Source organism: Paenarthrobacter sp. AT5 (assembly GCF_032764245.1).
Classification (GTDB): domain Bacteria; phylum Actinomycetota; class Actinomycetes; order Actinomycetales; family Micrococcaceae; genus Arthrobacter; species Arthrobacter ureafaciens.
Genome location: NZ_CP136441.1, coordinates 112,585 through 170,255 on the forward strand (window position 1 = coordinate 112,585; position 57,671 = coordinate 170,255).

At 62.3% G+C, this 57,671-nt stretch carries 46 protein-coding genes, 6 rRNA genes and 1 pseudogene (2 of these 53 only partly in view); 36 read left to right on the top strand and 17 right to left on the bottom strand.

Annotation, left to right across the window (positions count from 1 at the left end):
• The 3 genes from RI444_RS00555 to hpt all read left to right on the top strand — a co-directional run.
• A protein-coding gene (locus tag RI444_RS00555; protein WP_021474231.1) for a zinc-dependent metalloprotease crosses the window boundary here: on the top strand, nucleotides 1–293 show its final stretch. Its footprint begins 829 nt before the window's first position; the window shows 293 of its 1,122 coding nt (coding positions 830–1,122); the start codon falls outside the window, past its left edge; it ends in the stop codon at nucleotides 291–293.
• Nucleotides 294–373: 80 nt separating this feature from the next.
• Complete coding sequence (gene tilS / locus RI444_RS00560; protein ID WP_207605834.1) at nucleotides 374–1,432, top strand: tRNA lysidine(34) synthetase TilS; 1,059 nt, start codon at nucleotides 374–376, stop codon at nucleotides 1,430–1,432.
• Between the two features lie 29 nt (nucleotides 1,433–1,461).
• Nucleotides 1,462–2,013: a hypoxanthine phosphoribosyltransferase gene (gene hpt, locus RI444_RS00565; protein ID WP_021474233.1), complete on the top strand. Its 552-nt coding sequence runs from the start codon at nucleotides 1,462–1,464 to the stop codon at nucleotides 2,011–2,013.
• Between the two features lie 146 nt (nucleotides 2,014–2,159).
• Here the strand turns inward: hpt and RI444_RS00570 are convergent, their stop codons facing one another.
• The gene (locus RI444_RS00570; RefSeq protein ID WP_069696652.1) at nucleotides 2,160–3,173 is read right to left on the bottom strand and encodes a type IV toxin-antitoxin system AbiEi family antitoxin domain-containing protein; all 1,014 of its coding nucleotides are present in this window, start codon (nucleotides 3,171–3,173) and stop codon (nucleotides 2,160–2,162) included.
• Nucleotides 3,174–3,657: 484 nt separating this feature from the next.
• Here RI444_RS00570 and ftsH point away from each other — a divergent pair, with 484 nt between their 5' ends.
• The 14 genes from ftsH (at nucleotide 3,658) to rrf (RI444_RS00640) (ending at nucleotide 20,483) form a co-directional block, all read left to right on the top strand.
• Nucleotides 3,658–5,727: an ATP-dependent zinc metalloprotease FtsH gene (gene ftsH, locus RI444_RS00575; RefSeq protein WP_021474235.1), complete on the top strand. Its 2,070-nt coding sequence runs from the start codon at nucleotides 3,658–3,660 to the stop codon at nucleotides 5,725–5,727.
• 10 nt (nucleotides 5,728–5,737) lie between these two features.
• Nucleotides 5,738–6,370: a GTP cyclohydrolase I FolE gene (folE, locus tag RI444_RS00580; protein WP_062098928.1), complete on the top strand. Its 633-nt coding sequence runs from the start codon at nucleotides 5,738–5,740 to the stop codon at nucleotides 6,368–6,370.
• A gap of 7 nt (nucleotides 6,371–6,377) precedes the next feature.
• On the top strand, nucleotides 6,378–7,283 hold the full coding sequence (folP, locus tag RI444_RS00585; protein WP_021474237.1) for a dihydropteroate synthase: 906 nt from the start codon (nucleotides 6,378–6,380) through the stop codon (nucleotides 7,281–7,283).
• Between the two features lie 11 nt (nucleotides 7,284–7,294).
• Entirely contained in the window at nucleotides 7,295–7,654 is a 360-nt protein-coding gene (gene folB, locus RI444_RS00590; protein ID WP_021474238.1) for a dihydroneopterin aldolase, read from the top strand.
• Nucleotides 7,651–8,190: a 2-amino-4-hydroxy-6-hydroxymethyldihydropteridine diphosphokinase gene (folK, locus tag RI444_RS00595; protein ID WP_021474239.1), complete on the top strand. Its 540-nt coding sequence runs from the start codon at nucleotides 7,651–7,653 to the stop codon at nucleotides 8,188–8,190. The genes folB and folK overlap by 4 nt, the downstream gene beginning before the upstream one ends.
• Before the next feature lie 3 nt (nucleotides 8,191–8,193).
• Nucleotides 8,194–8,718 (top strand): DUF3180 domain-containing protein, encoded by a 525-nt coding sequence (locus RI444_RS00600; protein WP_021474240.1) that lies wholly within the window; start codon nucleotides 8,194–8,196, stop codon nucleotides 8,716–8,718.
• The gene (locus tag RI444_RS00605; protein ID WP_207605267.1) at nucleotides 8,699–9,211 is read left to right on the top strand and encodes a PH domain-containing protein; all 513 of its coding nucleotides are present in this window, start codon (nucleotides 8,699–8,701) and stop codon (nucleotides 9,209–9,211) included. Before RI444_RS00600 ends, RI444_RS00605 begins: the two co-directional genes overlap by 20 nt.
• On the top strand, nucleotides 9,208–10,749 hold the full coding sequence (locus tag RI444_RS00610) for a PH domain-containing protein (protein WP_062094550.1): 1,542 nt from the start codon (nucleotides 9,208–9,210) through the stop codon (nucleotides 10,747–10,749). Before RI444_RS00605 ends, RI444_RS00610 begins: the two co-directional genes overlap by 4 nt.
• Nucleotides 10,742–11,668: a Rossmann-like and DUF2520 domain-containing protein gene (locus RI444_RS00615; RefSeq protein ID WP_021474243.1), complete on the top strand. Its 927-nt coding sequence runs from the start codon at nucleotides 10,742–10,744 to the stop codon at nucleotides 11,666–11,668. The genes RI444_RS00610 and RI444_RS00615 overlap by 8 nt, the downstream gene beginning before the upstream one ends.
• 5 nt (nucleotides 11,669–11,673) lie before the next feature.
• Nucleotides 11,674–12,576, top strand: a complete 903-nt coding sequence (panC, locus tag RI444_RS00620; RefSeq protein WP_263885551.1) for a pantoate--beta-alanine ligase — start codon at nucleotides 11,674–11,676, stop codon at nucleotides 12,574–12,576.
• 102 nt (nucleotides 12,577–12,678) lie between these two features.
• Nucleotides 12,679–14,157, top strand: a complete 1,479-nt coding sequence (locus RI444_RS00625; RefSeq protein WP_062094552.1) for a DHA2 family efflux MFS transporter permease subunit — start codon at nucleotides 12,679–12,681, stop codon at nucleotides 14,155–14,157.
• An 821-nt stretch (nucleotides 14,158–14,978) separates the two neighbouring features.
• A 16S ribosomal RNA gene (locus RI444_RS00630) occupies nucleotides 14,979–16,507 on the top strand.
• A gap of 558 nt (nucleotides 16,508–17,065) precedes the next feature.
• Nucleotides 17,066–20,226, top strand: a 23S ribosomal RNA gene (locus tag RI444_RS00635).
• Nucleotides 20,227–20,366: 140 nt separating this feature from the next.
• A 5S ribosomal RNA gene (gene rrf, locus RI444_RS00640) occupies nucleotides 20,367–20,483 on the top strand.
• Together the 16S, 23S and 5S rRNA genes form the textbook arrangement of a ribosomal RNA operon.
• Before the next feature lie 188 nt (nucleotides 20,484–20,671).
• Here rrf (RI444_RS00640) and RI444_RS00645 read toward each other — a convergent pair.
• The 7 genes and pseudogenes from RI444_RS00645 to RI444_RS00675 all read right to left on the bottom strand — a co-directional run bounded on the left by RI444_RS00645 (nucleotide 20,672) and on the right by RI444_RS00675 (nucleotide 26,479).
• Complete coding sequence (locus RI444_RS00645) at nucleotides 20,672–21,298, bottom strand: transposase (RefSeq protein ID WP_242703178.1); 627 nt, start codon at nucleotides 21,296–21,298, stop codon at nucleotides 20,672–20,674.
• A 45-nt stretch (nucleotides 21,299–21,343) separates the two neighbouring features.
• The gene (locus tag RI444_RS00650) at nucleotides 21,344–22,591 is read right to left on the bottom strand and encodes an IS256 family transposase (protein ID WP_192551635.1); all 1,248 of its coding nucleotides are present in this window, start codon (nucleotides 22,589–22,591) and stop codon (nucleotides 21,344–21,346) included.
• A gap of 99 nt (nucleotides 22,592–22,690) precedes the next feature.
• Nucleotides 22,691–22,930 (bottom strand): annotated as a pseudogene (locus RI444_RS00655) (IS110 family transposase); the annotation flags it as partial.
• Nucleotides 22,931–23,364: 434 nt separating this feature from the next.
• Nucleotides 23,365–23,688 (bottom strand): carboxymuconolactone decarboxylase family protein, encoded by a 324-nt coding sequence (locus RI444_RS00660; protein ID WP_128397145.1) that lies wholly within the window; start codon nucleotides 23,686–23,688, stop codon nucleotides 23,365–23,367.
• A gap of 90 nt (nucleotides 23,689–23,778) precedes the next feature.
• Nucleotides 23,779–24,636, bottom strand: a complete 858-nt coding sequence (locus RI444_RS00665) for an aldo/keto reductase (protein WP_069695444.1) — start codon at nucleotides 24,634–24,636, stop codon at nucleotides 23,779–23,781.
• A gap of 8 nt (nucleotides 24,637–24,644) precedes the next feature.
• Complete coding sequence (locus RI444_RS00670; RefSeq protein ID WP_021474816.1) at nucleotides 24,645–25,076, bottom strand: cupin domain-containing protein; 432 nt, start codon at nucleotides 25,074–25,076, stop codon at nucleotides 24,645–24,647.
• 29 nt (nucleotides 25,077–25,105) lie between these two features.
• Nucleotides 25,106–26,479, bottom strand: a complete 1,374-nt coding sequence (locus tag RI444_RS00675) for an MFS transporter (protein ID WP_207605264.1) — start codon at nucleotides 26,477–26,479, stop codon at nucleotides 25,106–25,108.
• A 130-nt stretch (nucleotides 26,480–26,609) separates the two neighbouring features.
• Here RI444_RS00675 and RI444_RS00680 point away from each other — a divergent pair, with 130 nt between their 5' ends.
• From RI444_RS00680 to rrf (RI444_RS00695), 4 genes are all read left to right on the top strand, one after another.
• Nucleotides 26,610–27,503, top strand: coding sequence for a helix-turn-helix transcriptional regulator (locus tag RI444_RS00680; protein WP_316963857.1), 894 nt, complete (start codon nucleotides 26,610–26,612; stop codon nucleotides 27,501–27,503).
• Between the two features lie 405 nt (nucleotides 27,504–27,908).
• A 16S ribosomal RNA gene (locus tag RI444_RS00685) occupies nucleotides 27,909–29,437 on the top strand.
• 558 nt (nucleotides 29,438–29,995) lie between these two features.
• Nucleotides 29,996–33,156, top strand: a 23S ribosomal RNA gene (locus RI444_RS00690).
• A gap of 140 nt (nucleotides 33,157–33,296) precedes the next feature.
• A 5S ribosomal RNA gene (gene rrf / locus RI444_RS00695) occupies nucleotides 33,297–33,413 on the top strand.
• 120 nt (nucleotides 33,414–33,533) lie between these two features.
• On the opposite strand, the gene RI444_RS00700 is transcribed toward rrf (RI444_RS00695), so the two are convergent.
• The 3 genes from RI444_RS00700 to RI444_RS00710 are packed head-to-tail and all read right to left on the bottom strand — an operon-like array spanning nucleotide 33,534 to nucleotide 36,181.
• On the bottom strand, nucleotides 33,534–34,367 hold the full coding sequence (locus tag RI444_RS00700) for an alpha/beta fold hydrolase (protein WP_062094554.1): 834 nt from the start codon (nucleotides 34,365–34,367) through the stop codon (nucleotides 33,534–33,536).
• Between the two features lie 58 nt (nucleotides 34,368–34,425).
• Complete coding sequence (locus tag RI444_RS00705; RefSeq protein WP_207605263.1) at nucleotides 34,426–35,280, bottom strand: alpha/beta fold hydrolase; 855 nt, start codon at nucleotides 35,278–35,280, stop codon at nucleotides 34,426–34,428.
• Between the two features lie 10 nt (nucleotides 35,281–35,290).
• On the bottom strand, nucleotides 35,291–36,181 hold the full coding sequence (locus RI444_RS00710) for an alpha/beta fold hydrolase (RefSeq protein WP_062094557.1): 891 nt from the start codon (nucleotides 36,179–36,181) through the stop codon (nucleotides 35,291–35,293).
• A 56-nt stretch (nucleotides 36,182–36,237) separates the two neighbouring features.
• Here RI444_RS00710 and lysS point away from each other — a divergent pair, with 56 nt between their 5' ends.
• The 15 genes from lysS (at nucleotide 36,238) to RI444_RS00785 (ending at nucleotide 50,509) form a co-directional block, all read left to right on the top strand.
• Nucleotides 36,238–37,767, top strand: a complete 1,530-nt coding sequence (gene lysS, locus RI444_RS00715; RefSeq protein ID WP_062094559.1) for a lysine--tRNA ligase — start codon at nucleotides 36,238–36,240, stop codon at nucleotides 37,765–37,767.
• A gap of 2 nt (nucleotides 37,768–37,769) precedes the next feature.
• Entirely contained in the window at nucleotides 37,770–37,943 is a 174-nt protein-coding gene (locus RI444_RS00720; RefSeq protein ID WP_021471360.1) for a hypothetical protein, read from the top strand.
• Nucleotides 37,944–38,070: 127 nt separating this feature from the next.
• Nucleotides 38,071–38,397 (top strand): histone-like nucleoid-structuring protein Lsr2, encoded by a 327-nt coding sequence (locus RI444_RS00725; RefSeq protein WP_062094561.1) that lies wholly within the window; start codon nucleotides 38,071–38,073, stop codon nucleotides 38,395–38,397.
• 175 nt (nucleotides 38,398–38,572) lie between these two features.
• Nucleotides 38,573–41,065: an ATP-dependent Clp protease ATP-binding subunit gene (locus RI444_RS00730; RefSeq protein ID WP_021471358.1), complete on the top strand. Its 2,493-nt coding sequence runs from the start codon at nucleotides 38,573–38,575 to the stop codon at nucleotides 41,063–41,065.
• 116 nt (nucleotides 41,066–41,181) lie between these two features.
• Entirely contained in the window at nucleotides 41,182–42,396 is a 1,215-nt protein-coding gene (locus RI444_RS00735; protein WP_179011847.1) for a glycosyltransferase, read from the top strand.
• Between the two features lie 65 nt (nucleotides 42,397–42,461).
• A complete protein-coding gene (locus RI444_RS00740) occupies nucleotides 42,462–44,564 on the top strand; it encodes an alpha/beta fold hydrolase (RefSeq protein WP_179011849.1) in 2,103 nt (700 codons plus the stop codon).
• A 252-nt stretch (nucleotides 44,565–44,816) separates the two neighbouring features.
• Nucleotides 44,817–45,326 carry an amino-acid N-acetyltransferase gene (locus tag RI444_RS00745; RefSeq protein WP_021471355.1) on the top strand — a complete coding sequence of 170 codons (510 nt, stop codon included), beginning with the start codon at nucleotides 44,817–44,819 and terminating at the stop codon, nucleotides 45,324–45,326.
• 206 nt (nucleotides 45,327–45,532) lie between these two features.
• Nucleotides 45,533–46,921, top strand: coding sequence for an FAD-binding oxidoreductase (locus RI444_RS00750; protein ID WP_242703177.1), 1,389 nt, complete (start codon nucleotides 45,533–45,535; stop codon nucleotides 46,919–46,921).
• A 9-nt stretch (nucleotides 46,922–46,930) separates the two neighbouring features.
• Nucleotides 46,931–47,116: a hypothetical protein gene (locus RI444_RS00755; protein ID WP_021471353.1), complete on the top strand. Its 186-nt coding sequence runs from the start codon at nucleotides 46,931–46,933 to the stop codon at nucleotides 47,114–47,116.
• Nucleotides 47,117–47,202: 86 nt separating this feature from the next.
• Entirely contained in the window at nucleotides 47,203–48,204 is a 1,002-nt protein-coding gene (gene dhaK / locus RI444_RS00760; RefSeq protein WP_207605262.1) for a dihydroxyacetone kinase subunit DhaK, read from the top strand.
• 3 nt (nucleotides 48,205–48,207) lie between these two features.
• Nucleotides 48,208–48,861, top strand: coding sequence for a dihydroxyacetone kinase subunit DhaL (gene dhaL, locus RI444_RS00765; protein WP_207605261.1), 654 nt, complete (start codon nucleotides 48,208–48,210; stop codon nucleotides 48,859–48,861).
• A complete protein-coding gene (dhaM, locus tag RI444_RS00770) occupies nucleotides 48,858–49,532 on the top strand; it encodes a dihydroxyacetone kinase phosphoryl donor subunit DhaM (RefSeq protein ID WP_021471350.1) in 675 nt (224 codons plus the stop codon). The genes dhaL and dhaM overlap by 4 nt, the downstream gene beginning before the upstream one ends.
• Nucleotides 49,533–49,621: 89 nt before the next feature.
• On the top strand, nucleotides 49,622–49,798 hold the full coding sequence (locus tag RI444_RS00775) for a CsbD family protein (RefSeq protein ID WP_021471349.1): 177 nt from the start codon (nucleotides 49,622–49,624) through the stop codon (nucleotides 49,796–49,798).
• Between the two features lie 83 nt (nucleotides 49,799–49,881).
• The gene (locus RI444_RS00780) at nucleotides 49,882–50,142 is read left to right on the top strand and encodes a DUF4235 domain-containing protein (protein ID WP_021471348.1); all 261 of its coding nucleotides are present in this window, start codon (nucleotides 49,882–49,884) and stop codon (nucleotides 50,140–50,142) included.
• 4 nt (nucleotides 50,143–50,146) lie between these two features.
• Entirely contained in the window at nucleotides 50,147–50,509 is a 363-nt protein-coding gene (locus RI444_RS00785; RefSeq protein WP_021471347.1) for a VOC family protein, read from the top strand.
• Between the two features lie 6 nt (nucleotides 50,510–50,515).
• Here the strand turns inward: RI444_RS00785 and RI444_RS00790 are convergent, their stop codons facing one another.
• The 6 genes from RI444_RS00790 to RI444_RS00815 all read right to left on the bottom strand — a co-directional run.
• The gene (locus RI444_RS00790; RefSeq protein WP_069695987.1) at nucleotides 50,516–51,313 is read right to left on the bottom strand and encodes an SDR family NAD(P)-dependent oxidoreductase; all 798 of its coding nucleotides are present in this window, start codon (nucleotides 51,311–51,313) and stop codon (nucleotides 50,516–50,518) included.
• A gap of 88 nt (nucleotides 51,314–51,401) precedes the next feature.
• A complete protein-coding gene (locus RI444_RS00795; protein WP_069695988.1) occupies nucleotides 51,402–53,378 on the bottom strand; it encodes an amino acid transporter in 1,977 nt (658 codons plus the stop codon).
• 149 nt (nucleotides 53,379–53,527) lie between these two features.
• On the bottom strand, nucleotides 53,528–54,208 hold the full coding sequence (locus RI444_RS00800) for a response regulator (RefSeq protein ID WP_021471344.1): 681 nt from the start codon (nucleotides 54,206–54,208) through the stop codon (nucleotides 53,528–53,530).
• Complete coding sequence (locus tag RI444_RS00805; protein ID WP_207605260.1) at nucleotides 54,205–56,778, bottom strand: DUF4118 domain-containing protein; 2,574 nt, start codon at nucleotides 56,776–56,778, stop codon at nucleotides 54,205–54,207. Before RI444_RS00805 ends, RI444_RS00800 begins: the two co-directional genes overlap by 4 nt.
• An 86-nt stretch (nucleotides 56,779–56,864) precedes the next feature.
• Nucleotides 56,865–57,356 carry a hypothetical protein gene (locus tag RI444_RS00810; protein WP_062094573.1) on the bottom strand — a complete coding sequence of 164 codons (492 nt, stop codon included), beginning with the start codon at nucleotides 57,354–57,356 and terminating at the stop codon, nucleotides 56,865–56,867.
• Nucleotides 57,357–57,451: 95 nt separating this feature from the next.
• Nucleotides 57,452–57,671, bottom strand: partial view of a hypothetical protein gene (locus tag RI444_RS00815; RefSeq protein WP_062094575.1) — the 3' end only. It continues 263 nt past the right edge of the window; the window shows 220 of its 483 coding nt (coding positions 264–483); its start codon lies beyond the right edge, outside the window; the stop codon is at nucleotides 57,452–57,454.

A 57,671-nucleotide genomic window follows, 5' to 3' on the forward strand; every position in this document is an offset into this window, starting at 1 on the left:
CGAACGTGGTCATGGATGCCGTCGATTCCAGCATCGTTCCGTCCGTGAAGACCATTCGCCAGCGGTTCAACGATCGCGGCAAGGACCGCGGGATCATTGAGAAGTTCATCCGCAACATCCTTGGCCTCGATGCCAAGATGCGCCAGTACACCGACGGCGCCAAGTTCGTCCGCGGCGTGGTGGATGTGGCCGGAATGGACGGCTTCAACAAGGTCTGGGATCACGCCGGGAACCTGCCCACGGAAGAAGAAATCCATGACTCCAAGCTTTGGCTTGAGCGGATGGGACTTTGAGTTCATCTGCTGTCCTGCCGGGTAAAGGACGACGCGGGCCCGGCCGTTTGGCTCCGGTCGTCGGCAAAGCGCGCAGGTTGTTGCAGGACGCCTTGGCCGACGCCGGATACCCGTCGCGGGTACTCGTGGCCTGCAGTGGTGGGCCGGACTCCATGGCGTTGGCCGCGGTAGCCGCCTACTTTGCACGCCGCGGCCACGTTGACGGGCACCCGGTGTCCGTGGCCGGCGTCGTTGTTGACCACCAACTGCAACCTGGGTCTGCGGAGGTTGCCGCGAAGGCGGCCGCGGCATTGCGCGAACTGGGTCTTTCTTCCGTTGAAGTGCGGACTGTGGAGGTGGCATCCACCGGCTTCGGGCCGGAAGCGGCGGCCCGTGATGCCCGGCATGCCGCCCTCAACGCTGCAGCAGATGACCTTGGCTGCGAAGCGATCCTGCTGGGCCACACCCTGGACGACCAGGCCGAACAGGTGCTCCTCGGGCTCGCCCGTGGTTCCGGCACGCGGTCGTTGGCCGGGATGCGCCCGGCGCGCGGCCGTTTGCTGCGCCCCTTCCTTGGCCTTCGACGGGCCGAGACCTTGGAAATCTGCGCGGTCGAGGAACTCGAACCCTGGCATGATCCCACCAACTCGGATCCGTCGTTCGCCAGGTCCCGGACCCGTGTGGAAGTCATGCCGGTTCTTGAGGAAAAACTGGGGCCCGGCGTCGCCGAATCCCTGGCCCGTACCGCGGCGATCCTGCAGCAGGACGCCGATTTCCTTGAGGACCTTGCCAGTGAGACGTATCTCTCGCTCGTGCAAAAAACTTCCGACGGCGCCTGGCTGCCTGAAGATGCCGTCCGGGACCTGCCTCCCGCGCTCCGGTTCCGCGTTATCGCGAAGGCGGCCGCCGACGTCGGAGGCCAACAACCCGGCTACGGGCGCCTTCAAGCCGCGGAAGCGCTGCTTCGCAGGAAGGGTTCGGCAGGGCCCGTTGAACTTCCCGGCCACGTGAGCGTGTACCGGCTCTCCCTCAGCGATCTGGAGCAGGAACGGGCCACTGCGGATGCTTCTCCCGGTGCCGGAACCCCCGGCGGCGTTCCCCGGGAAGCCACGCGCTGTGGGAAGCTAGTATTCCGGCATCACAAATCGTCCCAACAGTAGCCGCACCGAGCATTTAACAGGAGCCATTGGTGGATTCAAACGACGTCCAGGCAGATCTCAAGCACGTTCTTTACACCAAAGAGCAGATCCAATCCCGCATCGCTGAGCTGGCGGCCCAGATCGACAAGGACTACGAGGGTCGCGACATCCTGATGGTCGGGGTCCTCAAGGGTGCCGTCATGGTGATGGCCGACCTCGCCCGCGCCCTGCACAGCCACGTCAGCATGGACTGGATGGCAGTGTCTTCCTATGGTTCGGGTACCCAGTCTTCCGGTGTTGTCCGTATCCTCAAGGACCTCGACACCGACCTCATGGGCAAGGACGTCCTGATTGTCGAGGACATCATCGACTCCGGCCTGACCCTTTCCTGGTTGAAGTCCAACCTCGAATCCCGCGGCACGGCCAGCGTCGAGATCTGCACGGCGTTCCGCAAGCCGGCCGCCGCCAAGGTGGAGATCGATGTCAAGTACGTCGGGTACGACATTCCCAACGAATTCGTGGTCGGCTACGGCCTCGATTACGCCGAGAAGTACCGCAACCTGGACTTCGTGGGCACGCTGGCTCCGCACGTTTACGAGTAAGCCGCTTCCCGCTTCCGGTCACCGCCGCACCCGTTTCCGCCACGCGCACCCGTTTCCGCGGGCGTGCTGTCACCGCCGCGCCCCTTCCCGCACGACGCACCCGTAACACCGGGCGCATGCGGCGCGAAGGGCTGCGGTGTGTGTGCTTAAGGGGTGCGGCTGGACCGCAATCCGCCGTCGATGAGGATGTTGGCGAATGCCCTCGGGTTCATCATCTCTCCCCAATCCCAGCGGATGACGGTCAAACCGAGTGCACGCAATGCGTTTTCGCGGGCCTTTTCATCCATGACTACCTGCTGGATCGTCTTGCCGCCGCGCAGTTCGCTCCGCAAGTACTTCCCTTGGCCATCAAATTCTCCAACCAAATCCAACTCGGGCCACCAGAAGTCGGTCCGCGCGGTCTTCCCATTCTTCAAAGTGAAGGTGGCCTGAAGCCGGGGCGCCGGAAAACCCTGAAGAATCATGTTTGCCCGACTGATGGACTCACCGGGGGACTCTGAGTCGGCGGCCGAGAACTCGATGATTTTCGAAGCACGTCGCTGCCGGGATGTGGTTGCAATGTTCGACACCGCCTCCTCAAGGGCTTCGAGTTGGAGTGCCGGACCCCAAGGGCTTTCCTTGTCCCAGTCCGCAGCGTCAGCCGGGGATGGAGCAGTCAGCCCGGACCAAGGATATTGACCCGTCCGAACTGATAGATCCCGGCGGCTCGAGTCGACCACGGCCAAGGCCTCACCAAAATTCAGTTTGCCTGCTAGTTCGATTGTTGTGCGGGCCTTATCGGTGACCTGGAATCCGCCGAGTTGGCAGACACCCTGATCGAGGGACCCCAGTGTCCGGTGGACTCCGTTCTTGGATCGTCCCCCGCGAGGATCATCGGTAAGCGTCTGTAGTTGCCGTGGAACCCCAACCACACCCAGTCCCCACAGAAGTCCTGCCGTTTTCATAGTGAACACCGGAGATTTGAGGGTGGTGTGGACCAAAGCCGCGGCTAACACTCCGTGCCGTTGGCGCTCGTTAAGGGCAGCCCAGATCCCTGCCGGAACATAGGCTCCTCTGCGCACACGTATGAGCTCACCCCGCTGCGCCCGCTTGGCAAGAAGACGCGGGTCTTGCCCGATCCGGGTAGCGTCAGAGCTGAAGATCAGTTTTGAGGAAGGCATGCGGTTAACGGTGCTGGCCGGTCCGGGCCCATAGACAGGCCTGATGACCTGTATGTGGACAATTCACTCGATCCGGGTCGCCAAATGCGTATCGCCCGAAAACCGGAGTCCGTACTAAGTCAAGGGAACGCCGCAGCCGCTTCCGCCCCGCGCACCCTTGCGGCGTGGTCATCGCATCCGCTTCCACCTCGCGCACCCGCAACACCGGGGGCATTTGGCGGGAACGGGCGCGGTGCTCCGGGGGTGTTGGCCGGAGCGGGGGCATTTGGCGCGTAGGGGTGCGGTGCTCCGCGAACGATCGAGCCAGCCGCGGCTCCAACGGCGGAAACCCGGCGCGCGGCTGTACGCCCAGAGGGAACTTTTGTGCTTTCCAGTGCGTGAATTACGGGGAACGGTGTATAGCTAGAAACTGAAGCAGCACCATTGCGCGCAGAGGTTGCGCGTTGCAGCACTACCAGGAGGGACGGGGCACAACCCCGATCAGATGAAAGCTAAGAATTTCTTCAAGGGCCCGGGCATCTGGATTGTTGTCGTCGTTGGCTTGCTCCTGGTGGCATTCGCAACTTTGGCTCCCGGCGGCTCTACGAGGATTGACACCAAGGACGGTCTTGAACTCCTCGCCCAGGGCGGCAAGGTGGAGCAGGCCAAGATCTTCGACGCCGAGAACCGCGTCGACCTGGTGCTCAAGGACAACCTGAACATCGACGGCCAGGACAAGGGCAAGAACGTCCAGTTCTTCTACGTCACGGACCGTGGTCCGGACGTCGTCAAGGCCGTCACCAACGCCAACCCGGACAAGGGCTTCACGGACCAGCCCGTCGAGAACAACTGGTTCTCCGGCCTGTTCTCCCTCCTCATCCCGGTGCTGCTGCTGGGTGTCCTGTTCTGGTTCTTGCTCTCCCGCATGCAGGGCGGCGGATCCAAGGTGATGCAGTTCGGCAAGTCCAAGGCCAAGCTGGTCAACAAGGACATGCCGCAGGTGACGTTTGCCGACGTTGCCGGTGCTGACGAGGCCGTGGAAGAACTTCAGGAAATCAAGGAGTTCCTCCAAGAGCCCGCCAAGTTCCAGGCCGTAGGCGCCAAGATCCCCAAGGGTGTGCTGCTGTATGGCCCTCCTGGTACTGGTAAGACCCTGCTGGCCCGTGCTGTCGCCGGCGAGGCAGGCGTTCCGTTCTTCTCCATCTCCGGTTCGGACTTTGTCGAGATGTTCGTGGGCGTCGGCGCGTCCCGTGTCCGCGACCTTTTCGAGCAGGCGAAGGCCAGCTCGCCGGCCATCATCTTCGTGGATGAGATCGACGCCGTTGGACGTCACCGTGGTGCCGGCATCGGCGGCGGAAATGACGAACGCGAGCAGACTTTGAACCAGTTGCTGGTTGAAATGGACGGCTTCGACGTCAAGACGAACGTTATCCTGATCGCAGCCACCAACCGCCCGGACGTGCTGGACCCCGCGCTGCTGCGCCCGGGCCGCTTTGACCGCCAGATCACAGTCGAAGCCCCGGACCTCGTGGGCCGCGAGCAGATCCTGAATGTGCACGCCAAGGGCAAGCCCATGGCCCAGGGCATCGACCTGCGGGCCGTTGCAAAGAAGACCCCGGGCTACACCGGCGCGGACCTCGCCAACGTCCTCAACGAGGCCGCCCTGCTGACGGCCCGCTCCAACGCCAACCTTATTGATGACCGCGCACTTGATGAGGCAATCGACCGTGTCATGGCCGGCCCGCAGAAGCGCAGCCGGGTCATGAAGGAACTTGAGCGCAAGATCACCGCTTATCACGAGGGTGGCCACGCGTTGGTGGCTGCTGCCCTGCGGAACTCGGCTCCGGTCACGAAGATCACCATCCTGCCGCGCGGCCGTGCCCTTGGCTACACCATGGTGGTCCCCGATGACGACAAGTACTCGGTGACCCGTAACGAACTGCTGGACCAGATGGCCTACGCGATGGGTGGCCGCGTGGCCGAAGAGATCGTGTTCCATGATCCGTCCACCGGCGCTTCCAACGACATTGAGAAGGCAACGTCCACGGCCCGCAAGATGGTCACCCAGTACGGCATGAGCGAGCGTGTTGGTGCCGTGAAGCTGGGCCAGGGCGGCGGCGAGCCTTTCCTTGGCCGCGATGCCGCTCAGGAACGTAACTTCTCTGACCAGATTGCCTATGTGGTGGACGAGGAAGTGCGCCGCCTCATCGACCAGGCGCACGACGAGGCTTACGCCATCCTGACTGAAAACCGCGACATCCTGGACCGTCTCGCCCTCGAATTGCTTGAGCGTGAAACCCTGAACCAGGCAGAGATTGCCGACATCTTCCGTGACGTGCGCAAGCGCGATTTCCGCGAGATCTGGCTGTCCAAGGAGTCCCGTCCCGTCCAGACCATCCCGCCGGTGGAAACCCGCGCCGAGCGGGCCGAGCGGGAGGCCCAGGAGGAAGCGAAGAAGGCCCGCCTGGATGAGCCGCTGGACACCGTTGCTCCGCACGCCCAGGGTGTCAGCAGCCAGGAAACCTTCCATGCACCGGGACCCGACGGCGGCAACGACTCTCCGCTTCACGGCTAAGCTTTCTGACGTGACTCATTTCGACGACGAAGATCTCGCCGCCGCCCACGGCCCAGCCGGCGACTCCAAGGGGGGCCACAAGGTGGACCGCCCCCGCATTGAAGCAGCGGTTCGTGAGATCCTGCTTGCCATTGGCGAAGACCCCGATCGCGGTGGCCTCAAGGACACGCCGAAGCGCGTGGCCAAGGCCTACGCCGAGGTCTTCGCGGGCCTTCACCATGACCCCGTGGATGTCCTGTCCACAACGTTCGACCTCGACCATGAAGAGCTTGTCCTCGTCAAGGACATCCCCTTCTACTCGACGTGCGAACACCACCTCGTTCCGTTCCATGGCGTGGCCCACGTCGGTTACATTCCGTCCCATGACGGTAAGGTGACCGGCCTCAGCAAGCTCGCCCGGCTCGTAGATATCTACGCCCGCCGCCCGCAGGTGCAGGAGCGCCTCACCACGCAGATCGTTGAGGCGCTGGTAGAGCACCTCAACCCGCGCGGGGCGATCGTCGTCGTCGAATGTGAACACATGTGCATGTCCATGCGCGGCATTCGCAAGCCCGGCGCAAAGACCGTCACCAGTGCGGTGCGCGGTCAGCTCCATGACCCGGCCACCCGCGCCGAGGCCATGAGCCTCATACTCGGAAGGTAAGCAATATATGGATTCCCTCGCAGCAGCACCCGGAACCGGCCCGGCCACAAGCCCGTTGCCGATTCTCCGCAAGCCGCGGCCGGCGGCCAGGTTCGCGGATCTCCCGACGGACCGGACCTTGGTCATGGGAATTCTGAATGTGACCCCGGATTCGTTCAGCGACGGCGGCAAGCACCCCACGGCCGATTCAGCGATCGCCCTGGGCCTCCGGATGTTCTATGCCGGGGCTGACATTATCGACGTCGGCGGGGAGTCGACGCGTTCAGGCGCGGAACCCGTGGACCCGGCGGAGGAGCAGCGCCGCGTCATTCCCGTGGTGGAAGCACTGGTCAAGGCGGGTGCCCTGGTCAGCATTGACACGATGCACACGTCCACGGCCGCTGCCGCCGTCGAAGCCGGGGCGGCGATCATCAATGACGTTTCCGGCCTCACCATCGAAGAGGGCATGCCCGAGCTGGTGGCTCGTACCAAGGTTCCATACATCCTCACGCACCGCCGCGGCGACGCCCGCACCATGGACAGCCTCACGGACTACAACGACGTGACGGAAGACGTCATTGCCGAACTGAAGGGTGTCCGCGACAAGCTGTACGCGGCTGGAGTGTCGCCGGAGCAAGTGATCGTGGATCCGGGCATCGGCTTCTCCAAGAACGAGGCCCAGAATTGGGAGCTCTTGAAGAACGTGGACAGGCTGTTCGAGCTGGGCCACAAAGTCATGGTGGCTGCTTCCCGCAAGCGCTTCCTCGGTTCGCTGCTGACAGTCGCCGGCAAGGCCGCAGCCCCGCAGGAGCGGGACGCCGCAACGGCCGCCATTACTGCCTTGAGCGCCGCCAAGGGCGCTTGGGCAGTGCGGGTGCACGACGTCGGACCAAGCCTTGATGCGGTCAAGGTCGCCGCGCGCATCGCGCGCTGATCGGAGACGCTGTGGACAGGATCACGCTGACCGGTGTCACCGCCGTCGGCCACCATGGAGTGTTCGACTTCGAACGCCGTGAGGGCCAGCCATTCGTGGTGGATGCGGTGCTTTACACGGACTTCACCAAGGCCGCCGAGACGGACGATCTGCAGTTCACAGCGCATTATGGCGAGGTGGCCGGGCTCATCACCAAGCACATCGAGGGTGAGCCGTTGAACCTGATTGAGGGCCTTGCCGTACGCATCGCGGAGGACATCCTGGCCAATTACGGTGTGTCCGCCGTCGACGTGACGGTTCATAAGCCCAAGGCGCCCATTGAGGTGCCGTTCGGGGACGTCGCTGTCAGCGTGCATCGGGAGCGGACATGACCGCCGGTTACACCAAGGTAATCCTGGCGCTGGGCAGCAACCTGGGGGAGCGCAACGACACCCTCACCACCGCCGTCGCGGATCTGGTGGACCCCCCGGAGGTGCGCTTGCTTGGCGTCTCCCCGGTTGTCCAGACCAAGCCTGTTGGCGGCCCCGAGGGGCAGCCCGATTTCCTCAACATGGTCATGGCGGTCGAGACCACGCTGGCTCCCTTGGAGCTGCTGGAACACTGCCACCAGGTGGAGCAGAAACATCACAGGACACGGGAAGTGCGCTGGGGTCCCCGGACTTTGGACGTGGACATCATTGCCTACGGGGACCTGATCAGTGACGACCCCGTCCTCACGCTGCCCCATCCCCGGGCTGCGGAGCGTGCCTTCGTCCTCTACCCATGGTCTTTGCTGGATCCGAACGCCAAACTGAACGGTCGCAGCGTTGCCGAACTGGCCGCCGTCGCGCATGACATGCCGGACATCCGCGGTTTTGACGGCTTCGGCGATACTGCCGGCGTTCCCGCCAAGGGGGCTGTTGAGTAGCCTATGAAAGCCATGCGCCCGTTGATCCTGGTGGTCATCGCCGTCGCCGCCGCCCTGGTGGGCTGGCTGGCAACGTCGGCGACCAACCGCTTCAGCATGCCTACGCCGGTGCTGCCGGAGTCCGCGCTGGTAACCATGGGCGTGATTGCGTTGTTGACGCTGGTCATGGGTGTCCGCGTGCTGCGGTGGAGGAACGGCAAGAAGAAGGCCATGCTGGACCCCATCATGGCCGCGCGGACCCTCATCCTTGCCCAGGCCTGTGCTTATGCAGGCACGCTTTTGCTGGGCTGGCATGCCGGAATCGCCTTGGACCTGCTGCGGATCGGAACCCTGCGGACGGGCGAGGGCGTTCTCTGGAACGCCTTGCTGATGGGCGGCGGCGGTGTGGTGATGGTCGTCGTCGGGCTCGTGGTGGAGAGGTTCTGCCGCATACCGCCCGAGGATCTTGAAGGTGGAGCGCCCGGCGGGCAGGAAAAGCGCCGGGGCGAGACCAAGGGGGAGGGCGAGTATGCCTACCGAGCCGATTGATCCTCCCGGTATTGAGTGGTTGCGGGTCTCGCCGAAGTACGTGACCGTCCGTTTGGTGGAGTGGGCGCTGGGGAACGTCATCATGATCGGCCTTCTGAGCTTGCCGCTGGTCTTTGTGCAGCTGGGTTGGTGGCGATGGCCTCCGGTCTGGCTTGCCATCGCGGTTCCGGCGGCCATGTTGGTCCTTGCTCTGTGGCGCTTGGTGTTGATTCCGCGCCAGGTCAGGGCCATCGGCTACGCCGAGCGGGATGACGACCTCCTCATCCGCCGGGGCATCTTCTTCCAGCGCACCATGGTTGTCCCGTACGGCCGGATGCAATATGTGGACGTTGCGGTGGGCCCGGTGGAGCGGAGCCTCGGGCTGTGCACCCTGAAACTCCACACGGCGTCGCCGGGAACCAACGCGTACTTGCCCGGACTGCCAGCCGCCGGGGGCGCGCGGCTGCGGGAGCAACTCTCTGCCCGCGGAGAAGCCAGGCTGGCCGGGCTGTGAGCCCGGACGTGGCCCTTCCCGGCAAAGCCGTCGACGGCGACTGGCGGCGGGTCCATCCTGCCTCACCGTTCGTACGTGGCTGGGTTGCGTTGGCGGCCGTCCTCTACTTCTTCGGAAGGGACGCCTTCGAGCGTGTGCTGCAGGGCCGGGACATTGTGGACCCCCTCAACGGCAGGGTGCTGTGGTTGTTGGCCGGCGGTGGCATCGTCCTCATGCTGGCTGTGGGCGGGTTCATTCTGAGTTGGTACTTCACCCGCTACCAGGTTGCCGAAGGGTATGTTCGCGTCAATACCGGCTTCCTTTTCAAGCAGCAACGCCAGGCACGGTTGGACCGCGTCCAGGCGATCGACATTGTGCAGCCGCTGCTGGCCCGCATATTTGGCCTCGCTGAACTCAAGTTCGAGGTGGCCGACGCCGGGGAGTCGGCAGTCCGGCTGGCTTACCTTCCGCTCGCCCAGGCCAAGCAACTGCGGGCGGCCATCCTGGCTCGCGCCGCGGGCGTCGTAACCGGCCCGGAAACCGTGGAGGAAATACCCGAAGCACCTGAGCAACATGTGTTATCGGTTCCCCCGGGCCGGCTCATTGGAGCCCTGCTGTTCAGTGAGCAGACCGTGGGCATCATCCTCGCAGCGGCAGCGTCGATCACAGTGTCCGTCCTGACGGAGAACAGCACCATTTTCCTCGCCCTGATCCCTGCCATCGTGGGTATCGCGGCCACGTATTGGAGTTCCTTCAACAAGGGTTACAACTTCACGGCCGCGATCTCTCCGGACGGCATCCGGCTCCGGTACGGACTCCTCGACACCCAGGCGCAGACCGTGCCGCCGGGGCGGATCCAGGCCCTGAAGATTACCCAGCCGCCGTTGTGGCGCCTTTTCGGGTGGTATCGCATGCACGTCAACGTTGCCGGTTATGGCGGAACCCCGGGTAACGAGAACGCGGCCCGGACCACGCTCCTTCCTGTTGGCATGAAGGCCGACGTCATGATGATGCTCTCGCTGGTTCTCCCGGACCCCGGCGTCGACGACCCCCAACGTGTTTTCACGGCCGGGTTGGAAGGCCTTTCGCCACTTTCGGGCAGTGCTGACGGCTTTGTCACCACACCCCGGCGGGCCCGCCTGCTGGCGCCGCTCGGTTGGCGCCGCAACGGATACCTGGCCACCCGAACAGCGCTCCTGCTCCGCTCCGGACGCTGGTGGCGTGCATTGGTCCTGGTACCGCACCAACGCACGCAGTCGATGGCCCTGCAGCAGGGGCCGCTGGCGCGATGGTTCGGCGTCACTGATCTTGTCCTCCATACCACTGCCGGTCCGGTCGCCCCGCGGCTGTACCAAGCGGGGGTCCGGGAAGCAGTGGAACTGTTCGACGAACAAGCCGCACGTGCCCGCGAGGCCAGGAAACGCCAGACCAGCGAGCAATGGCTGGCCGAGTTGGCCTTGCAGCGCGGACCTGCCACGCCGCCGCCAGTGCCCACTCTGGAAGAACATCCGGAATCCACTCCCACCACCGCAAACCAGGAGGACCGCCATCATGGCTAGGCCAGGACGACTCGGCGTCGGGATCATCGGCGCCGGCAAGGTGGGTGCCGTCCTGGGCGCCGCTTTGCGCGCTGCCGAGCACGCCGTCGTCGGGGTTTCCGCTGTGTCGGAGGCGAGCCGGGAGCGGGCCGAAACCCTGCTGCCGGGCGTCCCGGTCCTCGAGATCCAGGACATCGTGGAGCGGGCGGAACTGGTCGTGCTGGCTGTTCCGGACGACGCACTCGGCGAGTTGGTGGAGGGCCTGGCGAAGCTGGGAGCCTGGCAACCGGGCCAACTGGTGGCGCACACCTCCGGCCGGTACGGCGTCGGGATCCTCCAGCCAGTGCGCGCTGCAGGTGCGATTCCGCTGGCACTGCATCCGGCCATGACGTTCACCGGCATGAGCCTGGACCTGACACGGCTCTTGGACTGCACCTTCGGCGTTACCGCCGATGCGGCCATGCTCCCGATCGCGCAGGCCCTGGTGGTGGAGATGGGCGCAGAGCCTGTTGCCATAGCGGAGGCGGACCGCACCATTTACCACGCGGCGTTGGCGCACGCGTCGAACCACATGGTCACCTTGGTGGCCCAGGCGTCGCAGCTCCTGCGGGAGATCGGCGTCGAATCGCCCGAGTCCATGCTCGGTCCGCTGCTTCGGGCGACCCTTGAGAACGCGCTGGCGTCAGGGGAGTCCGCCCTGACCGGGCCGGTGGCCCGTGGGGACGTGGGCACCGTTTCGGCGCACGCGCAGGCGCTGAGGGAGTACGACGCCGGTGCCGGCGGCGATGTCCTTGAGGCCTACCAGGCGATGGCCATGGCCACTGCACGCCGTGCCGGAAACCGTGGACTCCTGCGGCAGGAACAACTGAACGACATCAACGAGGCGCTGGAAAGCGGGTCCCAACCGCACAACGGGCTTTCGTCTTCGGAAGGAAACTGAACACCATGGCCATCAAGCTCGTCACCACTGTGGCTGAACTCCGCAAAGAGAGCGCGCGTCTCCTGGCGGAGAAGGGAGGCGGCTCGCAAGGCCTGGTGCCCACCATGGGGGCGCTGCATTCGGGCCACGCGTCCTTGGCGAGGACCGCTGTTGCCGAAAACGACGTCGTGGTGGCCACTATTTTCGTCAATCCCCTGCAGTTCGGCGACGCCGTAGACCTTGACCGCTACCCGCGGACGCTTGAGGCGGACATGGCGCTGCTGGATGCAGAAGGCGTGGACCTCGTCTTCGCGCCGGACGTGGACGAGGTCTACCCCGGCGGCCAGCCGCTGGTGCGGGTGACCTCGGGGCCACTGGGCGAAAAGTGGGAGGGCGCTTCACGTCCAGGCCACTTTGACGGCGCCCTGACGGTGGTCGCCAAGTTGCTGCATTACGGCCTGCCCGGCGGCCCGGCAGCAGACGGTACGACGGCGGCCTACCGCGCCTACTTCGGGCAAAAGGACGCGCAGCAGTTGGCTTTGGTGAAGCGGATGGTGGCCGACCTCAACTTCCCCGTGGAGATTGTGCCCGTTCCTATAGTCCGCAGCGAAGACGGCCTCGCCCTGTCCAGCCGCAATCGTTTCCTCTCGGACCAGGAACGCGAAGCTGCGCTCGTCCTGTCCAGGGCCCTGCGCCTCATCGAGTCCCGCGCCAACGCGCACCAACCGCTGGACCTGGATTCCGCCGTCGCGCTTGTTGACTCCCAGCCGCTGGTGGAACTGGACTACTTCGATGTGGTCGATCCCACCACACTCGAACCGCTGGCGGAGAACTGCAAAGAGACGCCGTTCCGCGGCGAAGGGCTTGCCATCATCGCGGCGAAGGTAGGCCCCGTGCGCCTGATCGACAACATCCCGCTGGACTCCTGAGGCATTAATTTTCCGCTGACGGGAATGCTGGAGGAGTTTAGACTGTTGCTGTCTTCACCGGCAACGATCGCCGGAATCCACATTCCTACCTGAGGGATCCTCATGTCTACCGACGTCACGCCCGGCGCCTCCGGCGAATCTGTTTCCGGCGCTCTCGCTTCCAAGGAGCCGGTGAGGCCGCAGGCGCCGGTGTCCGGCAAGATGTCCCGCGAGTCGGTCACCGTCATTGTCACTTTGCTGGTTGCCACGTTCGTGGTGATCCTCAACGAGACCATCATGAACGTTGCCCTGCAACGGCTCATGATCGACCTCAACGTCAATGCACCCACCGTTCAGTGGCTGGCCACCGGCTTCATGCTGACAATGGCCGTGGTAATCCCGACCACCGGGTTCATCCTGCAGAAGTTGAGCACCCGCGCTTCCTTCATGCTCGCAATGGGCCTGTTCAGCGGCGGGACGCTTTTGGCCGCGCTGGCTCCCGGGTTCACGGTGCTGTTGCTGGCGCGCATTGTCCAGGCCGGCGGTACGGCCATCATGCTGCCGCTGCTGATGACCACCATCCTCACGCTCGTACCGATGTCCCGTCGCGGTGCCGTGATGGGCAACGTCAGCATCGCCATCTCGGTGGCCCCGGCCATGGGGCCCACGGTTTCCGGCATCATCCTTGACCACTTCTCGTGGCGCTTCATGTTCGTGTTCGTGTTGCCTGTCGCGTTGGCTGCCCTCGCGATCGGCGCCAAGTTCCTCACCAACGTAGGGGAGCGGGGCAAGACCACCCTGGATGTCGCATCGGTGATCCTGACAGTGCCTGCCTTCGGTGGCTTGGTTTACGGCCTGAGCCAGATCGGTGGCGCCGAGGCGGGAATCGTCCCTGTGATCGCATTGGTTGTGGGCGTACTCGCCCTGGCACTGTTCGTGTTCCGCCAACTGCGGCTCCAGCGCTCCGATTCACCGCTGCTGGACCTCCGTGCGTTCAACTTCCGGATGTTCACTGTGTCCACGCTGCTCATGGTCGTGGCGATGATGGCACTGTTCGGCGGCGTGATCCTGCTGCCGCTCTACCTGCAGAACACCCTGCACCTGGAACCGATGCAAACCGGTTTGGCCCTGCTTCCGGGCGGGCTGGCCATGGGGCTGCTGGGTCCCGTCATTGGCCGGATCTTCGACAAAGTCGGCCCGCTGCCGCTCACGCTGTCCGGCTCCATCCTGATGGTCCTGACACTGTGGCAGTTCTCCCGCCTGGACGAGGCAAGTGCGCTCGGTTGGGTCATCGCATTGCATGTGCTGCTGAGCCTTGGCCTCGCGCTGCTCTTCACCCCGGCGTTCACAACGGGCCTGAACCCGCTGCCGCCGCACCTGTACTCCCACGGGTCGGCCATCATGAGCACGGCGCAGCAGGTATCAGGCGCTGCGGGAACCGCGCTGCTGGTGTCCGTCTTTGCCGTGGTGTCTGCATCGTCCGGACTGGTTGCCGGTATGCAGTCGGCATTCCTGGTAGCCACCGTCATCGCCCTGGCCGCAGTTGTGCTGGGTGCCATGATGCGCCGGACCGAAGGCTCGGCAGCCCACGGAGGCCACTGACCAAGGACCTTCTATCAAGTCCCGCGAAGGCCGGCAGCCGACAAGGTTGCCGGCCTTCCGCATGCCCCTCCCGTTCCTCTATCACCTCCCGCCCCCTTCCCGGCGTTGCTCTGCCACATCCCGTTGGTTTCCCGAGGTTGCTCTATCACTTCCCGTTGGTTTCCCGGGGTTGCTCTGCCACATCCCGCCCCCTTTCCGGCGTTGCTCTATCACTTCCCGTTGGTTTCCCGGCGTTGCTCTATCACTTCCCGTCGACTCTTGCCAGCGTGCGAAAGTCTGGAATTCCTGCTGGGGCTCCCACGTGCAGTTCCCGGTTTTTCCAATTGCGGTCCAAGCTGCATTGATTTCACAATTCGAGGGACTTTCTCGTGTGACGGGCTTCACGGCTTGTGAATTTGTTTCGGGGGTTGGGGGTGTGTAAAGTTATTCGAGTTGCCGCCGCTGATGCGGGTTTGACGGTGACTTTCTCCCTTTCAAATGGCCGGTTTCCGGTGGTGCTTTGGTGCGCTGTTGGTGCTGGTGGGGGGTTCCGGGCTGGTTTGCTTTGTGTGGCTGGTTCGGGTAAGTTTGAAAAGTTGCTCCGGAGCGATCTGCTGGCCGTTGTGGTTGGTGGTGGTACTGCTTTGGATTAGTGACCTGTTGTTTGAGAACTCAATAGTGTGCCAAGTTTGTTGATACCGATTGTTTTTTGATTGGTTGAATTTTTGCCGGGCCATTGCGCACCCCCGTGTGTGGTGGTTTGGTTTTCAGCTGGTTTCAGATTTGCAGCTGCTTCTTGCCGTGATTTCCGGTGGGGGTGGTTGTGTTTCGTTTTTTGTTTTTGAACGGAGAGTTTGATCCTGGCTCAGGATGAACGCTGGCGGCGTGCTTAACACATGCAAGTCGAACGATGATCCGGTGCTTGCGCCGGGGATTAGTGGCGAACGGGTGAGTAACACGTGAGTAACCTGCCCTTGACTCTGGGATAAGCCTGGGAAACTGGGTCTAATACCGGATATGACTCCTCATCGCATGGTGGGGGGTGGAAAGCTTTTTGTGGTTTTGGATGGACTCGCGGCCTATCAGCTTGTTGGTGGGGTAATGGCCTACCAAGGCGACGACGGGTAGCCGGCCTGAGAGGGTGACCGGCCACACTGGGACTGAGACACGGCCCAGACTCCTACGGGAGGCAGCAGTGGGGAATATTGCACAATGGGCGAAAGCCTGATGCAGCGACGCCGCGTGAGGGATGACGGCCTTCGGGTTGTAAACCTCTTTCAGTAGGGAAGAAGCCCTCTTTGGGGGTGACGGTACTTGCAGAAGAAGCGCCGGCTAACTACGTGCCAGCAGCCGCGGTAATACGTAGGGCGCAAGCGTTATCCGGAATTATTGGGCGTAAAGAGCTCGTAGGCGGTTTGTCGCGTCTGCTGTGAAAGACCGGGGCTCAACTCCGGTTCTGCAGTGGGTACGGGCAGACTAGAGTGCAGTAGGGGAGACTGGAATTCCTGGTGTAGCGGTGAAATGCGCAGATATCAGGAGGAACACCGATGGCGAAGGCAGGTCTCTGGGCTGTAACTGACGCTGAGGAGCGAAAGCATGGGGAGCGAACAGGATTAGATACCCTGGTAGTCCATGCCGTAAACGTTGGGCACTAGGTGTGGGGGACATTCCACGTTTTCCGCGCCGTAGCTAACGCATTAAGTGCCCCGCCTGGGGAGTACGGCCGCAAGGCTAAAACTCAAAGGAATTGACGGGGGCCCGCACAAGCGGCGGAGCATGCGGATTAATTCGATGCAACGCGAAGAACCTTACCAAGGCTTGACATGGACCGGAAAGACCTGGAAACAGGTGCCCCGCTTGCGGCCGGTTTACAGGTGGTGCATGGTTGTCGTCAGCTCGTGTCGTGAGATGTTGGGTTAAGTCCCGCAACGAGCGCAACCCTCGTTCTATGTTGCCAGCGGTTCGGCCGGGGACTCATAGGAGACTGCCGGGGTCAACTCGGAGGAAGGTGGGGACGACGTCAAATCATCATGCCCCTTATGTCTTGGGCTTCACGCATGCTACAATGGCCGGTACAAAGGGTTGCGATACTGTGAGGTGGAGCTAATCCCAAAAAGCCGGTCTCAGTTCGGATTGGGGTCTGCAACTCGACCCCATGAAGTCGGAGTCGCTAGTAATCGCAGATCAGCAACGCTGCGGTGAATACGTTCCCGGGCCTTGTACACACCGCCCGTCAAGTCACGAAAGTTGGTAACACCCGAAGCCGGTGGCCTAACCCTTGTGGGGGGAGCCGTCGAAGGTGGGACCGGCGATTGGGACTAAGTCGTAACAAGGTAGCCGTACCGGAAGGTGCGGCTGGATCACCTCCTTTCTAAGGAGCTGCTAACGGCGTCCGGGTCTGCCTGCATGGGCGGGTTCCGGGGTTGTCAGTGTTGCCCATTGCGCAGGCGTCTGTTCTGCGGTGGGTGCTCATGGGTGGAATATCAGCAAATCAAGTTTTTTGGCATGGCCTGTTGGTGGTGGTGTCCTGGCGTGAGTACGGCGGCCCTCTTTTCGCACTTTTGTGTGTGGGGGGTTGTTGGGAAAGCGGTCCGGGGTGTTGGTTGCCGGGTTGTGTTTGGCGCACTGTTGGGTCCTGAGGCAACAGGGCCTTTTTGCAGCAATGCAGGGAATCCTTGGTGTTTCTTGTTGTTCCTGCGGCCGGCACCCCCTCGTGTTTGTGTGGGGTGGGTGTGGTTGACGGGGTTGTTGTTTGAGAACTACATAGTGGACGCGAGCATCTGGACACATGGTCCTGCACTCTTTTGGGGGTGTGGGTTGTGTGTTCTAGCAATTTCTTTGATGAATGAACCTGGCCCTTTTGTGGTCGTGGTTCTCTCGAATTGATTGAGTGCATCAGCCGCAGCCTGTTTGGGTTGTGGTTTTGTGTGGTCAAGTTTTTAAGGGCGCACGGTGGATGCCTTGGCATTAGGAGCCGAAGAAGGACGTAGGAATCTGCGATAAGCCTGGGGGAGTTGATAACCGAGCGGTGATCCCAGGATGTCCGAATGGGGAAACCCCGCACAACGCTGCAAGGTGATTGTGTGACCCGTGCCTGAATTCATAGGGTGCGTGGGGGGAACGCGGGGAAGTGAAACATCTCAGTACCCGCAGGAAGAGAAAACAAGAGTGATTCCGTTAGTAGTGGCGAGCGAACGCGGATGAGGCTAAACCGTTCCATGTGTGATAGCCGGCGGGCGTTGCGTGGGCGGGGTTGTGGGACTTTCCGTGCTGGTTCTGCCGGACCGGTGGGGTGTGGGTGTGCGTATAGGTGAACGGTCTTGAAAGGCCGGCCAGAGAGGGTGTGAGTCCCGTAACCGTAATGTGTGGCACCGCCTTTGGAGAGGATCCCAAGTAGCACGGGGCCCGAGAAATCCCGTGTGAATCTGTCAGGACCACCTGATAAGCCTAAATACTTCCTAATGACCGATAGCGGACCAGTACCGTGAGGGAAAGGTGAAAAGTACCCCGGGAGGGGAGTGAAACAGTACCTGAAACCGTGTGCTTACAATCCGTCAGAGCATCTGCAGCCCTTCGGGGTTGTATGGGTGTGATGGCGTGCCTTTTGAAGAATGAGCCTGCGAGTTAGTGTTACGTCGCGAGGTTAACCCGTGTGGGGAAGCCGTAGCGAAAGCGAGTCTGAACAGGGCGTGTTCAGTGGCGTGATCTAGACCCGAAGCGGAGTGATCTACCCATGGCCAGGTTGAAGCGACGGTAAGACGTCGTGGAGGACCGAACCCACTTCAGTTGAAAATGGAGGGGATGAGCTGTGGGTAGGGGTGAAAGGCCAATCAAACTCCGTGATAGCTGGTTCTCCCCGAAATGCATTTAGGTGCAGCGTTGCGTGTTTCTTGCCGGAGGTAGAGCTACTGGATGGCCGATGGGCCCTACAAGGTTACTGACGTCAGCCAAACTCCGAATGCCGGTAAGTCAGAGCGCAGCAGTGAGACTGTGGGGGATAAGCTTCATAGTCGAGAGGGAAACAGCCCAGACCACCAACTAAGGCCCCTAAGCGTGTGCTAAGTGGGAAAGGATGTGGAGTTGCTTAGACAACCAGGAGGTTGGCTTAGAAGCAGCCATCCTTGAAAGAGTGCGTAATAGCTCACTGGTCAAGTGATTCCGCGCCGACAATGTAGCGGGGCTCAAGTACACCGCCGAAGTTGTGGCATTCACGCATTACCCTAGCCTTCGTGGTTCAGGGGTGTGGATGGGTAGGGGAGCGTCGTGTGGGCGGTGAAGTCGCGGTGTAAACCAGCGGTGGAGCCTACACGAGTGAGAATGCAGGCATGAGTAGCGAAAGACGGGTGAGAAACCCGTCCGCCGAATGATCAAGGGTTCCAGGGTCAAGCTAATCTGCCCTGGGTAAGTCGGGACCTAAGGCGAGGCCGACAGGCGTAGTCGATGGACAACGGGTTGATATTCCCGTACCGGCGAAAAACCGCCCATGTTGAACGGGGGATACTAACCACCGCCGGTCTTTCTTGTTGCGCCACTTGTGGTGTGATGGTTGGGCTGGTGCTGGGACCTGATCCCGGGAGGCAAGCGTATTAACAGGTGTGACGCAGGAAGGTAGCCGGGCCGGGCGATGGTAGCCCCGGTCCAAGGATGTAGGGTCAGGGATAGGCAAATCCGTTCCTGTGTGTTTCGAGCACGATCCTGAGATCTGATGGGACCCCCGCATGGGGGGATCCGGTGATCCTATGCTGCCTAGAAAAGCATCGACGCGAGGTTTTAGCCGCCCGTACCCCAAACCGACACAGGTGATCAGGTAGAGAATACCAAGGCGATCGAGAGAATTATGGTTAAGGAACTCGGCAAAATGCCCCCGTAACTTCGGGAGAAGGGGGGCCTGCCCCGTGATACAGACTTGCTTTGTGGAGCGGGTGTGGGCCGCAGAGACCAGGGGGAAGCGACTGTTTACTAAAAACACAGGTCCGTGCGAAGTCGCAAGACGATGTATACGGACTGACTCCTGCCCGGTGCTGGAAGGTTAAGAGGACCGGTTAGCCCCTTGCGGGCGAAGCTGGGAATTTAAGCCCCAGTAAACGGCGGTGGTAACTATAACCATCCTAAGGTAGCGAAATTCCTTGTCGGGTAAGTTCCGACCTGCACGAATGGAGTAACGACTTCCCCGCTGTCTCAACCATAAACTCGGCGAAATTGCAGTACGAGTAAAGATGCTCGTTACGCGCAGCAGGACGGAAAGACCCCGAGACCTTTACTATAGTTTGGTATTGGTGTTCGGAGTGGCTTGTGTAGGATAGGTGGGAGACGTTGAAACCCGGACGCCAGTTCGGGTGGAGTCATCGTTGAAATACCACTCTGGTCACTTTGGACATCTAACTTCGGCCCGTGATCCGGGTCAGGGACAGTGCCTGATGGGTAGTTTAACTGGGGCGGTTGCCTCCTAAAAAGTAACGGAGGCGCCCAAAGGTTCCCTCAGCCTGGTTGGCAATCAGGTGTCGAGTGTAAGTGCACAAGGGAGCTTGACTGTGAGAGAGACATCTCAAGCAGGGACGAAAGTCGGGACTAGTGATCCGGCGGTACATTGTGGAATGGCCGTCGCTCAACGGATAAAAGGTACCTCGGGGATAACAGGCTGATCTTGCCCAAGAGTCCATATCGACGGCATGGTTTGGCACCTCGATGTCGGCTCGTCGCATCCTGGGGCTGGAGTAGGTCCCAAGGGTTGGGCTGTTCGCCCATTAAAGCGGTACGCGAGCTGGGTTTAGAACGTCGTGAGACAGTTCGGTCCCTATCCGCTGCGCGCGCAGGAAATTTGAGAAGGGCTGTCCTTAGTACGAGAGGACCGGGACGGACGAACCTCTGGTGTGTCAGTTGTACTGCCAAGTGCACCGCTGATTAGCTACGTTCGGATGGGATAACCGCTGAAAGCATCTAAGCGGGAAGCTCGCTTCAAGATGAGATTTCCAAACACATTATGTGTGAGAGGCCCCCAGCCAGACCACTGGGTTGATAGGCCGGATGTGGAAGCGAGGACTAAAGACTCGTGAAGCTGACCGGTACTAATAGGCCAACAACTTACACCACACACAACACACTGCACGCGTCCACTATGTGGTTCCCAACCAACAACCCGGGAACAACAACACAACAACACAACTAAACAAGCACCACAGTTGTAACCACACACACTTCCCACCCCCACACAGGGGGACGGGTAACAAGGTTACGGCGGTCATAGCGTGGGGGAAACGCCCGGTCCCATTCCGAACCCGGAAGCTAAGACCCACAGCGCCGATGGTACTGCACCCGGGAGGGTGTGGGAGAGTAGGACACCGCCGGACAACCATTAGGTCGAGACCCCCCAACCCACACGGGTCGGGGGGTCTCCCACATCAACCACCAAAACACCACGAAAGCCCCGCCAACAGACGGGGCTTTCAACGTTTAACCTGACTTGGCTCATTTCCTTAGTGCGTGACTTTTGGGGGCTCTTCGCGCTTCATGGGGAAATGAATTCCTGGAATTAGCGTCATGCCGCCGTCCGGACGGCACTTCTCAAGAGAATAACCGATTTGTAGTTGGCGGCGTTGCGGTAGCCGCGGGCGGTGCGCTTGATGTTTTTTATCGCGGTGTTGTTGGCTTCGACCTTGCCGGTGGTGGCGCCGGTGATGATGAGCACCTCGATCTCATTCCACCACCTGCAGACAGTGCGGTAGAGCCTGTTCGACTCCGGTCTGGCTGCTGCCTTCACGAGTTCTTCGAGCTTTGTTTTCGCTGCCGCGGCGTCTTCCAGGGAGCCGGTGCGGAGCAGAACCCGGAGCTGTTCTTTGACCTGCCAGACGGCCTGGAGGGCGCCACTCGGATCGTCGACGGCGAACACTTCTTCGAGTCGGCGGGCGGCCCTGCAGCTGAGGGTGTCCCCGCCGCGCAGTAGCAGCATGCGGTGGGCCCAGGCCTTGTCGATGGCCCGGCCGCGGCGGCCCTTGACCTGTTGGGAGAGGTTCTGCCGGGTCTCGGTCATCGCCTGGTTGGCCAGCGAGGTCAAATGGAAGTGATCGACTGCGACAGCGGTGCGGGGCAGCCACATCCTCAACGCTTTGCGGAACGCCGCGGAGGGGTCTATCGCGACGACCTGCACGGCCAGGGGGGGTGTCAAGTTTTCTGTGTAAGGGACCGGTCGGTTGTCCGGTCTGCCGGGTGGTCAGATCGGAAGTCGGTTGGGGAATTGAACGGCGAAAGCGTTCAGTGCCTGGTGCCAGCCTTGGGTGCCGGTTCCGAGTTCACCGCCGCGGGTCGTTTCGATGTTTCTGATCCCGAGGTAGACCAGCTTGATCGCGGCCTCGTCGGAAGGAAATGAGCCCCGCGTTTTGGTGATCTTCCGCAGCTGGTAGTTGATCGATTCGATCTGGTTCGTGGTGTAGATGGCTTTGCGGATCTCCGGGGTGAAGGCCAGGAACGGGGTGAAGTCTTCCCAGGCGTTCCGCCAGGCCAGCACCGCCCCGGGAGCCGTGGCCTGCCAGGTTTCCGCGAAGGCCTCCATTGCCAGTTCGGCCGCCTGCACGGTCGGTGCGGTGTAGATCGGGCGCATGTCCCGGGCCATGGCTTTGCGGGCGCCGTAGGAGGCGTATTTCATGGCCGAGCGCAGCAGGTGCACGACGCAGGTCTGCACGACGGTCTGGGGGTAGATGCTGTTCACCGCTGCCGGCAGCCCGGTGAGCCCGTCACAGCACAGGATCAGGATGTCGGCGGCTCCGCGGTTGCGGATTTCGGTGAGCACGTTGGCCCAGAACTTCGCCCCTTCGCTGGTGCCCAGCCACAGGCCCAGGACCTGCTTGCGGCCCTCCACGTCAACGCCCACGGCCACGTGGCAGGCCTTGTTCACCACCACGCCGCCGTCCCGGATTTTCAGCCAGATCGCGTCGATGTAGACGATCGGATACACGGACTCCAGCGGCCGGTTCTGCCACTGGGCGACCTCATCGGCAATCACGTCCGTCACCCTCGAAATCGTCGCGGCGGAGACCTTGGTCCCGTAGATTTCATCGAGGTGGGAACCGATATCCCGGGTGCTCATCCCGCGGGCGTAGAGTGACAGGATCATGTCCTCGACCTTGCCCAACCGGCGGGCCCGCTTGGGCACGATGACCGGTTCGAAGGAGCTGTTCCGGTCCCGTGGCACTGTGACCTGCACAGGCCCCTGGAGGGTCTGAACGCTCTTGGTTGTCTTGCCGTTGCGGGAGTTGCCCGTGCCCTGCCCTGCGGGGTCCCCGGACTCGTAGCCGAGGTGGTCGCTCATCTCCGTTTCCAGGGCCCGTTCCAGGACCGCGCGGGTCATCCGGGCAAGGAGTTCCTCAACACCGTTGCGGCCCTCTCCGAGGTCCTCCGCAGCCGTGACGAGCGCGTCGATCTGATCGGCGCTCAAAACGCCTTCAAGGGGGTTAGTGGTCATACTGATTTCGGCCAAGAGGGCCCGTCCTTTCAGGGGTGAAACCGCAGGTCACACCCTAGTTAGAGACCGGACCCTTACACACTCAATGAAACACCCTCCAAAGACGGTGTAATTGGCCGCTAGCAGTGCAGCAACCCACGGACCCCGGTCCGTTTCAATGCCCACCACTACCTGGTCGCACCCATCCTGCTCGTCCAGATGATCGGCGATCAGTCCATGCAGAGCTTCGATTCCCTGCACACCTTCTGGTAGCCGGCGGCGGACCAGCAGCCGGCCTTCTTCATTGATTAGAGCAACATCATGGTGGTCCTCGGCCCAGTCATCACCGACGAATAGCATGCGCACCTATCCTTTCAATGGCGTCCCACTGTCCCCGAGCCGCCTTGGAGAAGGAACCAGCTGCGACCTAATGGATCAGTGCTCGACCGGCACGACATCCCACCAGCGCTTTCGCCCTCCTCGCTCACCGGTAGGGGCACGATCTTGATATAGGACTCTTGCGGAAAGCGTCCAGGCTCGTATAGTGCTCACCTACCAGCGGCTCGGATACCAGTCTGTCCCGATAGAGCCAGCCGGTACACTCCCATTAGGCTCGTGGTCCTGTTCCAGGTTGAATGCTTAGACACACTCATCCCAACAGGGCCACGGGCCCCTTTGTCTTCAACGACCGAACTCAATCCCCACCAACCACGAAGAGCCACCAAAACACCACGAAAGCCCCGCCAACAGACGGGGCTTTCATCGTTTAACCACCCGGACGGGCTACCCTCCAGTCAGGGTCCTGCGAAAACTTCCCTGGCAACCGTGATTGCTGACATGGCTTTTGGCCATCCGGCGTAAAAAGCCAGGTGGACGATCGCTTCTTTGAGTTCAGCCTCGGTCAAGCCGTTGGCTCGTGCGCGGGCGAGGTGTCCACGGAGCTGGTCAGTGCTGCTGTTGGTGACCAAGCTGGCCACCGTTACGAGGCTGCGGTCGCGGGGGGAGAGTTCTGCCCGTTCCCAGATGTCGCCGAAGAGAACGTCGTCTGTCAGTTCGACGAGCTTGGGGGCGAAGTCGCCGATGAGTTGTTGGGCCCTGGTCTGTTGCGGGGCGGTCATGGGTTGTCCTTCCTAAGGGAGTTGTTGTGCAGTGTTGCGTTGCCCAGGCCGCTCACGGGGCGGGCGCCGAGGCTGTGGTTCCTGCGGTGCTCAGCTGTAGCGGCGGTTGCCAAGCCAGCTGACCATGGCGGGGTCGCGGTGGTCGAAGAAGAGGCTGGCGCCGGTGTCCAGTGTCGCGATTTGATTCATCTGCTCTTCGGTGAGGGTGAAGTCGAAGACGTCAAGGTTCTGGGCCATGCGCTCGGGCCGGACTGACTTGGGGATCACGACGACGTCGCGCTGGATGAGCCAACGGAGCACGACCTGGGCGACGGACTTGTCCTGTTCGTCGGCGATGACGCTAAGGACCGGGTCGGTAAACAGGTTGTTCCTGCCTTCGGCGAACGGCCCCCAGGATTCGATCTGCACGCCGCGTTCGCGCATGAGTTCCTGGTCGGAGGCACGCTGGTGGAACGGGTGGGTTTCGATCTGGTTCACGGCCGGGACGATCTCATTGTGGCCGATGAGGTCCACAAGTCGGTCCGGGTGGAAATTTGAGACGCCGATGGCCCGGGAAAGGCCTTCCCTGTTCAGGTCCTGCATGGCGCGCCATTCGCTGTAATAGTCACCGAGCGGCTGGTGGATCAGGTAGAGGTCGAGGTAGTCCAGTCCGAGCCGGTTCAGGGAGTTCTGGAAGGACTCCTTGGTGTCGTTGTAGACGTTGCCGGTCGGGGCGTGCTGGATCCAGAGCTTGGTGGTGATGAACAGTTCGTCGCGGTTGATGCCGCTGGCTTTGATCGCGGCGCCGACGGCTTCTTCGTTGCCGTAGGACGCGGCGGTGTCGAGGTGCCGGTAGCCGGTGGCGAGGGCTGCTTCGACGGCGGCCTGGGTTTCTTCTTCGGGGATCTGGAAGACACCGAAGCCGAGGATCGGCATTTCGACGCCGTTGTTGAGGGTGACGTTTTTCATGGTTTTCCTTAGCGTTGTTCTGCTGTGGGTTGTGGGTGGGTTTTGGAGTGTGCGGCTTGGTAGTCCTGGTCACTGACGGGTTCGAGCCACGTTGCCGTATGGCCGTCGTCGTGTTCGACCAGGGCCAAGTGGCACATCAGGGATTCCGAAGTCGCGCCGTGCCAGTGTTCTTCTCCGGGAGGGGTATGCACGGTGTCTCCGGCGCGCATGAGGATGACTTTGCCGTCCCTGGTGGTCACGAGTCCTGTTCCGCCGGTGCAGTGCAGTGTTTGGCCCAGCGGGTGGGAGTGCCAGTGGGTCCGGGCGCCGGGGGCGAACTGGACCATCGCGAACCCTAGCCGGGAGGGGCTCGCAGCTGAGTGCAGTGGGTTGAGGTATACGTTGCCGGTGAACTTTTCGGCCGGGCCCTTGGTCGTGGGTCCGGGAACTGCGAGGCGCATGCCTGTTCCTTTCCTTCTGGTTGGGTCTGTTAGGCGGTTGTGTGCCGCCGCCGCTGCAATGCCAGGGATGCCGTGACGAGGACGATGAGGACCACCGCGGTTGCGCCGAGGCTGGCGCGCAACCCGGTGATGAACCCGCCGCTGGCGAGTACCGCGCCGAAGATGGCCACGCCGAGGGAGCCGCCAACTTGCCGGGCGGTGTTGGCCACTCCGCTGGCGGTGCCGGCCCGTTCGGCAGGGAAGTTGTCCATGACCTGGGAAATGATGGACGGGACGGTGAAGGACCCGCCGACCCCGACCGGGACCATGAGCGCTGCTACCAGCAGCACCGGAGCGTCCGCTGGCAGCAGGCACAGTCCGATCAGGCCTGCGGCCATGATCACTTGGCCGGCGGCGATCATGGCCACATGCCCGTACCTGGTCATGAGACGGCCAACCCAAGGGTTCAGGATGGCGACAAGGGCCGTCATCGGGAGGAACAGCAGCCCGGTTTCCAGGGCGGACGCCCCGCGTTCCTGCTGGAAGTAGAGGCTTTGAACGAACACGAGTCCGTAGAAACCGGCCATCGTGACCACCGCGATGATCAGTGCGGTGGACACGGCGCGGGGGCGGAACAGGTCCAGCGGAATCATCGGATGCTGCCCCCGGGTCTGCGCGATGACGAAAACGGCAAGGGACACGACGGCGAGGGCGAACATGAGAACAATGGCAGTACTTCCATACCCGGACTCGGCGCCTTCGATGATGCCATAGGTCACGGCTGCGAGCCCGACGACGGCACTGATCTGTCCGGCCCAGTCGAAGGGTGCCGGCCGGCGGGGCGATACTGCGACGCGCGAGAGGACTCCCAGGGCGACGGCTCCGACGGGCAGGTTTACGAAGAAGATCAGCCGCCAGTCGAGCTGCGTGAGTGTCCCGCCCAGTACCGGACCTGCTGCAGCGGCCACGGAACCGCCCAGCCCCCAGTACACGATGGCGCGGCCGCGGGCTGCGGCGTCGTGGTGTGCTTCCCGGATCAGGGCCAGGGACGCCGGGGTGATCATCGCCCCGCCAATGCCCTGCAGAATGCGGGCTCCGACAAGTACCGGGAGCGAAGGGCTTGACGCGCAGGCAGCGGAAGCAACCACGAAGACGATCATGCCTATCACGTAGGCGCGTCGCGCGCCGGCCCTGTCAGAGAATGTTCCGGCGAACAGTTGGAGGGCGGAAAACATCAGGGTGTAACCGGTCACGACCCATTGCAGACCTGACAGGCCCCCGCCGAGGTCGTTGCGAATCGCGGGCAGTGCGACGTTGACGATTTGGGCATCTAGGGCGACAACGAAGAACCCGAGCATCGCCACGGCCAGGGAGGCCCTGGGCCGGGCATCCACTGCCGGGCGGTTGTCGGTAGACACGGACATGGTGTCCTTTCGATGAGGGGGGACGGTCTGATTCAAGAAAACCAGCCCCCTCATTCGCGCGGGAGTGTCTGTTGTGCGGTGTACTGGCAGTTCCTGTTAGACCATCACGCCCCGCCGTAGCCTAGAAGCCATGGACACCACCAACGACGTCCGCGAGTTCCTCATGAGCCGCAGGTCCCGCATCACCCCGACCCAGGCAGGGCTGCCCGACTATGGAGGAACCCGAAGGGTTTCCGGGCTCAAACGCGAGGAAGTCGCCATGCTCACCGGCGTCAGTAGCGAGTACTACGCCCGGCTCGAACGCGGCAACCTCCGGGGAGTGTCGGACTCCGTTCTTGACTCCCTCGCCCGGGCACTACAGCTCGACGAGGCAGAACGCGCCCACCTGTTCGATCTGGCCAAGGCCGCCGCGCCAGACCGCGTGTCCGGACCACGGCGGGCACGGGCGGAGGTTCGCCCCAGCATCGAAAGAGTCCTCGCCGGAATGACCGGGACACCGGCTTACGTCCGGAACGCCCGCACCGACGTGCTCGCTGCCAACAACCTATGCTTCGCCCTCTACACCGGGATCCTCAGCCCCGGGATGCTTCCTGTGAACCTTGCACGGTTCATGTTCCTGGACCCGCGGTCCAAGGACTTCTTTGTGGACTGGGATACTCTCGCCGATGACTTTGCGTCGGCCATGCGCGCCGAATCCGGCAGGAACCCCCGCGACCGCGCGCTCAACAGCCTTATCGGCGACCTGGCTGCGGGCAGCACTGAATTCTCCACCCGGTGGGCGCGCCATAATGTCCGCTTTCACCGTACCGCCCGCAAGACCATGCGCAACCCCCTCGTCGGAGAGATTGAACTTACCGGAGACGCGCTGGAACTCCCTGGCGAAGGGCTGATACTGATCGCCTACTCAGCCGAGCCGGGCAGCCACGCCCAGGACCAACTCGACTTCCTCGCCAGTTGGTCTGCCGGCAACGGGAACATCGCTGCGCGCCATCCCGCAGAGCCAAATGGCCGCGACAGCCCGTAGTACCAGGGGGTGATTTCAGCCCTCGTTTGGCTGTTTGGGGGTGGATTTGCGTTGGGGGTTGGGGGCGTGTATTGTTTTCTGAGTCGCCGGGAGCGAAACGGAAAGCCGGAAGGTGTGTACGGTTCGGGCAGGCGGTCAAAAATAACTCTTCTTTTCCAATGGCCCTGGTTGGGTTGCGCTGCTGTGTGTGGTGTGGCTTCGGGGTGATGTTTTGGAGGGTCTGTTGTTTGAGAACTCAATAGTGTGCCAAGTTTGTTGATACCGATTGTTTTTTGATTGGTTGAATTTTTGCCGGGCCATTGCGCACCCCCGTGTGTGGTGGTTTGGTTTTCAGCTGGTTTCAGATTTGCAGCTGCTTCTTGCCGTGATTTCCGGTGGGGGTGGTTGTGTTTCGTTTTTTGTTTTTGAACGGAGAGTTTGATCCTGGCTCAGGATGAACGCTGGCGGCGTGCTTAACACATGCAAGTCGAACGATGATCCGGTGCTTGCGCCGGGGATTAGTGGCGAACGGGTGAGTAACACGTGAGTAACCTGCCCTTGACTCTGGGATAAGCCTGGGAAACTGGGTCTAATACCGGATATGACTCCTCATCGCATGGTGGGGGGTGGAAAGCTTTTTGTGGTTTTGGATGGACTCGCGGCCTATCAGCTTGTTGGTGGGGTAATGGCCTACCAAGGCGACGACGGGTAGCCGGCCTGAGAGGGTGACCGGCCACACTGGGACTGAGACACGGCCCAGACTCCTACGGGAGGCAGCAGTGGGGAATATTGCACAATGGGCGAAAGCCTGATGCAGCGACGCCGCGTGAGGGATGACGGCCTTCGGGTTGTAAACCTCTTTCAGTAGGGAAGAAGCCCTCTTTGGGGGTGACGGTACTTGCAGAAGAAGCGCCGGCTAACTACGTGCCAGCAGCCGCGGTAATACGTAGGGCGCAAGCGTTATCCGGAATTATTGGGCGTAAAGAGCTCGTAGGCGGTTTGTCGCGTCTGCTGTGAAAGACCGGGGCTCAACTCCGGTTCTGCAGTGGGTACGGGCAGACTAGAGTGCAGTAGGGGAGACTGGAATTCCTGGTGTAGCGGTGAAATGCGCAGATATCAGGAGGAACACCGATGGCGAAGGCAGGTCTCTGGGCTGTAACTGACGCTGAGGAGCGAAAGCATGGGGAGCGAACAGGATTAGATACCCTGGTAGTCCATGCCGTAAACGTTGGGCACTAGGTGTGGGGGACATTCCACGTTTTCCGCGCCGTAGCTAACGCATTAAGTGCCCCGCCTGGGGAGTACGGCCGCAAGGCTAAAACTCAAAGGAATTGACGGGGGCCCGCACAAGCGGCGGAGCATGCGGATTAATTCGATGCAACGCGAAGAACCTTACCAAGGCTTGACATGGACCGGAAAGACCTGGAAACAGGTGCCCCGCTTGCGGCCGGTTTACAGGTGGTGCATGGTTGTCGTCAGCTCGTGTCGTGAGATGTTGGGTTAAGTCCCGCAACGAGCGCAACCCTCGTTCTATGTTGCCAGCGGTTCGGCCGGGGACTCATAGGAGACTGCCGGGGTCAACTCGGAGGAAGGTGGGGACGACGTCAAATCATCATGCCCCTTATGTCTTGGGCTTCACGCATGCTACAATGGCCGGTACAAAGGGTTGCGATACTGTGAGGTGGAGCTAATCCCAAAAAGCCGGTCTCAGTTCGGATTGGGGTCTGCAACTCGACCCCATGAAGTCGGAGTCGCTAGTAATCGCAGATCAGCAACGCTGCGGTGAATACGTTCCCGGGCCTTGTACACACCGCCCGTCAAGTCACGAAAGTTGGTAACACCCGAAGCCGGTGGCCTAACCCTTGTGGGGGGAGCCGTCGAAGGTGGGACCGGCGATTGGGACTAAGTCGTAACAAGGTAGCCGTACCGGAAGGTGCGGCTGGATCACCTCCTTTCTAAGGAGCTGCTAACGGCGTCCGGGTCTGCCTGCATGGGCGGGTTCCGGGGTTGTCAGTGTTGCCCATTGCGCAGGCGTCTGTTCTGCGGTGGGTGCTCATGGGTGGAATATCAGCAAATCAAGTTTTTTGGCATGGCCTGTTGGTGGTGGTGTCCTGGCGTGAGTACGGCGGCCCTCTTTTCGCACTTTTGTGTGTGGGGGGTTGTTGGGAAAGCGGTCCGGGGTGTTGGTTGCCGGGTTGTGTTTGGCGCACTGTTGGGTCCTGAGGCAACAGGGCCTTTTTGCAGCAATGCAGGGAATCCTTGGTGTTTCTTGTTGTTCCTGCGGCCGGCACCCCCTCGTGTTTGTGTGGGGTGGGTGTGGTTGACGGGGTTGTTGTTTGAGAACTACATAGTGGACGCGAGCATCTGGACACATGGTCCTGCACTCTTTTGGGGGTGTGGGTTGTGTGTTCTAGCAATTTCTTTGATGAATGAACCTGGCCCTTTTGTGGTCGTGGTTCTCTCGAATTGATTGAGTGCATCAGCCGCAGCCTGTTTGGGTTGTGGTTTTGTGTGGTCAAGTTTTTAAGGGCGCACGGTGGATGCCTTGGCATTAGGAGCCGAAGAAGGACGTAGGAATCTGCGATAAGCCTGGGGGAGTTGATAACCGAGCGGTGATCCCAGGATGTCCGAATGGGGAAACCCCGCACAACGCTGCAAGGTGATTGTGTGACCCGTGCCTGAATTCATAGGGTGCGTGGGGGGAACGCGGGGAAGTGAAACATCTCAGTACCCGCAGGAAGAGAAAACAAGAGTGATTCCGTTAGTAGTGGCGAGCGAACGCGGATGAGGCTAAACCGTTCCATGTGTGATAGCCGGCGGGCGTTGCGTGGGCGGGGTTGTGGGACTTTCCGTGCTGGTTCTGCCGGACCGGTGGGGTGTGGGTGTGCGTATAGGTGAACGGTCTTGAAAGGCCGGCCAGAGAGGGTGTGAGTCCCGTAACCGTAATGTGTGGCACCGCCTTTGGAGAGGATCCCAAGTAGCACGGGGCCCGAGAAATCCCGTGTGAATCTGTCAGGACCACCTGATAAGCCTAAATACTTCCTAATGACCGATAGCGGACCAGTACCGTGAGGGAAAGGTGAAAAGTACCCCGGGAGGGGAGTGAAACAGTACCTGAAACCGTGTGCTTACAATCCGTCAGAGCATCTGCAGCCCTTCGGGGTTGTATGGGTGTGATGGCGTGCCTTTTGAAGAATGAGCCTGCGAGTTAGTGTTACGTCGCGAGGTTAACCCGTGTGGGGAAGCCGTAGCGAAAGCGAGTCTGAACAGGGCGTGTTCAGTGGCGTGATCTAGACCCGAAGCGGAGTGATCTACCCATGGCCAGGTTGAAGCGACGGTAAGACGTCGTGGAGGACCGAACCCACTTCAGTTGAAAATGGAGGGGATGAGCTGTGGGTAGGGGTGAAAGGCCAATCAAACTCCGTGATAGCTGGTTCTCCCCGAAATGCATTTAGGTGCAGCGTTGCGTGTTTCTTGCCGGAGGTAGAGCTACTGGATGGCCGATGGGCCCTACAAGGTTACTGACGTCAGCCAAACTCCGAATGCCGGTAAGTCAGAGCGCAGCAGTGAGACTGTGGGGGATAAGCTTCATAGTCGAGAGGGAAACAGCCCAGACCACCAACTAAGGCCCCTAAGCGTGTGCTAAGTGGGAAAGGATGTGGAGTTGCTTAGACAACCAGGAGGTTGGCTTAGAAGCAGCCATCCTTGAAAGAGTGCGTAATAGCTCACTGGTCAAGTGATTCCGCGCCGACAATGTAGCGGGGCTCAAGTACACCGCCGAAGTTGTGGCATTCACGCATTACCCTAGCCTTCGTGGTTCAGGGGTGTGGATGGGTAGGGGAGCGTCGTGTGGGCGGTGAAGTCGCGGTGTAAACCAGCGGTGGAGCCTACACGAGTGAGAATGCAGGCATGAGTAGCGAAAGACGGGTGAGAAACCCGTCCGCCGAATGATCAAGGGTTCCAGGGTCAAGCTAATCTGCCCTGGGTAAGTCGGGACCTAAGGCGAGGCCGACAGGCGTAGTCGATGGACAACGGGTTGATATTCCCGTACCGGCGAAAAACCGCCCATGTTGAACGGGGGATACTAACCACCGCCGGTCTTTCTTGTTGCGCCACTTGTGGTGTGATGGTTGGGCTGGTGCTGGGACCTGATCCCGGGAGGCAAGCGTATTAACAGGTGTGACGCAGGAAGGTAGCCGGGCCGGGCGATGGTAGCCCCGGTCCAAGGATGTAGGGTCAGGGATAGGCAAATCCGTTCCTGTGTGTTTCGAGCACGATCCTGAGATCTGATGGGACCCCCGCATGGGGGGATCCGGTGATCCTATGCTGCCTAGAAAAGCATCGACGCGAGGTTTTAGCCGCCCGTACCCCAAACCGACACAGGTGATCAGGTAGAGAATACCAAGGCGATCGAGAGAATTATGGTTAAGGAACTCGGCAAAATGCCCCCGTAACTTCGGGAGAAGGGGGGCCTGCCCCGTGATACAGACTTGCTTTGTGGAGCGGGTGTGGGCCGCAGAGACCAGGGGGAAGCGACTGTTTACTAAAAACACAGGTCCGTGCGAAGTCGCAAGACGATGTATACGGACTGACTCCTGCCCGGTGCTGGAAGGTTAAGAGGACCGGTTAGCCCCTTGCGGGCGAAGCTGGGAATTTAAGCCCCAGTAAACGGCGGTGGTAACTATAACCATCCTAAGGTAGCGAAATTCCTTGTCGGGTAAGTTCCGACCTGCACGAATGGAGTAACGACTTCCCCGCTGTCTCAACCATAAACTCGGCGAAATTGCAGTACGAGTAAAGATGCTCGTTACGCGCAGCAGGACGGAAAGACCCCGAGACCTTTACTATAGTTTGGTATTGGTGTTCGGAGTGGCTTGTGTAGGATAGGTGGGAGACGTTGAAACCCGGACGCCAGTTCGGGTGGAGTCATCGTTGAAATACCACTCTGGTCACTTTGGACATCTAACTTCGGCCCGTGATCCGGGTCAGGGACAGTGCCTGATGGGTAGTTTAACTGGGGCGGTTGCCTCCTAAAAAGTAACGGAGGCGCCCAAAGGTTCCCTCAGCCTGGTTGGCAATCAGGTGTCGAGTGTAAGTGCACAAGGGAGCTTGACTGTGAGAGAGACATCTCAAGCAGGGACGAAAGTCGGGACTAGTGATCCGGCGGTACATTGTGGAATGGCCGTCGCTCAACGGATAAAAGGTACCTCGGGGATAACAGGCTGATCTTGCCCAAGAGTCCATATCGACGGCATGGTTTGGCACCTCGATGTCGGCTCGTCGCATCCTGGGGCTGGAGTAGGTCCCAAGGGTTGGGCTGTTCGCCCATTAAAGCGGTACGCGAGCTGGGTTTAGAACGTCGTGAGACAGTTCGGTCCCTATCCGCTGCGCGCGCAGGAAATTTGAGAAGGGCTGTCCTTAGTACGAGAGGACCGGGACGGACGAACCTCTGGTGTGTCAGTTGTACTGCCAAGTGCACCGCTGATTAGCTACGTTCGGATGGGATAACCGCTGAAAGCATCTAAGCGGGAAGCTCGCTTCAAGATGAGATTTCCAAACACATTATGTGTGAGAGGCCCCCAGCCAGACCACTGGGTTGATAGGCCGGATGTGGAAGCGAGGACTAAAGACTCGTGAAGCTGACCGGTACTAATAGGCCAACAACTTACACCACACACAACACACTGCACGCGTCCACTATGTGGTTCCCAACCAACAACCCGGGAACAACAACACAACAACACAACTAAACAAGCACCACAGTTGTAACCACACACACTTCCCACCCCCACACAGGGGGACGGGTAACAAGGTTACGGCGGTCATAGCGTGGGGGAAACGCCCGGTCCCATTCCGAACCCGGAAGCTAAGACCCACAGCGCCGATGGTACTGCACCCGGGAGGGTGTGGGAGAGTAGGACACCGCCGGACAACCATTAGGTCGAGACCCCCCAACCCACACGGGTCGGGGGGTCTCCCACATCAACCACCAAAACACCACGAAAGCCCCGCCAACAGACGGGGCTTTCAACGTTTAACCACCCGGACGGGCTACCCCGCGAAGAACTCCGACAACTCCGTGATCAGCTTGTCCGGAGCCCTGTTCGGACCGTCATGGCCGAACCCCGGCAGGATGGTGTAGCTGGAGCCGGACAGGACGTCGTGGATCTGGCCACAGGCCACCCCGAAGTAGGCCGGACTCTTCTCGCCCACCACAATGAGCGTCTCCAGCGGTAACTCCAGGAACGGCTCCGCCGGCATGTCCGCAGCGATCACTGCTTTGATTTCGCGTACGCCGCACGTCATCAACTCCCGCATTTGCTTACCCAGTGGAGTGCCGGCCGTCAGCTTGGTGGCCAGTGTCAGCATGGATAACGGCATGCGCGAGAAGGCGCCGCCGGTCTCAACCCCCTTGATCAATACGGCAAGGCCGCGGTCATAGTCGCCGGCCGCCGTCGCGCGTTCATACTCCGGTGTCCAGTCCGCCTTGACGCTGTGGTTGACGGAAACTGCGGGGTCGTAGACGGCCAATCGCTCCACGGGTAAGGTCCGAGCGGCGTGCAACGCCACTGCGCCGCCGAAGGAGTGGCCGAACACATCGGTGCTGGAGGTGTGCTTCATGACGGCATCCAAGTCCCGGATGTCCGCCTCGAGGGTGTAATCCTCCGGCTGCGGAGACGAGTCACCGCGCCCCCGGCGGTTGAACGTATGAACGGGACGGCCGAGGGATTCGCTCAGCTTCTGCGCGAACCGGGTGTAGTCCGAGGCCGTCACCATGGAGGCGGGCACGACGACGACGCCGGACCCTTTCGCTGCCAGGTCACCGCCCGTGGTGAAGAGTTCGAGGTGTCCGCCGTCAGGTGTGGTGATAATCTCGCGCGTCATGAACCGAGCCTAGCTGAGGCACCTGAACACGAACACTGTGTCCACCGACCGCTGAAACCTACTTCTTGAAGTACTCGGAGATATCGCTGACCAGTTCCTTGACGGCCGCGGGGACCGAACCATGGAAGCCTTTGGGCGAGACCTCAAGCGTGCTGCCCGGGACCGCCCTGTTGAGCCGGGACGCAGCCACCTTGTAGAACTGCGGACTCTTTTTGCCCACCATGAAGTGCGTCGTGGGCGGGAGTACGGAGAAGTCCCGGGGCGTGGCGTCGGCTTCGAAGGCAGCCTTGAGTTCTCCTACTCCCGAGGGCAGGAGATCACGGAACAGTTTGTTGACCTTGGTCCTGGAGACCACTGCCATGAGTCCTGCGAGGATGGGCTCGGGCACGCGGGAAAGCGCGGTTCCGGGATTCATTCCCCGCTTCATGCGGGCCATGGCGCGGCTGACGTCGCCTTTATTCACGGCATCCGCAAAGCCGTCCAGCCAGTCCGTGTCCATGCTTCCGTCGATGTTCACGGCGGCGTCATAGACCGCGAGCTTGGCCGGCTCATTGCGCGTACCGGCAAAGGCTTGTGCAGCGTTGAGGGCGACCGCCCCGCCAAGGCTGTGGCCAAGGATGTTCCGGGCGTCGGTGGCGTCCATGATGGTCCGGACGTCGGCGATCTCCGTGGCCATGGAGTAATTGTGCGGCTGGTCTGTGGATTTGCCCCGGCCGCGGCGGTCATAGACGTCCACGGCCCAGCCCTCGCCGAGTCCCTTCGCCAAGGCCACGGAGAACGGGCGGTAAATCAAAGCTGTCAGGAACGCCCCGCCGATCAGGATCACGCGCCGATCCCCGGGCGCGTCCACCGTCCCGTAGCTGTATAAGGCGAGTTTGCCGCCGTCGTGCGTTCTGATTTCCTGTTCCCTCACCCGGATTATCCTAGGCGCCTACGGGTGCGGGGACGTGACCTCCGGAGAGGAACCGTGCCACCCGTGAGGCCAGCCGCCGGCCCGGACGCAGCGGACCTTCGTGGAATTGCAGGGGGACGATTGCGAAGTCGATAGCGGGAACGGCGTTGGCGAGGGTTCTCCCGGTTTCGGCGAAGTAGGAGGGACTCCACCCTCCACTCAACATGAGTGTCGGTGTGTGCAGCGACCGGAAATCGTCGAGTGAAACGTCCGCTGCCAGGACCGCGCGCATCTCGGTCACCGCGGTGGGCAGAAGCGAACGCATCTCGAACCCCAGCCGGGTCTGGGCGGAGATGATACTGAGTGTTCGCAATGCGCCCATGGGCAGGTAGGAAATGGGTCCTGCGGTGCCCAGGCCCTGGACCAGATGGGCCCAGGCTTGGTCCAGCCGCCCTGCCGTGACGGCTTCTTCCAGCTCCGGGCGCCACCGGCCGTGGAGGTTGCCGGACAGGGACACCGCGGCGTCGTAGGTCACCAAGCGGTTTATCTTCGACTTCAGCACCGCGTTCAGGGCAACGAAGCCGCCATAACTGTGAGCCACCACGTCAGTGGAACCGCTCTTGTCCATCACTGCACCGAGATCGGCTACCTCAGTCTCCACTGAGTAGTCCGGTGGCTGGGGCGCGGACCTCCCGCGGCCGCGACGGTTGTAGCAGTGAACGGGGCGGCCCAGCATGCGGCTCAGGTTCCGCGCGAACGGCCAGTACAGGGAGTCGGTCACCAGGGTGCCATGGATCATGACGACACCGGACGGTTCAGCGGGTGCCTGCGAGCCCGGAATGGCGGCATTCGACAGGGGTCGGAAGGTGTGCACCTCAAGCTGCCCACCGCCGTCGTTCGTTTCAACAGTCCACGTCTCCACAGCCCGAGTCTATGTCCGGAAGTAGTGGCCCGTAATCAGCGGTAAACTTAAGGACTGTGACTTCCGCAAACACCCCCGCCCTGAACACCTCCGCAGAGCCTGCCGATGCCAGCGAACAGATGCGCATCCGTATGGAGAAGCGCGCCAAGCTGATTGAGCGTGGTTCGGAGGCCTACCCCGTGGGCGTTGAGCGGACTCATTCCCTTGCTGAAATCCGTGAAAAGTACGCCCACCTCGAGGCGGACGACACCACCGGCGACGTCGTCGGTGTGACCGGACGCGTCGTGTTCATCCGCAACACCGGCAAGCTGTGCTTCGCCACCCTCCAGGAAGGCGGCGTGGACGGCAAGGCCGTGCGCCTGCAGGCGATGCTGAGCCTGGCGAACGTCGGCGAGGAAGCCCTGGCCGAGTGGAAGGCCCTGGTTGACCTGGGCGACCACGTGTTCATCAAGGGCGAAGTGATCTCTTCCCGCCGTGGCGAACTGTCCGTCATGGCCGAGTCCTGGTCCATGGCGTCCAAGGCCCTCCGGCCCCTCCCGGTGCTCCACGCGGAACTCAACGAGGAGACCCGGGTCCGTCAGCGCTACGTGGACCTGATGGTCCGCGACGAAGCCCGTGAAATGGTTTACACGCGTGCGGCAATTACCCGTTCCATCAGGGACACCCTGGACCGCCGCGGTTATGTGGAAGTCGAAACCCCCATGCTGCAATTGGTGCATGGCGGCGCAACGGCCCGCCCCTTCGAAACCCACATGAATGCCTTTGACCAGAAGATGACGCTGCGCATTGCCACCGAGCTCTTCCTGAAGCGCGCTGTGGTGGGCGGTATTGACCGCGTTTATGACATGGGCAGGGTTTTCCGCAACGAAGGCGTGGATTCGACGCACAGCCCGGAATTCACCACCCTGGAATGCTACGAAGCCTGGGCGGACCAATTCGTCATGGCCGAGCGCATGAAGGAAATCATCCTGAATGTGGCTGACGTCGTGGGGACGCGCACCATTCAGACGGAAGCCGGCGAGATCAACCTCGACGGCGAATGGTCCTGGCTTGCGGTGTACCCGGGGCTTTCCGAAGCAGTGGGTGTCGAAATTACCCCGGACACCACGGTGGAGGAATTGCGGGACATTGCTGCCAAGCACGACGTCAAGGTGGACCCCAAGTGGGATGCCGAGAAGCTCGCGGTGGAATTGTTCGGGGAAATCGTCGAACCGACCCTGTTGAACCCGACGTTCGTTTATGATTACCCGCCGTCGGCGCAGCCCCTTGCCCGTCCGCACCGTGAGGACGGCCGGTTGATCGAAGCCTGGGACCTCATTATCGGCGGCATGGAGCGCGGCACAGCGTTCTCCGAGCTGATTGACCCGGTGATCCAGCGCGAGCGGCTCATGGAGCAGTCCCGGCGTTCGGCGGCCGGCGACGACGAAGCCATGCAGTTGGATGAGGACTTCCTCCGCGCCCTGGAATACGGCGCTCCGCCGATGGGCGGCATTGGCCTGGGCATCGACCGCCTTGTGATGATGTTTACCGGCGTGGGCATCCGCGAGACCATCCTGTTCCCGTTGCTGAAGCCTGAGGGGCACTGATCATGGAGTACATTGCCGTCCTGGCGCCCTCTGTTGTAGTTGGTTTGATCTTCTGGTTTGCCATGAAGTCCATATTCAATGCGGACAAATCCGAGCGTGAGGCTGAAGCCCGGGCGCAGGCGGAAGCAAATCTGCGTAATTCGGGTCCTGATGCCGAAGGCAACGCGGCTAAATAGCCTCTGAATTGGCCGGCATTGGGGTTTTATCCACATATGCCTTTGACGCGCATGCTCGCTGTGAACGATAATCAGAAATACAACATGGGGATTTCTGATTATCAACCCTCCAAAAGAGAGGCTACTCATGGCACAAAAAGTAAAAATCATCCTGGTCGATGACTTGGATGAAGGGGCAGCTGATGAAACTGTCCGTTTTGGCCTGGATGGCGTGAGCTACGAGATGGATTTGTCCTCGGCCAACGCTGCTTCCCTGCGTCAAGCCTTGGAGCCTTACGTCGCCAAAGCCCGGAAGACCTCTTCCGGACGCGCAACGAGGGGCCGCACAGCTACCACCCGCAACCAGGATTCCGCGCAGATCCGCCAGTGGGCCCGTGACAACGGTTACACGGTAAACAGCCGTGGACGTATTCAAGCTGAAATTCAGGAAGCGTACCAGAAGGCGAATTCCTGATTCGTCGCCTCAAAGCCCCGGCCGAGTGCCGGGGCTTTGGTCTTTAACGCGGACGTTCAAGAACCCGCTTCCCGGGCGGGAGCGGGGGTCCATGTTTCCCCTGTGGCGAACACGCTCCAAAAGTCCCGCTTCGGCACGTAGCATCAAAGTACGTCGTAGCTAGGAGTGTGGCGAAATGTTTGAGAGATTTACGGACCGTGCCCGTCGCGTGGTCGTCCTTGCCCAAGAAGAGGCACGGATGCTCAATCACAACTACATCGGTACTGAACACATCCTCTTGGGTTTGATCCATGAGGGTGAAGGTGTTGCCGCCAAGGCGCTTGAGTCCTTGAGCATTTCGCTCGACGGCGTCCGGGAACAGGTGCAGGAGATCATCGGCCAGGGCCAGCAGGCTCCGTCCGGTCACATCCCCTTCACCCCGCGTGCAAAGAAGGTGCTGGAGCTTTCCCTTCGCGAGGCCCTTCAGCTCGGACACAACTACATCGGCACGGAGCACATCCTCCTCGGCCTCATCCGTGAGGGCGAGGGCGTGGCAGCCCAGGTGCTGGTGAAGCTCGGTGCGGACCTCAACCGCGTGCGCCAGCAGGTTATCCAGCTGCTCTCCGGCTACCAGGGCAAGGAAACCGCCGGTGCGGGATCCGGCCAGGGCCAGCAGGAAGGCACCCCTGCCGGTTCCGTGGTCCTGGACCAGTTCGGCCGCAACCTGACGCAGGCTGCCCGCGAAAACAAGCTCGATCCCGTGATCGGCCGCGAGCAGGAGATGGAACGAGTCATGCAGGTCCTCTCCCGCCGCACCAAGAACAACCCGGTCCTGATCGGTGAGCCCGGCGTCGGCAAGACCGCCGTCGTCGAGGGCCTTGCCCAGGCGATCGTCCGCGGGGACGTTCCGGAGACCATCAAGGACAAGCAGCTCTACACGCTGGACCTTGGCTCCCTGGTTGCAGGTTCCCGCTACCGTGGTGACTTCGAAGAGCGCCTGAAGAAGGTCCTCAAGGAAATCCGCACCCGTGGGGACATCATCCTGTTCATCGATGAGATCCACACCCTGGTTGGTGCGGGTGCTGCAGAGGGCGCCATTGACGCCGCGTCCATCCTCAAGCCGATGCTGGCCCGTGGCGAACTCCAGACCATTGGTGCCACCACGCTTGACGAATACCGCAAGCACATCGAGAAGGATGCTGCGCTGGAGCGCCGCTTCCAGCCCATCCAGGTCAAGGAACCTTCGGTTGCGCACGCGATCGAGATCCTGAAGGGCCTGCGGGACCGTTACGAGGCACACCACCGCGTGACGATTACCGACGGCGCCCTCGCCTCCGCAGCGCAGCTGGCCGAACGCTACATCTCGGACCGCTTCCTGCCGGACAAGGCGATCGACCTCATCGACGAAGCCGGCGCCCGCCTGCGCATCCGCCGCATGACCGCTCCGCCGGAGCTCAAGGCCATGGACGAGCGCATCGCCGACGTGAAGCTGGAGAAGGAATCGGCTATTGACGCCCAGGACTTCGAAGGTGCCGCTTCGCTGCGCGACAAGGAGCAGAAGCTCATTGCCGAGCGCGCAGAGAAGGAGCGCAACTGGAAGTCCGGCGGCATGGACGACATCTCCGAGGTTGACGAGGACCTGATCGCAGAAGTCCTCGCGAACTCCACGGGCATCCCGGTCTTCAAGCTCACCGAGGAAGAGTCCTCGCGCCTGCTGAAGATGGAAGACGAGCTGCACAAGCGGGTCGTCGGCCAGGACGAGGCCATCAAGGCCCTGTCGCAGGCCATCCGCCGTACCCGTGCAGGCCTGAAGGACCCCAAGCGTCCGGGTGGTTCGTTCATCTTCGCCGGCCCCACCGGCGTCGGAAAGACCGAACTCGCCAAGGCACTTGCGGAGTTCCTGTTCGGTGAAGAGGACGCCCTCATCACGCTGGACATGTCCGAGTACTCCGAGAAGCACACGGTTTCGCGCCTCTTCGGTGCCCCTCCGGGCTACGTCGGGTACGAAGAAGGCGGCCAGCTGACCGAGAAGGTCCGTCGTCGTCCGTTCTCCGTGGTGCTGTTTGACGAGGTTGAGAAGGCGCACGCCGATCTCTTCAACTCGCTCCTGCAGATCCTCGAAGACGGCCGCCTGACCGACTCCCAGGGCCGCGTGGTGGACTTCAAGAACACCGTGATCATCATGACCACCAACCTGGGTACCCGCGATATCTCCAAGAGCGTCGCAACGGGCTTCCAGTCCGGCACGGACACCCAGACCGGCTACAACCGGATGCGTGCCCGGGTCACGGAAGAGCTGAAGCAGCACTTCCGTCCCGAGTTCCTCAACCGTGTTGACGATGTCGTGGTGTTCCCGCAGCTGACGCAGGACGAGATCATCGAGATCGTGGACCTGTTCGTCACCCGCCTGGAGCGCCGCCTCAAGGACAAGGACATGGGCATCGAGCTCACCAAGGCCGCCAAGGTCCTGCTCGCCACCCGTGGTTACGACCCCGCAATGGGTGCCCGGCCGCTGCGCCGCACCATCCAGCGCGAGATCGAGGACCAGCTGTCCGAGAAGATCCTGTTCGGCGACATCCACACCGGCGACATCGTTGTGGTGGACGTCGAGGGTGAAGGTGACGACGCCAAGTTCACGTTCGAAGGCAACGCCAAGCCGCGGATCCCGGAGATCGCTCCGTCCGCGTAAAGGTGGAAGCGCCATAAAGCAGAGTGCCCCGCACATTCTCCTAGGAGTGTGCGGGGCACTTGCTTGTTTGGGATCCGGAATTGAACGGGCCCGGGTAACAGGCAGCAGGAGGGTTGATGCGGGTATTGATGGTGGCCCCGGGAACGCGGGGAGATGTGGCTCCCATGGCAGGACTGGGCAGCAAGCTGCAGGAGCACGGGTTTGAGGTTGCCGTGGCCGGCAATCCTGCCTACGAGTCGGTGGTGGTGTCGGCCGGATGCGAGTACAGGGAACTCCCTGGCAGCCTGACCCGGATTATCCAACGCGGTGCGGCGGGAGCGGAGCCGGCCGTCAGCGGGATGCTTGAATCCTGGCGTGGGTTGCGCACCTACATGGACCAGGCGGCCACGGGGACTTTGGCTGCGGCGGAACGTGGAGCGGACCTCATCATGGCCAACTCCGTGGCTCCCTACGCTTATGACGTCGGCGAAGCGCTGGGCATCCCGGTCATCGGTGCCCACCTGCAGCCCGTTGAGCCAAGTGCTGCGTATCCGCCGGTGATGTTGGGCTCCGCACGTCACCTCGGACGGCTGGGCAACAGGCTGATTGGTGAACGGGTGGCTTCCGGGCCCGCGCCGTACGACGCCCCGAGTGCTCGCATACGCCGGGAGTTGGGGCTTCCAAAACTGTCGCGCCAGGCCGCTGACCGACGTCGGCGGCGCACCAAGGCGACCATCCTCCATGGCATCAGTCCCACAGTCCTGCCGCGCCCGGCGGATTGGCACGACGGCCTGACGATGGGCGGCTACTGGTGGCCGCCGGCAAGGCCGGAGTGGAAGCCGGACTCCTCATTGGTGGATTTCCTGGCCGCCGGACCGCCTCCTGTCTACGTGGGATTTGGCAGCGGCGCGCAGCTGGACGCAGACCTGGCGCTGGAAGCCGTCAGGCTCGCCGGAGTGCGCGCCGTCTTGCAGGGCGGGGGTGTGCAGGAGCCTGATGCCATCAGCGTCGAGGATGTGCCCCATGAGTGGCTCTTTCCCCGGATGGCGGCCGTTGTGCACCACGCCGGATCAGGTACGACGGCGGCTGGCCTCCTCGCCGGGGTCCCGACCGTCTGCGTGCCGGTCTTCACGGACCAGCCCTTGTGGGCCTCCCGGGTGGCCGCCCTTGGTGCAGGCCCTGGACCCATCCCTTTCAAGCGACTGACAGCGGCGCGCCTCGCAGCGGCAATCAAAGCCGCGGTCAGCACGCCGTCGTACGCTGACCGGGCGCGGGTCCTGGCCGCCAGCATCGTCGCGGAAGACGGCGTGGCGCCGGTGCTGGATGCACTCCGGAGAGTCCAAAGTATGTGAAAGCACTGTTTCACTCTTAGTGAACTACCCTGTGATGCGCGGCACATTCCCTGTTGAATCAGAGTATGGACTCGACTGACTCTGACAACCCGGGCACGCAACCGGAGACGCCTTTCCACGATCTGGAGCACTATCTTTCAGTTCCCCGCGTGGGCGGACTCACCCTCAGCCCCGACGGCAGGCGGCTGGTCACCACCGTTGCCACCCTCAATGGCAAGAGAACCGAATACGTCACGGCTCTGTGGGAGCTGGACCCTGCCGGGGAGAAGCAGGCCAGGCGCATCACCAGGAGCGCCAAGGGAGAGGCGGGCGCCGCCTTCGCAGCCAACGGCGACCTCTACTTCACGTCCGCACGCCCCGACCCGGAGACCCCCGATGAGGACCCTGTCAGCGCCCTGTGGTTGCTGCCGGCGGACGGGGGAGAGGCCCGGGTGGTGCACTCGCGGGCAGGCGGAGTCAATGCAGTCCTCGCCGCCAAGGACGCCGATGCGACGTTCGTTGTGGGGGAGGTCCTGGCCGGTTCCACCGACGAAGAGAATGACAAGGAGCGGCGGAAAGCCCGCAAGGACAACAAAGTTTCGGCGATCCTGCACAGCGGCTACCCCGTCCGATACTGGGACGCGGACCTGGGCCCGTCGCAACCGCGCATCTTCGCTGTGGAACCCGGCGAACAGAACGAGCCCGGAAAGCCTTCCACCGTGGACGCCCAACCGCCGGTCGAACTGCGGAACCTGACCCCCGGCGTCGGAGGTTCGCTCCGGGAAGCACAAACCGTGGTGAGCCCCGATGGGAAGACCATCTACACGAGCCTCACGAAGGCGCTCGCCAAGGCCGACAGCCGCGAGGTGCTCGCCGCCGTCGACGTCGCCACCGGAGCCGTGAAGGTACTGCTGGACCGCGAAGGCATGAGCTACTTCCCCGGGCCGGTCAGCCCGGACAACCGCACCCTGGTTGTGCAGAGCGAAAGCGACACCACGCCCACCCAGGCCCCGCAGGTCAAACTGCACCTGCTGGACGTTTCAGGTGGCGAAACCACGGAGCTGATCCCGTTTGCCCACGACTGGGACCGCTGGGCGCACCCGGTCGCCTGGCTTCCGGACGGCAGCGCGGTCCTGGTGACAGCGGACGACGACGGCGCGTCGCCGGTTTTCCGAATCAACGTCGCTGACGGTGCGGTGACGCGCCTGACGAAGGACGCAGCGGCCTACACGGACGTAGTGGCCTCGCCGGACGGGGTGAGCGTCTTTGCGCTCCGGAGTTCCTATGACTTCCCGGCCGAAGCAGTCCGGATCGATGGTGCCACCGGCGATGTGGTCCGCCTGCCTGCCCCGGCGGAACGTCCCGTGCATCCCGGCCGCCTGGAGCGGGTGGCAACAACCACTGCCGACGGTTCGCGGGTGCCGGCGTATCTTGCGTTGCCGGATCACGCCTCCGGTGATCAGCCCGTACCCCTTCTCCTCTGGATCCACGGCGGTCCGCTCAATTCCTGGAACGCCTGGACATGGCGCTGGAACCCGTGGCTGATGGTGGCCAAGGGGTACGCCGTGCTGCTTCCCGACCCGGCATTGTCCACCGGCTACGGGCAGGACTTCATCCAGCGCGGATGGGGTGAATGGGGCAAGCGGCCGTTCGAGGACCTGATGGCCATCACCGATGCCGTGGTGGCACGGCCGGACATCGATGAAACGCGGACCGCGGCCATGGGTGGCTCGTTCGGTGGATACATGGCGAACTGGGTAGCGGGGAAAACGGATCGGTTCAAAGCGATCGTTACCCACGCAAGCCTCTGGGCACTGGACCAATTCGGCCCTACCACCGACGCTGCCCAGTACTGGCTCAAGGAAATGACGGCGGAGATGGCGATGGAGAATTCGCCGCACCTCAACGTGGGAAACATCAAGACGCCCATGTTGGTGATCCACGGGGATAAGGATTACAGGGTGCCGATCGGGGAAGGGCTGCGGCTTTGGTACGAGCTGCTCTCCTCCTCGCAGCTTCCGGCCGACGGGAATGGCCATAGCCCGCACCGCTTCCTGTACTTCCCGGACGAGAACCACTGGGTACTCCAACCCCGGCATACGAAGATCTGGTACGAGGTGGTTGAGCACTTCCTGGCCAAGCAGGTGCTGGGCTTCGACGTGGAGCTGCCGGAGGAGCTCGGGCTGTAAGGAGCTGCCGGCACTCAGCCCTGCGACATGCGGCGAATGCCGGCAGCGTAGGCGTCCAGGACCTCAAGGATGCCGGGGTGCTGCCTCATGAGTAGGCTGATTTACCAACACTTACGGCCCTAAGTGTTGGTTAATCAGGGTCTAACCAACACTTAGCCGCATAAGTGTTGGTTGGGTCGTGCCTAAGTTACGGATGACAGCCGATGACGGGCGGCGGAAACAAGCACCTGTGCGGCTGGCTAGGATGGTGGAGTGGATTCCGCCTTCAGCATTCGCCCTGCCCGCACCAGCGACGTCGCGGCGATCAAGGGGCTCGTGGCTCCATTGGCCGAGGAGAGGATCCTGATCTCCAAGGAAACCGTGGCGTATTACGAAAGCCTCCAGGAGTTCCAGATCGCCGAGTCGGACGATGGCGAAGTTATTGGTTGCGGCGCCCTGCACGTCATGTGGGAAGACCTCGCCGAAATCCGCACTCTCGCGGCCGCCGACTCCTGGCGGGGCAAAGGCGTGGGCCACGTCTTGGTGGAAAGCCTCGTGGAAAAGGCGCGGACCCTCGGCGTCAGCCGCGTATTCTGCCTGACGTTCGAGGTGGACTTCTTCGTCCGCCATGGATTCGAAGTCATGGCCGACCAGTCCGCCGTGGATCCCGAGGTGTATTCGGAACTGCTGCGCTCGCATGACGAAGGCGTGGCGGAGTTCCTTGATCTTGCCCGGGTAAAACCAAATACCTTGGGCAACACCCGTATGATCAAGCACCTCTAGCCCCACCTCCAACAATTCCCGGACAGGCGCCGAAATTATGGGTGATTTAAAGTATCTTCTCTTATCTAAATTTGATGGATAAACTGATTCAGGCTTGCTGGGGAGCTTCCGCCACATCGGTTCATCGAGAGAAGATCATGCAGTCCCACGCGTCCTTTCTAGGCATTTCAAGCGTTTCAGAACTCAAACTCAGCGTGCGCGGTCCAGTGTTCACGCCTACCGATCCAGGGTTCGCTGAAGAAGTAGCGGCCTTCAACCTTTCAACACAGCACCAGCCGGATGTTGCGTTCGGCGCCCTCGACGCCGAGGACGTCGCAACCGCGGTGAAATGGGCAGCGGAGCAGGGCATGCCCGTTGCCGTCCAGTCCACCGGCCACGGGGCCTCCAATGCAATTCAGGGCGGCTTGCTGATCAGCACCCGCCGGATGTTGGAACTGAGCATAGATCCCGTCGAAAGGACCGCCCGCGTTGGTGCGGGCGTCCGATGGAAGGCGGTGGTTGACCACGCTGCAACCTTCGGCCTGATGGGTCTGTGCGGTTCCACCACGGACGTGGGCGTGGTGGGCTACACGCTTGGCGGCGGCCTGCCGATCATGGGCCGCAAGTACGGCTTCGCTTCCGACCACGTCATCGCCTTCGAACTCGTCACGGCCGACGGCACCCAACGACGCGTGTCCAAGGACGAGAACCCGGAACTGTTCTTCCTCCTCAGGGGAGGAAAGGGCAACTTGGGGATCGTCACGGCAATCGAGTTCCACCTGTTTCCCAGCGAAGACATCTTTGCCGGCGGCGTCTATTTTGACGGCCAGCATGCGGCAACAGTCCTCGATCAGTTCAGCCGGTGGGTGGACACCCTTCCAACGGAAGCATCGGCGTCGTTGGCTTTCCTGCGGCTGCCGGACATGGACATCATCCCGGAACCACTCCGCGGGAAGTTCGTGGTGCACCTCCGTTATGCGTACCAAGGTGATGCCGCAGTGGCCACCCAACTTCTGGAGCCCATGCGCCAGTGCGCCCCCTTCATGATGGATGCCACGGGTCCGCTTGAGTCCACGCAATTCGATTCAATCCACCAGGACCCGGACCAACCGGTTCCGGCCCGTGAGCGGGGTTTCCTGCTGGACCGGCTGGATCACCAGGCCAAGGAGGCCATCCTGCGGCACTTCGGTCCCGGCGTCGAAAGTCCCGTTCTCATGGCGGAGCTTCGCCTCCTCGGCGGTGCCCTGGCGGTTTCGGCCGACGGTGAGGACAGCGTCAGCGGCCGCGACGCGGCATTCAGTTTCTTCATGGCAGGGATGGCCGTCCCGCCCTTGGCGGAGCTGCTTCCGCAGGTGTACGACGCCGTCCAGGAGGATCTGCGCGAGGCCTCCAGCGGTTCGACTTTCGTGAACCTGCACGGGCACTTTGTTGATGCCGAGGACCGCGACCGGGCTTGGGCTCCACGCATCCGGGAGCGCCTGAAGAGGGCCAAAGCGGAAGTCGACCCGAACAACATGTTCAGCTTCGGACATGTCGTAGGGCTGCCGGTCATCGATCAGACCGTACTGCTCGAGGACGTTGTCACGACCGGCGGCGACGCCGTGCCGGGCAACTAGGAACACGCCGTGCAAGACCGAGTAACGTTCCCGGACTTCTCCGCGTTCCAGATTGAGATCCCTTACGGTTCCTGGCTCCACGAGTCGGGATGGTCCGGAGGGCACCCGTCCCACGAGATCTCCTCCGACTTCTGGCCCGACGTGCAGGCCAGCCATGATCGGGAGCCCTCCGACGTTGCCAAACAAGGCGGCTAAGAGGACCCCTTGGAGGCCTACCATGGCCGCGGCTGCCGGTAGTAGGGTCAGAGCACCAGACCACTGCAGGCTCAGGAGCATCGACCATGAAAAAGCTCATCAATGATCCACGTGCGGTGGTGGACGAATCCGTCGAGGGTTTCGGTATGGCGCATGCCGACCTCGTGGACGTCCACCCCGACCCCAAATTCGTCGTCCGCAAGGGTGCGCCGGTGAAGGGAAAGGTCGCCTTGGTATCGGGCGGGGGCAGCGGCCACGAACCGCTGCATGCAGGCTTCGTTGGACTCGGCATGTTGGACGCCGCAGTGCCGGGAGCCGTGTTCACCTCACCCACACCCGACCAGATCATCCCGGCGACCACCGCGGTGGACTCCGGTGCCGGCGTCGTACACATCGTGAAGAACTACACCGGTGACGTCCTGAACTTCGAGACCGCAGCGGAAATGGCCCAGGCCGAAGGCGTGGCCGTCCGCTCGGTGCTCGTGAACGACGACGTTGCCGTGGAGGACTCGCTGTACACGGCCGGGCGGCGCGGCGTCGGCGGGACGGTCCTCGTGGAGAAGATCGCGGGGGCCGCCGCCGAACGGGGCGACGACCTTGATGCCGTAGCCGCCATCGCCGAGCGCGTGGTGGCGAACGTCCGGACCATGGGCGTGGCACTCTCCGGTTGCACGGTCCCGCACGCGGGCACGCCGAGCTTCGAACTCGCTGATGACGAGATTGAGATCGGAATCGGCATCCACGGCGAACCAGGCCGGCACAAGATTGCCATGGAACCCGCGGATGCCATCACCGACCGGCTGCTGGAACCTGTGCTGGAGGATCTTTCCATCGCCTCCGGGGGCAAGGTCCTGCTGTTCGTCAACGGCATGGGCGGCACGCCCCTGAGTGAGCTGTACATCGTCTACCGCCGGGCGGCGCAGGTGCTCGCCGAACGGGGTGCCACTGTGGAGCGTTCGCTGGTTGGCAATTACGTGACCTCCCTGGAGATGCAGGGATGCTCCGTGTCGGTACTTCGCCTGGACGATGAACTGACCACCCTTTGGGACGCTCCCGTCCATACTGCGGCCCTCCGTTGGGGAGTGTGAGACGTGGGGTTGGGTGTTGATTGGGCTGTGAAGTGGCTGAATCTCTCAGCTGAGGCCATGGCCGAACATCGTGTGGAACTGATTGAACTTGACCGGGCAATCGGGGACGCGGACCACGGCGAAAATATGGACCGCGGCTTCCAGGCAGTCCTGCAGAAACTCAACGAGTCACCACCGGAAACGGCCGGGGCAGCGTTGAAGGCTGCGGCCATGGCGCTGATGTCCAAGGTGGGCGGCGCCGCAGGGCCGCTTTACGGGACTGCCTACCTCCGTGCCGCCACCTCGCTGGGGGATGCGTTCGAGCTCGACGCCGGAGCAGTGGCGTCCGCCTTGGCGGCTGCCCGTGACGGAGTGGTGGCGCGCGGAAAGGCCGAATTGGGTGACAAGACCATGGTGGACGCCTGGACGCCGGCCGTGGAAGCAGCCCAAAAGGCTGCGGATAACGGCGACGACGCGTTGTCCGCCCTGCAGGCGGCCGCAGAGGCTGCGGAAACAGGTGCCGCGGCAACCGACCCGCTCGTCGCCCGCAAAGGCCGGGCCAGCTACCTGGGTGAACGCAGCGCAGGACACCGGGACCCGGGGGCTGCGTCCACGGCGCTTTTGCTCCGGGCGGCTGCGACGGCGGCGGACGGCGCATCCGGCGGTACCGGCGGATGACGGTTGGGATCGTGGTCGTCTCGCACAGCAGCAAGATCGCTGAGGGTGCGGTTGAGCTGGCCACCCAGATGGCGTCCGACGTCGGACTCGTCGCCGCCGGGGGAACTGACGACGGGCGGATCGGCACCAGCTTCGAGAAGGTGCTGGCCGCCGTCGAGCAGTCCCTTGCCGAAGCCGCAGGCGACGGCGTGGTGGTGCTGACGGATCTGGGTTCGGCGGTGATGACCGCGGAGTCGGTGAAGGAGTTTGCCAGCGAACCGGACGCGGTGCACCTGGCTGACGCGCCCCTTGTCGAGGGACTCGTTGCCGCGGCCGTCGCTGCCCAGGGCGGTGCCGGCGTCGAGGAGGTGCGGAAGGCCGCTGAAGCGGCCGGAGGTGCCGTCGCTGCGCCGGAGGCAGCGGGAGTGCAGGAACCGGACGTAACGGCCGATTTTGAGCTCATCAATCCGCTGGGAATGCACGCCCGGCCTGCTGCGAAGATCGCCGGAGGACTTTCCGGGATGGACGCAGAGGTGACCATCAACGGCGCCGATGGAGCATCGATCATGGAACTCATGACCCTGGCTGCAGGGCAGGGTGCCACGCTCCATGTTGAGGCGCGCGGCGAGGATGCGCAGAAGGCCGTTGACTACGTCCGTGGCTTGGTGGCGGACGGATTCGGCGAACTCTAATTCGCGACATGTTGCGCCAAGAGATTGATAAGTATCCTGATTAGTGATGTTGTAGTAGTACAGGTTCACTACAAGAAAGAGGTGCAAGCATGGGTGCCGATGACAAGATGGAGAACGCTGGCGACAAGATCGCAGGCAAGGCAAAAGAAGCCGCCGGTAAGCTGACCGACAACGAGCGCCTCGAAGCCGAAGGCAAGGGCGATCAGGTCAAGAGCGACCTCAAGGGCGCCGGCGAGAAGGTAAAAGACGCCTTCAAGAAGGACTAATTTTCACATCGTCAGGGCCGCTGTGTCACAGCGGCCCTGACGTGTTTCTACGCATTGACGATCTTGAACCCGAGGGAGATTCCGTGAACTTTCTGGTTAAACTTTTCGGCCTGGTGATCAGCCTCGGAGCCGGTGCGCTTGCGAACAAAACCCTTGAGGGACTTTGGGAGAAGAAAACGGGCAGGCCTGCTCCCAAGGACGGAACCGACCTGGACGATGCACTTCCGGGCGTTCTTGTTTTTGCCGTCGCCTCCGCCGCAGTAGGAGCCGTGGTCCACGTCCTTACCCAGCGAGGTACCAAGAGCGCTATTGAGCGCATGAAGAAAACCGCAGATGAGGTCTAGCGAAATGGCTATAGCGAAGCATCCCAGTGTTGTTATCGATTGCCCGGACGCGCGCGCCCTGGCCAACTTCTATGGCGAGCTGCTGGGTTGGGAAGTGTCCAACGAAGAGGGCGACTGGATGGACATCCGTCCCGCCGACGGCAGCAACTGTATTTCCTTCCAGCAAGTAGACGTCTACCAGGCACCGGTGTGGCCCGGCCAGACCATTCCGCAGCAGATGCACTTCGATGTGGTGGTGGAGGATCTCGACGAGGCTGAAAAAGCCGTCCTGGCGCTGGGAGCCAGCAAGGCCGACCATCAACCGGGCGAGACGTTCCGGGTGTTCCTCGATCCGGCCGGGCATCCGTTCTGCCTCTGCCTCTCCTAGCCGGAATTAGTCCTTTGCCGAACCGGGTTCGCTGAGCCGGCGGCCAAAGGCGGCGCCGGCGGCGTCGGGCAGGATGTTGGAACCCAAACCCATGGTGCGGGACTTGACGGAGCCTCCCAGGGCCGTTCCCTCACCCTTCATGAGGGCCCTGAAACCTTGCTCCGCCACCTGCGCCGCGTCGTCCTTCTCTTCGCTTCCCACTTTGGTGTCCAGGAGGCCTGCCTTCTCGAAGAACGGCGTCTCCGTTGGCCCCGGCAGGAGCGTTGTGACGCTGACGCCTGTGTCCTTCAGTTCATTTCGCAGCGCCTGTCCGAAGGATTGAACGAACGACTTGGAAGCCCCGTAGATCGCTTGGAAGGGCGCGGGTGTGCGGGCAATGATCGACGACGTGAACAGGATCCGGCCGCTGCTGCGGGCGGCCATGTCCCTGGCCACCCACTTCGCGATGCTGACGGTGGCGGCGACATTGAGGTCGATGATCCTCAGCTCCTGGGCGAGGTCCGTCTCGATGAAGGGCCCGCCGACGCCGATGCCGGCGTTGATGGCAGCGGCTTCGAGGGGTTTGCCGAACGCACTGACCGCTGTCTGCAGGGTTCCGGAACCGGACCTCTCGGCCAGGTCTATCTGAAGCGGAGTCGGTGTTCCGCCCAAGCCAGCCAGGCTTTCGGCCGCGCTGCGGATGTCCTCTCCGTCGGCCACCATGATGGTGTCGAAGCCGTTGCTGAGGAACTGCTTCGCAAGCTCATAGCCGATGCCGGAGGAAGCTCCTGTGACCAAGGCCAGGGGATTGTCGCTGGTTTCCATGATTCTAAGGATACTTAGTATTTGGTGGAATGGCACGGGTGGAGCCGGCCCTTTTTTGCAGCGGTGGAGGCTTCTGACCGGTTCCCGTTCAGCCGACGTGGACCCACGGGCGCTTGGTGACATCGGGAACTGCTTCGCGAAGGACTTCCCGGGTAACGGGTGCAATTTCGCCCTCGCCGAGGACCAGGAACCTGAAGAGATTCGTCAAGGGATTGCCTTCGGTCCAACGGAAGTAAATGTGCGGCATGAGCCCGGTGGCGTCCCTGATGTGGAGAAGGACGGAGGCAATGGTGTTTGGAACCACCGGGCCATGGACTTCGAGGATCTTGTAGCCGTGGCGGGTGACGCCGCGAACGTGGAGTTCTGTTTCGAAATCGGATGAATCGTCCACGATCACTTCGAGGAAGAGGGGATCGTGAGCGAGGGGAAGGTGGCTCACCTCGATGGCCGAAGCGAGCTTATCCCGGTAGGCCGCAGCAGAAACACGCAGCGGCTCGTGGGCGATGAGGGCGATGGGGCCTTCCCAGGTGGTGGACATGAACTCCAGTGCCTGCTCGTCGAGGTGAACCCGGGTGGCATGAAGTTCAAAAGAGCGCCGGACGCGGGAGAGCAGGGAAATCACCACGATGCCCAGGATGAAGATTGCCGCGATCCTGATGCCCTCCGGGCGCTCAATGACATTGGTGATGGTGGTGTAGATGAAAACAGCGGCGATGGCACCAAAGCCCACGGTTCGTTTGGGTTGTTGCTTCCGACGGGCCGACAGCGTGACGGCGACGGCGGCGGAGGTCATGAGGACCAGGACGCCGGTGGCGTAGGCACCGCCCTGGGCGTCGACGTCGGCGTCGAAGATGACCGTGATGAAGAACGCCACGAACGTGAAAACGAGCACCAGCGGTCGGACGGCTTTTGCCCAGTCCGGGGCCATGCCGTACCGGGGAAGGTACCTCGGTACCAGGTTCAGCAGACCGGCCATGGCGGAGGCGCCGGCGAACCACAGGATCGCGATGGTGCTGATGTCGTAGACGCTGCCGAAACCGGTCCCCAGGTACTCGTGGGCGAGGTAGGCCATGGCGCGGCCGTTCGCCTCTCCTCCTGCTTGGAATTCGTGCTCCGGGATGAGGACCACGGTGATGAAGCTGGTGGTGAGGAGAAAGCCGCTCATGATCAGCGCGGCAGTGGTGAGCATGCGCCGGGTTCCCCTGATGCGGCCTGCCGGGTTGGCTTCGGAGTCCCTGGCATCGCCGCGGACCTGGGGCATCACCGCAACGCCGGTTTCGAATCCGGACAGGCCAAGGGCCAGTTTCGGGAAAACAACCAACGCGACCGCCACGGCCATGAGCGGGTTCCCATGGGAGGTCACCAAGGTGTTCCACCAACCGTTGACGGCCAGCGGATGCGTGAAGACCTGGACCAGGGTCACGGCCACCACCACGGCATTGAGTGCAAGATACAAGGCAACCAGAACGACGGCGACCCCGATTGCTTCCCTGAATCCCCGCAGGAAGACAGCGCCCAGGAGTGCCAGCAGGAACAGGGTGATCAGCACGTTCTGCCCGTGCAACCAGCCGGGAACAACAGGATTCTCAATCAGGTGCGCAGTGGCGTCGGCAGCGGAAAGCGTCATGGTGATCATGAAGTCTGTTGCGGCGAAGCCAAGCAGGACCAGGACCAGTAGCTTGCCGCGCCAGCGGGGCAGCAAACGTTCGAGCATGGCGATGGACCCTTCGCCCCGGTGGCTTTCACCGGCCACGCGCCGGTAGACCGGCAGGGCACCGAGAAGTGTCACGGCGACCAGCACCAAGGTAGCCAGCGGCGAGATGACGCCGGCAGCGAGGGCAGCGATGGCCGGCTGGTAGCCCAAGGTAGAGAAGTAGTCCACACCCGTCAGGCACATGACCTGCCACCACGCATGCTTCCTGGTATGGGCATCGCCCACAGCACCCGGGCCCTGGTGGAGGCCTTTACTGTCCTGCAGCCCGAACAGCAGCCAGTTCTTCAGGGCCTCCCCGCCTTTTGGGCGGAGTGCAGACGGATCTGCCGGGGGCCTGCTCAACGTGGTCATGGATTCCTTTCCGCGCTGCAAGACGTCGGCACCGCGTTCAGTGCGAAGCTAACACCGGCCATGAACTGCGGATCGGGAAAGGAGTTTTTCTTGATAAATCTTTTACGCCCGCCACTTCGGAGTCTCCGCGGGCACGCGCGCGGCCGGTTTCAGGGCTCGAAGCGGTACCCCATCCCGGCCTCGGTGAGCAGATGTTTGGGCCGGGCCGGGTCGCTCTCAAGCTTCCGGCGCAGCTGCCCCATGTAGACGCGCAGGTAATGGGTCTCGTCGGCATAGCCCGGCCCCCACACTTTCGCCAGCATCTGCTGTTGGGTGATGAGCTTGCCGGGGTTCCGCACCAGCAGTTCAAGGATCGCCCACTCCCGGGGCGTCAAGCGGACCGCGGCTCCGTTCCGAAGCACCTTCCGGTTGGCCAGGTCGACCTCAAAATCCCCGACGTCGACCGTCGGGCCGTGCGCCCCGACGTCGGGGGCCAAACGGCGCCCGGCGACGCGGAGCCGCGCCAGAAGCTCATCGAGGCCGAACGGCTTCGTGACGTAGTCGTCGGCACCGGCATCCAGCGCCCGCACCTTGTCGACGGACCCGTGGCGGGCGGAAAGGACGATGATCGGCGTGATGCTGGTGCGGCGGATCCTGGCGATGACGTCCACGCCGTTGATGTCCGGCAGCCCGAGATCCAGGACGATGACATCGGGCGCGCTGGTTTCGGCGTGGTTCAAAGCTGACAGTCCGTCCAACGCCGTCAAGACCCGGTAGCCCTCGGCCTGCAGGTTGATTTGCAGGGCCCGAAGGAGCTGCGGTTCGTCATCCACCACCAGAACGGTCCTCACGATGCGCTCCCCACGGCCCTCTTGGACGGGCCGGTGCTGCCCGGGCCTGTGGAGAGCGGCAACCGGATCACCATCGTCAGGCCGCCACCCGGCGTCGGCTGGGCAATCAGCTCACCGCCCATCGCTTCGGTGAAGCCTTTCGCCACAGCCAAACCCAAACCTATGCCCGAGCCTTCCGGGGCATCATCGAGCCGTTGAAAAGGCTGGAACATCGCCACCACGCCGCCCTCCGCGACGCCTTGGCCGTGATCGACAATCCGGAGCTCGCCGCAGGGCCGGCCATTCACCATGGCAACCCCGGCTGCGCCGGACGCGCCAACAATGACGACGTCGGACCCGGGTGCATATTTCAGCGCGTTCTCAACGATGTTGGCTATCACCCGTTCAAGCATGCCGATGTCGGCCTCGATCACCGGCATGTTGGGGGCGAGCTCTACCCGGATCCCTCCTGAAGGCAGGCCCCGCAAGGCGTCCTCAATGGCATCGCGCCACGTCACCGGGGCGGACAACGGAGTGGCCGAACCGCTGGATATGCGGGACATGTCCAGCAGTCTGGCAATCAGTGAGTCGAGCCGGTCGGCATAGGAATCGATGGTGTCCAGCATCTCCGTCTCCAAGGCTTGGGGCAGCCGCCCTTTTTGCCGCTGCAAGGCCGTGACGGCCAGTTTGATGCCGGCCAGGGGAGTCCGCAGGTCGTGGCTGACGGCCCGCAGGATGGACGTGCGGATGCTGTTGCCCTCAGCCAGTTTCCTGGTGCTTCTGAGTCTGTTGTGAAGCAGCTCCCGCTGGCGCAGCAGGAGAAGATGGGCGCCGTGGGCGGACAGGAGCCGCCGGTCGCCCGCCGTTAAGGTCCGGCCGGAAAGCACCAGCGCAGTATGGGGATCAGCCAGCTCGACGGCGTCAGTACCTGGCGTTGCTGCGTCCGGCGAGGGTGGCCTGCTTCCGGAAAAGGCTTGCAGCTGCCAGGGCCGGTCGTTCGCATCGGACGGCCTGGTGAAAAGGCCTGCAGATTGCACCTGGAAGGTCTCCCGGGTCTTGCCGAGGAAGGCTTCCACGGAATCGTCTGATATCAAGGCGTCCCTGGCCAAGCCGGCCAGGGTCCCGGCCTCGGCTTGGGCCCGGGCGGCTTCACGGGTCCTGCGCGTCGAGATGTCCACGAGCAGTGACACCGATACTGCTGCGCAGAGGAATACCAGTAACGCAAAGAAGTTCTGGGGGTTGCTGATGCCCAGCGTCCCTACCGGCTCCGTCTCGAAGTAATTCAACAGCAACGAATCCAGAAGGGCTGCCAGCACTGCCGGCCACAGGCCACCAACGAACGCTACGGTCACTACCCCGGTCAAGTGGATGAGTACGTGCGTGGCGAGGTTCAGATCCGGGACAACTGCCAACACAGCGGTACTCAGGGCCGGCAGGAGGAACGCCAGGATGAATCCCGCGATTGTCCTGGTCCGCCCCAATGAGCCGGACGGGAGCTGCGGGAGGGTCCTCGGCCCGGCCGAACGGGAGACCATGTGAACGTCAATATCTCCCGATCCGCTCACGACCCTGTAGCCCACGTTGCCGCCCAACACACGGCCGGGGAGCCGGCGGTGCGGTACGCCCACCACGATCTGCGTAGCATTCACGCTCCGGGCAAACTCCAGCAAGGACTTTGAAACGTCCTTTCCGACAAGCGTGTGATAGCTGCCGCCCAACTCCTCAACCAGCCGGCGCTGCTCAACCAACAAGCGGGAGTCCGCCGTCGGGTTCTCTCCGGGGCGGGCTACATGGACAGCCAGCAAGTCCCCGCCATTGATCCGGGACAGGATACGGAAAGCCCGCCGGATCAACGCCTCGTCGTCCGGGCCGTTGCCTAGCGCCACCACAACGCGCTCGCGGGCAGGCCACGTCGCAGTGATGCCTTCATTGGCCCGGTATTCAGCCAATCCCTCATCCACCCTGTCCGCCAGCCAGATCAAGGCGATCTCGCGAAGAGCAGTGAGGTTGCCAAGCCGGAATTCATTGGCTAGGGCAGCGTCCACCATGTCCTGCGGGTAGATGTTCCCGGCCAACAGCCGTTCCTGGAGTAGCTCCGGCGCAATATCAACGAGTTCAATGTGGTCCGCGCGGCGCACAATGTCATCCGGGATGGTTTCCGCGGGCGACAGTCCCGTTATTGAGGAGACGACGTCGCTCAGCGAAGCCAAGTGCTGGATACTGGCGGTCGACAGCACATCAATCCCGGACGCGAGCAGCAGTTCGATGTCCTGCCACCTATGCGCGAACCGGCTCCCCGGGGAGTTGGAATGGGCGATGTCGTCCACAACAACAATGTCCGGGTGCCGGCTTACCACTGCGTCCACATCCCATTCCGGATCCGGGCCGCCGGAAAGGTCGCCTTGGCGGTGCCCGATGGCCTCGAGACCCAAGACGAGGCCCTGGATGTCTTTCCTCCCGTGATCATCGATGATGCCGACAACAACATCCCGGCCCAGCGCCGCAAGCTGACGGGCTTCCTGGAGCATGGCGAAAGTCTTGCCCACACCAGGCGCCGAGCCCAGAAAAACGCGAAGAGTACCTCTTGCCACACTCACAGTCTTGCACCATCAAACGCTGCCGGCGTAGGACGCCGGAGTCTTCGGGTCAAGAAACCCGGGTGTTCGGGGGGCAGGCCCTATCCGTCCAGCGGTCGACAGCCCTCGGCCGGCACTTCCACGGGCTTGCCGGCAGGCCTGTGGAAGGAATCCAAATACAGTCTGTAGGAGTCTACGCTGGCGCTCGCGGGCCCGGCTGAGCACTCGCACCTGTAAACGAAACGCATCCAGGCATGACCGACCAGCGCCCGCACCCAGGCTTCGCACTCGTCCGCCGGAATCTCAGCGTGCAGCCCGGTTTCCTCGTGGTGGGCGGCCAGGGAAAGCGTGACGCAGGTCCCGGACGGCGCGGGTCCAGGGGCGAACCAGCCAAGCTCCACAGCTTCTGCAACCAGCGTCAGTTTGATGGTGGCGTCCTCCATGGAAGGGACTGGTCCCAGTCGGTGGAGGCGGCGACCGGAGCGGTGGTCACTCGGCGATGTGAGATCTGTCAGGAGACTCTTCAGCTCCGGCCCATGGGCGCGCTGTATGCGGGCGGCCAATTCCGTTGCGGAGGCAACGCGCGTATCCATGGCTTTTTCCATACTGCGCACGACGCCTCCCAACCGTTACCTACACGCAGGAGCGAGACTACCCGGCGGGGAATTAATTAGCCAGAGCCATGCCACTATTCCTGCCGTAGTCCCGTTTCATCCAGGACGAGGCTGGCCGTCACGACTCTCTGGCACTGCTCACCGAAGGGGAATCCACCCTTGGGGGTGAAGGTCAGCGTCCGTGAAGGAAGAGCAGTTCCTGCCGGCGCGGTGCCGCTCACCGTCGCGTCCAAGGGGGATTCAGCCAACGCCGGCAACTCGAGGAATCCACGCATGGTCCCGTCAGGGGAGGAC

Bases quoted from the DNA above. Each gene is read 5' to 3' on its own strand.
- RI444_RS00570 (WP_069696652.1), bottom strand. From the start codon at position 3,173: ATGCCTTCCTCAAAACTGATCTTCAGCTCTGACGCTACCCGGATCGGG.
- ftsH (WP_021474235.1), top strand. From the start codon at position 3,658: ATGAAAGCTAAGAATTTCTTCAAGGGCCCGGGCATCTGGATTGTTGTC.
- folP (WP_021474237.1), top strand. From the start codon at position 6,378: ATGGATTCCCTCGCAGCAGCACCCGGAACCGGCCCGGCCACAAGCCCG.
- folK (WP_021474239.1), top strand. From the start codon at position 7,651: ATGACCGCCGGTTACACCAAGGTAATCCTGGCGCTGGGCAGCAACCTG.
- RI444_RS00600 (WP_021474240.1), top strand. From the start codon at position 8,194: ATGAAAGCCATGCGCCCGTTGATCCTGGTGGTCATCGCCGTCGCCGCC.
- RI444_RS00605 (WP_207605267.1), top strand. From the start codon at position 8,699: ATGCCTACCGAGCCGATTGATCCTCCCGGTATTGAGTGGTTGCGGGTC.
- RI444_RS00615 (WP_021474243.1), top strand. From the start codon at position 10,742: ATGGCTAGGCCAGGACGACTCGGCGTCGGGATCATCGGCGCCGGCAAG.
- panC (WP_263885551.1), top strand. From the start codon at position 11,674: ATGGCCATCAAGCTCGTCACCACTGTGGCTGAACTCCGCAAAGAGAGC.
- RI444_RS00625 (WP_062094552.1), top strand. From the start codon at position 12,679: ATGTCTACCGACGTCACGCCCGGCGCCTCCGGCGAATCTGTTTCCGGC.
- RI444_RS00650 (WP_192551635.1), bottom strand. From the start codon at position 22,591: ATGACCACTAACCCCCTTGAAGGCGTTTTGAGCGCCGATCAGATCGAC.
- RI444_RS00660 (WP_128397145.1), bottom strand. From the start codon at position 23,688: ATGACCGCCCCGCAACAGACCAGGGCCCAACAACTCATCGGCGACTTC.
- RI444_RS00665 (WP_069695444.1), bottom strand. From the start codon at position 24,636: ATGAAAAACGTCACCCTCAACAACGGCGTCGAAATGCCGATCCTCGGC.
- RI444_RS00670 (WP_021474816.1), bottom strand. From the start codon at position 25,076: ATGCGCCTCGCAGTTCCCGGACCCACGACCAAGGGCCCGGCCGAAAAG.
- RI444_RS00675 (WP_207605264.1), bottom strand. From the start codon at position 26,479: ATGTCCGTGTCTACCGACAACCGCCCGGCAGTGGATGCCCGGCCCAGG.
- RI444_RS00680 (WP_316963857.1), top strand. From the start codon at position 26,610: ATGGACACCACCAACGACGTCCGCGAGTTCCTCATGAGCCGCAGGTCC.
- RI444_RS00700 (WP_062094554.1), bottom strand. From the start codon at position 34,367: ATGACGCGCGAGATTATCACCACACCTGACGGCGGACACCTCGAACTC.
- RI444_RS00720 (WP_021471360.1), top strand. From the start codon at position 37,770: ATGGAGTACATTGCCGTCCTGGCGCCCTCTGTTGTAGTTGGTTTGATC.
- RI444_RS00725 (WP_062094561.1), top strand. From the start codon at position 38,071: ATGGCACAAAAAGTAAAAATCATCCTGGTCGATGACTTGGATGAAGGG.
- RI444_RS00730 (WP_021471358.1), top strand. From the start codon at position 38,573: ATGTTTGAGAGATTTACGGACCGTGCCCGTCGCGTGGTCGTCCTTGCC.
- RI444_RS00735 (WP_179011847.1), top strand. From the start codon at position 41,182: ATGCGGGTATTGATGGTGGCCCCGGGAACGCGGGGAGATGTGGCTCCC.
- RI444_RS00740 (WP_179011849.1), top strand. From the start codon at position 42,462: ATGGACTCGACTGACTCTGACAACCCGGGCACGCAACCGGAGACGCCT.
- dhaK (WP_207605262.1), top strand. From the start codon at position 47,203: ATGAAAAAGCTCATCAATGATCCACGTGCGGTGGTGGACGAATCCGTC.
- dhaM (WP_021471350.1), top strand. From the start codon at position 48,858: ATGACGGTTGGGATCGTGGTCGTCTCGCACAGCAGCAAGATCGCTGAG.
- RI444_RS00775 (WP_021471349.1), top strand. From the start codon at position 49,622: ATGGGTGCCGATGACAAGATGGAGAACGCTGGCGACAAGATCGCAGGC.
- RI444_RS00785 (WP_021471347.1), top strand. From the start codon at position 50,147: ATGGCTATAGCGAAGCATCCCAGTGTTGTTATCGATTGCCCGGACGCG.
- RI444_RS00790 (WP_069695987.1), bottom strand. From the start codon at position 51,313: ATGGAAACCAGCGACAATCCCCTGGCCTTGGTCACAGGAGCTTCCTCC.
- RI444_RS00795 (WP_069695988.1), bottom strand. From the start codon at position 53,378: ATGACCACGTTGAGCAGGCCCCCGGCAGATCCGTCTGCACTCCGCCCA.
- RI444_RS00810 (WP_062094573.1), bottom strand. From the start codon at position 57,356: ATGGATACGCGCGTTGCCTCCGCAACGGAATTGGCCGCCCGCATACAG.